The 44,343-nt window shown below is 40.0% G+C and carries 32 protein-coding genes and 1 tRNA gene; 21 read left to right on the top strand and 12 right to left on the bottom strand.

Translation table 11 applies throughout. The annotated features are described in order from the left end of the window. The coding region (locus CXF74_RS11380) for a calcium-binding protein (protein ID WP_157822390.1) at positions 1-275 on the top strand (275 nt) is incomplete at its 5' end. A 466-nt stretch (positions 276-741) separates the two neighbouring features. Here the strand turns inward: CXF74_RS11380 and epd are convergent. From epd to CXF74_RS11410, 5 genes are all read right to left on the bottom strand, one after another. Continuing rightward, positions 742-1,794, bottom strand: a complete 1,053-nt coding sequence (gene epd, locus CXF74_RS11385; RefSeq protein ID WP_101082567.1) for an erythrose-4-phosphate dehydrogenase — start codon at positions 1,792-1,794, stop codon at positions 742-744. Between the two features lie 239 nt (positions 1,795-2,033). Next, positions 2,034-3,566, bottom strand: coding sequence for a phospholipase D family protein (locus CXF74_RS11390; RefSeq protein WP_101082568.1), 1,533 nt, complete (start codon positions 3,564-3,566; stop codon positions 2,034-2,036). A 1,006-nt stretch (positions 3,567-4,572) separates the two neighbouring features. After that, entirely contained in the window at positions 4,573-5,091 is a 519-nt protein-coding gene (locus CXF74_RS11400; RefSeq protein WP_101082569.1) for a class I SAM-dependent methyltransferase, read from the bottom strand. Next, positions 5,091-6,506 carry a DNA repair protein RadA gene (gene radA, locus CXF74_RS11405; RefSeq protein WP_101082570.1) on the bottom strand — a complete coding sequence of 472 codons (1,416 nt, stop codon included), beginning with the start codon at positions 6,504-6,506 and terminating at the stop codon, positions 5,091-5,093. The genes CXF74_RS11400 and radA overlap by 1 nt, the downstream gene beginning before the upstream one ends. Before the next feature lie 14 nt (positions 6,507-6,520). After that, entirely contained in the window at positions 6,521-7,174 is a 654-nt protein-coding gene (locus tag CXF74_RS11410) for a regulatory protein RecX (protein ID WP_101082597.1), read from the bottom strand. A 114-nt stretch (positions 7,175-7,288) separates the two neighbouring features. Between CXF74_RS11410 and CXF74_RS11415 the strand changes: the two genes are divergently transcribed. Together CXF74_RS11415 and CXF74_RS11420 are read left to right on the top strand one after the other, a co-directional pair. Further along, positions 7,289-8,464: an MFS transporter gene (locus CXF74_RS11415; protein WP_101082571.1), complete on the top strand. Its 1,176-nt coding sequence runs from the start codon at positions 7,289-7,291 to the stop codon at positions 8,462-8,464. Positions 8,465-8,613: 149 nt separating this feature from the next. Further along, positions 8,614-9,435 (top strand): GGDEF domain-containing protein, encoded by an 822-nt coding sequence (locus tag CXF74_RS11420; protein WP_101082572.1) that lies wholly within the window; start codon positions 8,614-8,616, stop codon positions 9,433-9,435. Here the strand turns inward: CXF74_RS11420 and CXF74_RS11425 are convergent. Beyond that, positions 9,432-10,226: a hypothetical protein gene (locus CXF74_RS11425; protein WP_101082573.1), complete on the bottom strand. Its 795-nt coding sequence runs from the start codon at positions 10,224-10,226 to the stop codon at positions 9,432-9,434. The genes CXF74_RS11420 and CXF74_RS11425 overlap by 4 nt on opposite strands. A gap of 51 nt (positions 10,227-10,277) precedes the next feature. Beyond that, positions 10,278-11,636: an MATE family efflux transporter gene (locus tag CXF74_RS11430; RefSeq protein WP_101082574.1), complete on the bottom strand. Its 1,359-nt coding sequence runs from the start codon at positions 11,634-11,636 to the stop codon at positions 10,278-10,280. A 518-nt stretch (positions 11,637-12,154) separates the two neighbouring features. On the opposite strand from CXF74_RS11430, the gene CXF74_RS11435 reads away from it, so the two are divergent. Together CXF74_RS11435 and CXF74_RS11440 are read left to right on the top strand one after the other, a co-directional pair. Next, positions 12,155-14,863 carry a bifunctional acetate--CoA ligase family protein/GNAT family N-acetyltransferase gene (locus tag CXF74_RS11435; RefSeq protein ID WP_101082575.1) on the top strand — a complete coding sequence of 903 codons (2,709 nt, stop codon included), beginning with the start codon at positions 12,155-12,157 and terminating at the stop codon, positions 14,861-14,863. Between the two features lie 81 nt (positions 14,864-14,944). Further along, positions 14,945-15,871: a M15 family metallopeptidase gene (locus tag CXF74_RS11440; RefSeq protein ID WP_101082576.1), complete on the top strand. Its 927-nt coding sequence runs from the start codon at positions 14,945-14,947 to the stop codon at positions 15,869-15,871. Between the two features lie 68 nt (positions 15,872-15,939). On the opposite strand, the gene CXF74_RS11445 is transcribed toward CXF74_RS11440, so the two are convergent. Further along, on the bottom strand, positions 15,940-16,236 hold the full coding sequence (locus tag CXF74_RS11445) for an MGMT family protein (protein WP_101082577.1): 297 nt from the start codon (positions 16,234-16,236) through the stop codon (positions 15,940-15,942). A gap of 161 nt (positions 16,237-16,397) precedes the next feature. Here CXF74_RS11445 and CXF74_RS11450 point away from each other — a divergent pair, with 161 nt between their 5' ends. The 5 genes from CXF74_RS11450 to CXF74_RS11470 all read left to right on the top strand — a co-directional run bounded on the left by CXF74_RS11450 (position 16,398) and on the right by CXF74_RS11470 (position 23,823). Next, positions 16,398-17,345, top strand: coding sequence for an ABC transporter substrate-binding protein (locus CXF74_RS11450; protein WP_101082578.1), 948 nt, complete (start codon positions 16,398-16,400; stop codon positions 17,343-17,345). After that, complete coding sequence (locus tag CXF74_RS11455; RefSeq protein WP_101082579.1) at positions 17,342-18,925, top strand: ATP-binding protein; 1,584 nt, start codon at positions 17,342-17,344, stop codon at positions 18,923-18,925. Before CXF74_RS11450 ends, CXF74_RS11455 begins: the two co-directional genes overlap by 4 nt. A 208-nt stretch (positions 18,926-19,133) precedes the next feature. Further along, positions 19,134-21,800 (top strand): aminopeptidase N, encoded by a 2,667-nt coding sequence (pepN, locus tag CXF74_RS11460; RefSeq protein ID WP_101082580.1) that lies wholly within the window; start codon positions 19,134-19,136, stop codon positions 21,798-21,800. A 129-nt stretch (positions 21,801-21,929) separates the two neighbouring features. Continuing rightward, entirely contained in the window at positions 21,930-23,339 is a 1,410-nt protein-coding gene (locus CXF74_RS11465; RefSeq protein ID WP_101082581.1) for an SLC13 family permease, read from the top strand. A gap of 10 nt (positions 23,340-23,349) precedes the next feature. After that, complete coding sequence (locus CXF74_RS11470; RefSeq protein ID WP_101082582.1) at positions 23,350-23,823, top strand: response regulator; 474 nt, start codon at positions 23,350-23,352, stop codon at positions 23,821-23,823. On the opposite strand, the gene cysZ is transcribed toward CXF74_RS11470, so the two are convergent. Beyond that, positions 23,803-24,561, bottom strand: a complete 759-nt coding sequence (gene cysZ / locus CXF74_RS11475) for a sulfate transporter CysZ (protein WP_101082583.1) — start codon at positions 24,559-24,561, stop codon at positions 23,803-23,805. The genes CXF74_RS11470 and cysZ overlap by 21 nt on opposite strands. 182 nt (positions 24,562-24,743) lie before the next feature. Here cysZ and zipA point away from each other — a divergent pair, with 182 nt between their 5' ends. The 4 genes from zipA to CXF74_RS11495 all read left to right on the top strand — a co-directional run bounded on the left by zipA (position 24,744) and on the right by CXF74_RS11495 (position 28,826). After that, complete coding sequence (gene zipA, locus CXF74_RS11480; RefSeq protein ID WP_101082584.1) at positions 24,744-25,694, top strand: cell division protein ZipA; 951 nt, start codon at positions 24,744-24,746, stop codon at positions 25,692-25,694. 108 nt (positions 25,695-25,802) lie between these two features. After that, positions 25,803-27,815 carry an NAD-dependent DNA ligase LigA gene (ligA, locus tag CXF74_RS11485; RefSeq protein ID WP_442965953.1) on the top strand — a complete coding sequence of 671 codons (2,013 nt, stop codon included), beginning with the start codon at positions 25,803-25,805 and terminating at the stop codon, positions 27,813-27,815. A 10-nt stretch (positions 27,816-27,825) separates the two neighbouring features. Then, entirely contained in the window at positions 27,826-28,086 is a 261-nt protein-coding gene (locus CXF74_RS11490; protein ID WP_101082586.1) for a DUF5062 family protein, read from the top strand. A 17-nt stretch (positions 28,087-28,103) separates the two neighbouring features. Next, positions 28,104-28,826 (top strand): DUF3581 family protein, encoded by a 723-nt coding sequence (locus CXF74_RS11495; RefSeq protein WP_101082587.1) that lies wholly within the window; start codon positions 28,104-28,106, stop codon positions 28,824-28,826. 117 nt (positions 28,827-28,943) lie between these two features. Here CXF74_RS11495 and grxD read toward each other — a convergent pair whose 3' ends face one another. After that, positions 28,944-29,288 (bottom strand): Grx4 family monothiol glutaredoxin, encoded by a 345-nt coding sequence (grxD, locus tag CXF74_RS11500; RefSeq protein WP_101082588.1) that lies wholly within the window; start codon positions 29,286-29,288, stop codon positions 28,944-28,946. Between the two features lie 395 nt (positions 29,289-29,683). Between grxD and CXF74_RS11505 the strand changes: the two genes are divergently transcribed. The 3 genes from CXF74_RS11505 (at position 29,684) to recR (ending at position 32,987) form a co-directional block, all read left to right on the top strand. Then, entirely contained in the window at positions 29,684-30,265 is a 582-nt protein-coding gene (locus CXF74_RS11505; protein WP_101082589.1) for a superoxide dismutase, read from the top strand. Between the two features lie 343 nt (positions 30,266-30,608). Continuing rightward, a complete protein-coding gene (locus CXF74_RS11510) occupies positions 30,609-32,378 on the top strand; it encodes a family 20 glycosylhydrolase (protein WP_101082590.1) in 1,770 nt (589 codons plus the stop codon). A 12-nt stretch (positions 32,379-32,390) separates the two neighbouring features. Continuing rightward, a complete protein-coding gene (gene recR, locus CXF74_RS11515; protein ID WP_101082591.1) occupies positions 32,391-32,987 on the top strand; it encodes a recombination mediator RecR in 597 nt (198 codons plus the stop codon). 109 nt (positions 32,988-33,096) lie between these two features. On the opposite strand, the gene CXF74_RS11520 is transcribed toward recR, so the two are convergent. Together CXF74_RS11520 and CXF74_RS11525 are read right to left on the bottom strand one after the other, a co-directional pair. Continuing rightward, the gene (locus CXF74_RS11520) at positions 33,097-35,346 is read right to left on the bottom strand and encodes a YgiQ family radical SAM protein (RefSeq protein ID WP_101082592.1); all 2,250 of its coding nucleotides are present in this window, start codon (positions 35,344-35,346) and stop codon (positions 33,097-33,099) included. 243 nt (positions 35,347-35,589) lie between these two features. Beyond that, positions 35,590-37,581: an exoribonuclease II gene (locus CXF74_RS11525; RefSeq protein ID WP_101082593.1), complete on the bottom strand. Its 1,992-nt coding sequence runs from the start codon at positions 37,579-37,581 to the stop codon at positions 35,590-35,592. Between the two features lie 170 nt (positions 37,582-37,751). Between CXF74_RS11525 and CXF74_RS11530 the strand changes: the two genes are divergently transcribed. From CXF74_RS11530 to CXF74_RS11545, 4 genes are all read left to right on the top strand, one after another. Next, positions 37,752-37,842, top strand: a tRNA-Ser gene (locus CXF74_RS11530). A gap of 369 nt (positions 37,843-38,211) precedes the next feature. Continuing rightward, the gene (locus CXF74_RS11535; RefSeq protein ID WP_101082594.1) at positions 38,212-38,853 is read left to right on the top strand and encodes a hypothetical protein; all 642 of its coding nucleotides are present in this window, start codon (positions 38,212-38,214) and stop codon (positions 38,851-38,853) included. A gap of 354 nt (positions 38,854-39,207) precedes the next feature. Then, positions 39,208-39,624, top strand: coding sequence for a hypothetical protein (locus tag CXF74_RS11540; RefSeq protein WP_101082595.1), 417 nt, complete (start codon positions 39,208-39,210; stop codon positions 39,622-39,624). Positions 39,625-39,888: 264 nt separating this feature from the next. Further along, positions 39,889-43,791: a hypothetical protein gene (locus tag CXF74_RS11545; protein WP_101082596.1), complete on the top strand. Its 3,903-nt coding sequence runs from the start codon at positions 39,889-39,891 to the stop codon at positions 43,789-43,791. The last annotated feature ends 552 nt before the right edge of the window (positions 43,792-44,343 follow it).

Consider the following 44,343-nt stretch of genomic DNA (forward strand, 5'->3'; position numbering starts at 1 on the left):
CTATTGGAGGCGGAGACTCAGGGGACAGTATTACGATTGAGAATGCGTATACGGATGGTCGTTACCGCATTGAAGAGATTGTACTGGCGGATGAGAGTGTGATTACAGGAACTGCTATTTTTGAGTTGCCTGAATATATAGCGCCAATTATTGACCAGGTAGCAAAACTAGTTTCTGTAATGTCTGGTTTTGATGTGGGTGAGAGCGTCGCTACAGATCCTAATAACTTAGTATCAGCACCCTATCAGGAGGTGATTGTTTCTCCTGAATTATAGGAGGTAATTCACCTTACTTTAATATGATAAAAGCCAGCTGGACATGATAAGTTTAGCTGGTTTTTTTATTACATTCTCAATGCTTGTATTTGTAAAATAAGTGATTTTTGTGTTTCTACGATTTTCATTTCCAATTACCTAAATATACTTTCAAATCATTGTAAGTATATTTAGGTAATTCATCACTTTTTATATCGTAAACTATTGGAATCAGTTTTTACCTTTTTTATAACTACTATTTAGATCAATACTATCCGTATTTTTTGTGTGTAGTACTTTGAGTATGAGTAACAAATAGTTTAAAAAAAGACTTGGTTTATTTAGTTTTTCTAATACTAATTTTTTGAAAAGCATTTAGAGATAATAAGTTAGATTCTTAATTGTTATTCATGTAATTGAATGTCTAGTAGTGAGTATTGCCAGCTTTTATATAGCCGGCGTATTCATTCGGTTATCAACTGCTTGTTTAGTTAAAACCACTAAAGTATTGTTTCTTTGAGGCTGTTTGGGCTAACTGCGCCAGGTATAACGTGGTGTCTAGTAGTCGGTTGGCAAATCCCCATTCATTATCACACCAGACTAATAACTTCACTAAATGGCCATCACTGACGCGGGTTTGTGTACCGTCAATAATGCAAGAGCGTGGATCGTGATTAAAATCGATTGAAACTAATGGCGCTTCTGTGTAACCCATGATGCCGGGAAGCTTAGTCTGTGATGCGTGAAGTAAACACTGGTTAATATCTTCAATGGTTACACTTTTAGTGACTGTGATGCTTAAATCCATTGCGGTGACATTAATGGTGGGCACACGCACGGCAATAGCTTCAAATTTATTGGCAAATTTAGGTAATATGCGCTCGATGCCGGCGGCTAGTTTAGTATCAACGGGAATGATTGACTGACTGGCTGCACGGGTACGTCTTAGGTCGGGATGGTAAGCGTCGATGACGGGTTGATCATTCATTGCCGAATGAATGGTGGTGATTGTGCCACATTTAATATCAAACTTTTTATCTAAGATATCAATCACAGGTACGATGCAATTAGTAGTGCAAGATGCGCCTGAAATATAGGTTTCTTGGCCTGTGAGCTGTTGATGATTCACACCATATACAACTGTTGCGTCAACGTCTGAATTGGCGGGATGAGAAAATATCACTTTTTTAGCGCCTGCTGCTATATGCGCATCAGCATCTGCTTTTGTGCCATAAATACCAGTACAGTCGAGTACAATATCAATATCATATTGTGCCCATGGCAACTCATCGAGTTTAGAAAAATGGACCAAATCAATCATGTCATTTTCAATTTTTAATTGATTGTTTTGTAGCTCAATAGGAAATGGGAAACGACCGTGGGTTGAATCATATTGTGTTAAATGCGCGATGGCCGCGGGGTCCGCTAGCTCATTAATGACCACGATGGTGATTTCACCCTGACGGTTACTCTCGTATAATGCGCGTAGTATGCTACGTCCGATTCGTCCGTAGCCATTGATAGCAATTCTAATTGACATAATAACTGTACACACCTAATAAAAAACGAAGGTTATTGTAATACCAATTACAATAAATAGCTGATCTATTTGGCTAGTTAAAACAACTTACTTCGGCGTTATAAGTTTCGTAAAGGGAACAACCATTAATCATTAAATGGTTGGTTTTATTTAATGTGCTGTAGAGGATTAACGCAGTTAATCGCTCGTTAGTAGGTCAACTTACGCCTTGAATTAATCCGCCTTCCCGCCTTCTAGTCTTACAAGTGTTGCTCTATTGGCAATAATTGTAATAAAGAGGATTTCATACGCTCCCATTGACCTGTTTCAGGCTCACTTTGCCAGGTTTTACCCCCAGAATGCCAACGAATGTCACCTTCATGTAACTCCAGACGCCAGCTATTATCTTCGTTCATCGCTTGTTCAATATCATTGGCCAAGCTTTCTGCAATGCCTTGATGTTCAATCACTAGCAGGGATTCTGTATTGAGGTAGGTTGAGCGTAAATTGAAGTTAAAAGAGCCAATGGTTGCCACTTTTCTATCAAACACTGCGGATTTTGCATGCAGGCCGTAAGCTGTTGTTGGTGCACATTTGGAGATGTCTTTGGTCGATTGTTCACAGAGTGCGGTCGTTGGTTGTAACTCGAATAACTGCATACCGTGTTCAAGCATGTCTTGGCGTCGGCCTGCGTAACCAGAATGATTTGCAACGAGATCATTAGAGGCCATTGAATTGGTTAGTGCTTTTATCTGAATACCTTTGTTGGTCAAACGCTGCATGGCGGCTAATTGGCGATCATCAAATATCAGATAAGCGGATTCTAATACGATTTCTTGTTCAGATTGCTGCGCTAATTCGGCTAATAATTTAGCGGTTGCTTTGGGTACTTTAGTATTATCGACATCGATAGGAATAGGGCGATCAGCAACAAACTCTGCGTTAACCCAAGTCATCTTGCTCATTAGATCCTTTAAGAAACGATGCGCATTTTTAGTGCCTTCTGGCAACGCGGGGTAATTTTTATACTGAGGTGCGGGCATTTCGCCTAATCGAGCTTGCTCTTGTGAAACGGTATCGGTCAGCAAGTCAACAGGGTAAGACCAGCGGCTGTCCCAGTATTCGGCAAAGCTCGCTTGGATATCGGTTACCACGGCGCCCATAACTAATACATCACGATCGCGGAAATTTATTTCATTGGATAAGTCAAAATATTCATCGCCGATATTACGCCCACCAACAACGGATAAAACCCCATCTACAGTAAATGATTTATTGTGCATACGGCGATTTAGACGCGGTAAATCACTGAGTAACGTGATCCATTTTGTTAATCCACGACGACTAGGGATAGGGTTAAATATGCGGATTTCTATTTGAGGATGAAGATCCAGTGCTGAGAGTAGTTGCTCTCGCTGGTTCAGATTAATATCGTCAAGCATGACACGCACTCGAACACCACGCTCTGCAGCCGCCATTAAGCGCTTTGCTAAGTAATGGCCTGAAGTGTCTGAGTTCCAAATGTAATATTGGATATCGATGCTGTGCTCGGCGCTTTCAATTAATGCTAATCGCTGTGCTAATGCGTCCCAACCAGTGTCTTGTAATAACACCGCACTGGTTTCCTGTTGAGATTGCGCTGTCTGATGAGTCTCAGTCAATGCGGTCAATGCGCTGGGTGCGGGGGCGATGAGCGGCTCAATTGAATGTTTAATCTCTTCGGGCAGTGATGAACAACCCGTGAGAATGAGCACAAAAAGCATGATGACATTAATACGTTGGAGCACAGGCATTTGTTAGATTTCCTTTTTTAACGTTGAATAACCTATTTATTATCTTATCGGCTCATTATTTGATGCACTTTTATTGTTGCTAGCAAGGCCGATAAACTCTTTCTCGCACTCTTTAAAATCCGCGCAAGATGAATAACAGGCAGAATAAATACACTTTGCTATTTAAGCAACCATCTTAAGCAACTACCTTAAGCAACTACTGATTGCACTGTCTGTGCTTATTTTTGTTTTTAAGTGGGTTGGCAAGGTAAAAGTGATGTATTACGTAACAAGATTTTTGATTGAGCAATTTTAACCTGCAGGGTAGATCAGATAGTTAAGTGGATTGCTATAACCCTTTCAATGTAACAAGTTGTGCATAGGTTAGATATTAAATGTAATGTGGCATTATTATACTTATTTGCCCAGTAAAGCGTTATCAAGCCATTAGCAAAGCGACGCTATTTATACATAAGTATAACAAGCAACACGTTGTTGATATGGATTTGTCGAAATGCTTTGATATGCTCGACCACAACTTAATCATTAAGTTTGTGTGCAAGCGTATTGTAGACAGTAGTATCTTAAACTTGATAAGACAGTTTCTAAAAAGTGGGGTAATGGTTGGTGGGGATTGGGAAGAAAGTGAGTTAGGTAGTCCGCAAGGTTTGTTATCAGTCCGCTTCTTGCCAATATATACTTAGATGAGTTTGACCAAGAAATGATGAAGTGAGCACACCGAATAGTGCGCTATGCCGATGATATATTGATATTATTCACCTCAAATCAGGCGCAAAGAACGCATTAAAAGTAGCCTCAAAGTACCTTGAAGTCACACTGAAACTTAGAGTGACTGAGCGGAAAATCCATATGCACATAGCGATACAGGTGTTCTGCTTATTATTCTTAAGGAACAGTGAATTACATGAGCCGTATACGAGGTTCGTACGGTTCTGTGAGAGGGATGAGGCAAAATCCTCCCCCTACTCGATATCTATCGCCAACTAGGTTGTTACTCTAATAATAACTATTCAATAAATGGTTTTTGGCACACTATCTGGGCAATAGCGCGATCTGGATTATGTTTAATACCTTCAAAATAATGCAAACAAGACCAGTTGCTAAAAATAGTATTTAGCTCATTCGGTTGTAATAAAAAAGCATCTCTATTTGGCCGTCCAAACTGTCTGTTTTCTGTTGTAAAGGTTTCGTAGATGATTAAACCACCGGGCACCAGCGCTGCTTTTATCTCTTCCATTAAGGGACGATGTAGATAACGAAACACAATAATAGCTTGATAACTCTCTGCCTTTAATACCTTTTCACCAAGCTCAAAATCAGCATAGAAGCATTGCTCTGTACTGATGCTATGTTCAGCCTGTAAGGTTAACAACGCTTCACTATTTTTATCAGAAAAGTGCACGGGAAAACCTTGCTCATGCAGATACAAACCATTACGACCACTGCCGCAGGCAAGATCCAATATCGGTTTTCCTTGCGCTTTAAACAAGGTTTTAAATTCAGTTAATAAAGGTGAATGAGGCATTAACTCAACGCCTCAATCAGTGCTTTAATATTATTAAGGGGCTGAATACTTTGATCGCCTTTGACAAACTGTTCCATCGACTTGTGATAAGCCACCTTAGGGATGAAAATTTGTTTCTTACCGTGGCTCAAGGCTTCGCGAACACGAGGCACGATTTGTGGCACTTGGCGTAATTCGCCCGTGAGCGCCACTTCGCCGATAAACACGGCATCCACTGGTAACGGTTTTGAGTTAATTGAGCTCAGTAACGCCGCCATAACTGCCATGTCTGTTGAGGTTTCCGAATCGGCCATTTTAAGACCGCCCACTAAACTGATATTAATATCGTAATAAGTGGGTATGCCTCCGTGTTTTTTCAGCACGGCGGTGATCAGTGATAAACGACTATAAGAAACCCCGATACAGTTACGAATCGATTTTTCACCTTCCACTTCAGTGGCCAGTGCTTGAATTTCAATTAATAAATTACGCGAACCATCTTTAATCACGGAAATAGCAGAGCCTTCAAAATGCTCTTCACTGCCCGATAAAAACAGGCGACTTGGGTTATCTACCGAGCGCATACCAAATTCAGTCATCTGGAAAATACCCACTTGTTCGGTATCACCAAAACGGTTTTTATCGGCACGTAAAATACGCACCGAAGCATCATTCACTTCAATATGAATCGCGGTATCGATAATATGTTTCAGTGTTTGTGGGCCGGCCATTTGTGAATTTTTATTTACTTGGCCCACTAAAATCAGGGTAATACCGTGTTGTTTGCATAATCGGTTTAATATTTTTGCACAGGTTTTTACCTGCGTCACACCACCTGCGGTTCCATCAACAGTATTTGATTCAAAGGCTTGAATCGAGTCAGCAATTAAGAATTTGATGTTGTTTTCAATACATTGATCCACGATGTCTTCAAGGGAATCGGTATCGGAAAGCATAAATTGGCCTTCATTAAAATTAAGCTTAAGACGCTCAATACCACGTTTAGCCCACTGGCTTAAACTTTCCTCGGCGGTAACATAAAGGGTATTCATGGTCTGTGACATGACTTCAGCCACTTTAGTGAGTAGTGTGGTTTTACCAGATCCCGGGTCACCACTGATTAATACCACCGAACCTAGGGTAATCCCGCCACCTAATACTCTGTCTAATTCAGAAAGGCCGGTAGAAATACGTGTCGCATTTTCTACTTTAACGTCGCTAATACGCTGCACACCCGTGCCCGCACCGATACCCGCATAACCGCCATTGTTATTACGTTGCACTGCTGCATTTACTGATTTTGTAGTACTGGTGGCTTCACGAAATTCAGTGATGGTATTCCACGCTTTACACTCGGCACATTGACCCTGCCATTTGGTGAAGTCTGCACCACATTCACTACATACGTAGGCGATTTTTGTTTTTGCTTTGGCCATGGGAAATACTCTTATTAGTCAGTAATTTGTAAATTAAATTCTTTGATTGCTTTTTGGCAGTCATTAAACGAATAGCCGCGCGAGATTAAAAAACGCTTTGCTTTGTCTTGTAACGCTTTGCCTTCAATTTCAACACGAAACTTACCTGAAAGTAGGGCAAGCGCATCAGCAATGGCGTCATATTCTTCGAGGGGGAAGTGCTCATTATGACATTCAATAGCACTGAATATATGCTCAAAATTATGCCCCTTGTTTTGCAGGAAGGCCATCACTTTTTGTTTCAAATGGGCGTTTTCAATGCGCTCGTGATAACGCTTTTGAAGTAACTCGGTGGCACTGTTTATATAGTCAAAATCATTGTTTTGAAAGTGCTCACTGCAGAGCTGTTCAGGAATGCCTTTGAGTTTCAGATCGCGTTGAATACGATTAATGCCAAAACCTTTGTTTTGCGCGCTACGCATAAAGGACTCTACAAAACGTGCATCATCGAGGTAGCGATATTCATAACAGGCCTCAATAACGTCATCAATCCATTGTTGGTTATCGGTTTTACGGGCGAGCTTAACGCGTAATTCATGCTCGCTATGATCACGTCTGCCTAAATGCCAAAAAGCAGAACGCTTTACGCCTTCAATGTCTGTTGCGGGTTTTATCGGTTTGTTAAACACATTAAGGCTACTTTTGAGAAATAAATAATAATAATAACGCAAAAGCACGTGCTTGTTCGCTTTAAAATCGTTATGTTAGGTTTTTTTATTGTCTTTCAAATTTGAAGAGTATGCATGATAAAAGTTCCCTTTAATGTTTGGTTATTAATGTGTGTCGGTGCGCTTGCGATGTCGGCCGCCTCTATTGTGGTTTTTACCGGTGGTATTATTGGCAGCGCGTTAGCACCCTCTGAAACATTAGCGACATTACCACTGGCTTTGATGATTGTGGGTACGGCCTTGGCGGTTATTCCTGTGACGATGTTGATGCAACGCTTTGGACGTAAACGTGTCTTTATTTTAGGTACCTGTACTAGCATTGTTGGATCGCTTGTTACCTGTGTTGCTATTATGAAAAGCCATTTTGAGCTGTTTTGTTTTGGTACGTTTTTACTCGGGGCAGGTTTAGCTTATGTGCAGCAATATCGTTTTGCTGCCATGGAAAGTGTCTCGCCTGATCAGATGGCCAGTGCCGCCGCTAAAGTATTATTAGGTGGATTGGCAGCTGCCATTATTGGCCCTGAATTGGCGCTACTAAGTAAAGATATGTTTGCGCAACCCTTTGCGGGCGCTTATTTGTCGTTAGCAGGGCTTTATCTGTTAGCAACAACATTACTGTTTTTATATCGTCCGAATCATATACACAGCGAAACACAAACATCAGAAGGTCGACCCTTAACAACGATTATCAAGCAACCTGTTTTTTGGGTCGCGCTTTTGGCTGCCACCGTGGGTTATGCGGTGATGAGTTTTATTATGACCGCGACCCCGATGAGTATGCATATTCATGATGGTCATAGTTTAGCGGATACCAAGTGGGTGATTCAAAGCCACATTATGGCGATGTTTATTCCTTCCTTTTTTAGCGGTTTTCTTATTCGCCGTTATGGCGTAGCGAAAATGATGATGACAGGCGTATTGGCTTTTGTTTTGTGTGCCGTTATTGCCTTAATTGATCGTAGTTTATTACATTATTGGATCGCGCTTATTTTATTAGGTATTGGTTGGAATTTTCTGTTTGTTAGTGGAACGTCATTATTACCGCAATCGTATAAAGACAATGAGCGCTTTAAAGTGCAAGCATTAAATGAATTCAGCGTTTTTAGCATTCAAGCACTGGCGTCACTTTCGTCGGGTTGGGTATTGTATCAATTTGGCTGGGAAATCTTAATCTACATTAGTTTACCGATGTTACTGGTTGTGGTGATGGCCATTTATTACTGGCAACGTGGACAGGTAAAAGGTGCTTAAAGAATAAAGGTGTTGTTATTGGTAGTGTGAGTTTTATACAGTATTGGCACTTTATGTTATGCATTTTCTTTGTCGCTTTTGCATCTTAAAGTATCATAGGTCTATTATTTAGTTACAGTTAAAATTAAGTTTCATGCAAAAGGAATTATATGAACGTTTTAAACCAACAGGGGGAAGAGATTGAACTGGACACTGGGTTTCGTTTTTCGAACGCTTTTTTTTCGTTATTGGATTTCATTAAAACGCCAGATTTAGAAGATGCAAAACGCACAACCAGTGAATTACAGTGTGAGTTCTTTTACCGAGATACCATGAACTACGCCTTTGTTGATTCCCATAATCAACATCTTGAGGATGGACGTTTAGACTTAGCGGCCAAAAACCTTAACGAGATAAATAACCTCTCACTTGATAATTTAACCGGGTTAAAGAAAAAAGAGTATTTAAACCGCAAGTTAATAAGCCTTGAAAGCGAAATTTACCTCGGACAATTGGCTGATTTTTCGCTAATAATGTGTGATTTAGATAAATTCAAAGCGATTAATGATGATTTTGGACATTCCGCTGGCGACGATACGCTGGCTCTCTTTGGTAAGTTATTAACAGAAACATTACGTCCCACTGATTTTGCCTACCGATATGGTGGTGAAGAGTTTCTTATTCTATTACCTGAAACCAGTTTACACGAAGCAACATTAGTAGCGGAGCGTTTACGCTTAGTGATTGATGAACGTTTACAGATTGGTAATTATGGCTTGAATCATGTGACTGCCTTTGATTTATCAAAAGCCAATATTCTCTCCGATGAAGGCGACATTAATGATGCGTTTTTCTTAGCACGAGACGTGACTTGTAGTTTTGGTGTGGCGAATTATTTAGATAATGATCAATCGGCTGAAACCTTGTTTGATGCAGCCGATGAGCATTTATATATTGCTAAAGAAAATGGCCGTAACCAAGTTTCAGCTTAAGCGGGTTGTAGGTTGCTAGTCGCTAATAAAGCAAGCTGAATAGGATAAGTCTCAATTTGCTTTAGCGCTTGTTTAAAGTAACTGCGTAAATACTTCTTTAAGTGTTTATTAACACGATTGCTTTCAATGCCTTTCAAGTGACAAAATATCGCCAAGGCAAAAATCATTTTATCTTCCGATAAACTCGCATGACGATTTGCATCTGCATTATAACAACGCCCACAACTGCCTCTAAAGGTATAAGCCGAATTAGACATTAAAATGCCAAACCCCATAAACACCGCCACTATTTCGGTCGCTTCTGCAAAATACTTTTTCCCTCCCATCGGCACTAATTGTGACTGAGCGACCAAGTGCTGCGTCATATAATGGGCAAAGCTAGCACTGAGATCTTCGGGTTTAAGTGTTTGATTAATATTATAGGTAATCGCTAACGGAAACTCACTGTGCAGTGGCATGATAGGTTGCGCTGAAGAGTTACGTTTAATGCCCTCGCTAAAATCTAAATTCAAGAAAGGAGGTGGAGTGCTATTAAAGTTAGCCGGGTGTATCAGCTGCATCGGCCAATGGCTAAGACCGGTATATTTAAGTGTCGCATTAAAGACAGTGCTAGCCATCGCTTGATGACTATCAACGGCGCCGGGGAAGAACTTATCACTGGGCTCAATGAGCTGCGTGCGCTGGAAAAACTCCGCACTGTCAAATTCAGTGAGCGCCCAATGAAAAGTCGATAAAATCCACAGAGCATCCTCATCTGCGAGTAACGGTTTTGTTTTTAAAAAATTAAACATGAGATCCTTCTCAAGGTAAATCGAAGCCAGATGATAGCTTATTGTGTTTGATCATTTTGTGATCAATCGGGTGTTTAATCTGTTTTGTATTACAAATAATCGTTGCCCTAATAAAATGGCGGCCACGGTTAACCCGACGGTAATACCAACCCAAAAACCTTTTGCGCCCAAAGGTTCGATAAGCCAATCTGTCATTGCGAGTACATAACCCAATGGTAAACCGACAACCCAATAAGCGATAAAGGTACGGGTGAAAATGGCGGTCATCTCTTTATAACCACGTAACGCACCTGCTGCCACTACCTGAATAGCATCAACACATTGATACAGTGCGGCAAAGAACATTAATACTAAGGCTAATTCGATAACTTCTTGGTTATCGGTATAGAGCATCGCAATATCTTCTTTAAAGATAATGGTTAATAACGCGGTAATCGCTGATAGACCGAGACCCACAGCCAGACCTGCATAAGTAGCGACTTTAGCGCCACGATTGTTTTTCTGTCCAAGGTTAAAACCAACACGAATGCTTACTGCGCTGGCGATACTCATTGGTAACATAAAGACCATACTTGAGAAGTTCATTGCGATTTGGTGCGAAGCAACCACTAATGCGCCAAGTGGCGCGACTAAAACAGCAATACCGGCAAAGATAGTGACCTCAAAGAACATCGCAACAGCCACTGGTAAACCCAGTTTAGAAATACTGACCAGGTGCTTAAAATTAGGTTTTGCGACGTTTTTAAACAGTGGGTATTGCGCTAATTTTTTAGTGAAATACACGTAACCCACTAATGCAAATAACATAAACCAGTAAACCAATGTTGTTGCGACACCACAACCGACACCCCCCATTGCTGGCATACCAAACTTACCGTAAACAAATATCCAGTTCAGTGGAATGTTCACTAATAAACCAATAAAACCAATCACCATCGCAGGTTTGGTAAGGGAAAGACCTTCAATATAATTTCGTAATGCTTGAAAGAGTAAAAAAGCGGGTACAGCAGGTAATACCGCATACAGGTACTCGGTGGTTATTTTTTGTAATGCGGGTTCAATATCCATATAACCGACAATCGCACCGGCGTTATAGAGAATGGCAATAATAGGAATAGACAGCAGTAACGCGAGGTATAAACCCTGTTGACCGGTCACTGGAATTTCTTCTAACTTATTGGCGCCATGTGCTTGCGCGGTTAATGGGATTAACGCCATTAATACACCCACACCAAATAAGATACATGGGAGCCAAAGACTTGAGGCAATTGAAACAGCTGCCATGTCATAGGCGCTGACACCGCCGGCCATGATGGTATCAACAAACCCCATTGCCATTTGCGCAAATTGAGCAATAAAAAGGGGAATACTAAGTTTAAGAATCTTAGTGGTTTCTTGAGAATAGGACACACGCACTCCGGATAAAAAGCAAAGATTCAGTCTATTCCTATCGTATTCGGGTAGCAATGGCGAATGTGATTATTTTTCGTAATATACCCATGCTGCCTCAAGATGTTTTGTCAGGCACAAGCTCGAGAGTCAGAGCAAGGCACAACATGAGATAACCTATCGAACGTTAACTACGTGAACCTTCTAACGGTAGGATTAAAAAAGACGTTAATCCCTTATTGTTATTCACTTTTTGATTGTTGTAACGCGGATCTGCCATGGTTGAATAAGAAGCGAGCTTGCGCCCTGTAGGGCAAGATAACTTGTACCCATCTACGTCGTTATAAAAATTCGACTTAGAATGACTAGGCTTCAATTTTATGCCTAGTATCTCGGCACAATTTACCTTGCTGACTTTGCATCTTGAAGTAGCATGGGTATGAATAGTCATGATCAAACACATGTTTTTATAAAAAAGTTAAGCATGAACGACTCTGCCGAGTAAACTCAATGCAGTTACAGCAAAAGGGGAATTTATTATGGGCTTACAAACACTTAAACACTTTTTCAATCCAAAATCGATAGCGGTTATTGGCGCTTCAGTGCAACCACATCGTGCCGGTTATTTAGTGATGAATAACCTGTTGTCGGAAGGTTTTAATGGCCCGATAATGCCCGTTTCGCCAAAATACAAATCCGTGCATGGGGTGCTTGCCTATAAATCCATCGACGATTTACCTATCGTGCCTGAACTTGCTGTTATTTGTACTAACGAATTTCGTCTTGCTGAAATATTGCAGGCACTGGCTGACAAAGGTTGTCATTCTGCGATTGTGGTGGCCACTGAAAGTGATCATGTGGTTGCGGCTAACGTTTATGCACTGGCTAAAAAATTAAAAATTCGTTTATTAGGCATGAGTAGTTTAGGCATTATTAACCCTTATGCTCAAGTAAACGCAAGCTTGGCACATTGCAGTGCCTTAAAAGGCAATATCGCTTTTGTCTCGCAATCGGCAGCGGTTTGCACCACAGTGTTAGATTGGGCAAACAGCAAACAGATTGGTTTTTCGGCCTTTGTTTCCTTAGGTGACGCGCAAGATATCTCGTTTGCCGAATTATTAGATTATTTAGCACGTGATAGTAAAACCCAATCCATTCTCTTGTATATCGATAGCATTAAAGATGCACGCGCATTTTTATCGGCAGCCCGCGCGATTGCACAACACAAATCGGTATTAGTGATTAAAGCAGGCAGTTCTCTGCTTGGCGCAAAAGCGGCTGCGCTACACAGTAAAGGCCAATTTGGTCACGATAGTGTTTATGATGCGGCTATTAAACGTGCAGGAATGCTGCGTGTACATGATTTACATGAGTTATTTGCCGCGGTTGAAACGTTGGCTTATTCTAATTACCTGCACGGCGAACGATTAGCCATTATTACTAACGGTGGCGGTTTAGGTATTTTAGCCGTTGATAACTTAGTCAGTGAAGGCGGGCGATTAGCTGAATTAGATGAAGCCTTATTAGCCAAATTAGATAGTTGCTTACCGAAAAACTGGTCGCGTAATAACCCGATTGATATGATTGGTGATGCCGACCCTAAACGTTATGCCACAGCACTTAGTCATTTAATGGACAGCGATCAGGTTGATGCTATCTTGATTATGCATTCGCCTTCTGCGCTTTCTGACAGTGAAAACAGCGCCAAAGCGATCATTGATGTCATACAAAACCACCCTAAACGTAAACAAGTTAATATTCTTACCAATTGGACAGGTGAAGATGCGGCTAAACCTGCGCGATTACTTTTTTCACAAGCAAAAATTCCCACCTTAAGAACCCCTAAAGGCGCAATTACTGCCTTTATGCATTTAGTGCAATACCGTCGTAACAAAAAATTATTATTAGAAACGCCCACAACTTTGCCTGAAAATCTGGTTTACGATAGCCAATATGCTAATGAATATATAAAAGGCATTGTGCATCCTGAAACATTAAGCACCAAGCTTGATACCTATTTAGCCACGCCTTTATTAGCCGCTTACCACTTGAATACCATTGAAACTGAAGTGGCGGCCAATGAAGAGCAGGCGCTGGAACTCGGTAAAGAGATAGGTTTCCCGCTGGCGGTCAAAATTAACTCTCCCGATATCGAATACAAATCTCAGGTTCATGGCGTGATCTTGAATATCAATAATCAACAGGAGTTGTTTTTAGGGTTAAGCGCGATTAATAAACGTGTGAAAAGCATGTTACCCGATGCGCGTTTAACCGGGTTTACGCTACAGAAAATGGTCGCCAGTGGTATTGGCTTAGAGTTACGAGTGATGATTAAACAGGATCCTACCTTTGGACCTATTATTGCGATTTCGCAAGAGAGTGATGCACGTGATTTACAAACGACACTAGAAAATGCAGTGGTTGCCTTGCCGCCTCTGAACATGGCCTTAGCCCGTTATTTAATGATTCAGGGCATAAAAGACAAAAAAATTAAGATTAAACGTGCCGCCCAAGATTTTGATATGGATGCGGTGTGTTTATTATTAACGCGTATTTCACAGATGTTACTGGATAATCCTGAAATTAAAGATTTAGACCTTAATCCAGTTTTAGTGGTTGGCGATCAAGTCACCATATTAGATAGCCAAATCCACCTCGCATTAGCCAGCGAAGGTTATTTTGGTCAGCTTGCGATCAGTCCTTATCCAAAACAACTTGAAGAAACCATCGCCTTAAAAAATGGTCAAGATGTCCTTATTCGCCCGATTATTGCGGAAGACGAAGCGCGTCATCAACTGTTTGATGCAGCCTTAACCGAGGAAGACCGTTATAAACGCTATTTTTCGCAACGAGGTAAAATGAGCCATGAGGAAATGGCGATTCTGACGCAGATAGATTACGAACGTGAAATGGCCTTTATTGCCGTGCGTATTGATGAAAACAATGAGCAGGAAACGCTGGCTGTGATACGTGCTTCTATTGATCCTGATAACATTGATGCTGAATTTGCAATGATTGTACGTTCCGATTTACAAGGCTTAGGGCTAGGTAAAATTCTCTTGAATAAATTGATTCGTTATCAAAAAACCAAAGGCACCACTTATTTATCAGGCATGACTATGCTGTCTAATATTGGCATGGCAACACTGGCCAAAAAACTAGGTTTTGTGGTTAAACGCGATATCGAAGAGGGGGTGATTAATATGTCGTTGTTATTACATGATGATGAAGCCCTTAGTGAAAAATGAACCGCTGGCTAACGAGCAAAAACGCGTTAGCCAATAAACAAACGTAAATAAACACTCAATAAATACTAAGTGAAAAAAACAATGAAAAGACAGACACTAACCCTATTACCCCTCGCGCTTACCTTAGTCTCTCCGATGTTATTGGCGGATTCAAGTGTTGCTGAGTTATCCGAACAAAGATGTCAAAAAATGGTTGAGGCGGGTGTACTAACGCCTGATGCTCCCGTGCAATGTGATCGTTTACGTGCGGTGAATTTTGATTATATGGATTTTGAGGGGCAGTCACATAACAACGGTGAAGTGATTGTATTGGATGCGGTTGCCAGTCATGTAGCGACTATTTTTGAGCGTTTATATGCACTGAAATTTCCTATTCAACAGGCGCAACCGATTTTCAATTACCAAGGTGATGATAATCAATCCATGGCGGCGAATAATACCTCTGCCTTTAATTATCGTCCTATCGCAGGAAAATCATCGCTTTCTATTCATGCTTACGGATTAGCGATTGATATTAATCCCAAACAAAATCCTTTTATTGAATTTGCAGAGCAAGGGCAGTCAACGATTAGTCCGGTAGAGGGCGCTAAGTACGCAAATAGAATGAAATATAGATATGCCAAAGCAGAAAGAAATGGCTTTGCCGAAGACGTATTAACGACCTTCGCAGATAGCGGCTTTTTATACTGGGGAGGTTTTTGGAATACGCCGATTGATTATCAACACTTTCAGGTGAGTCGTGATATGGCTTATTTAATGACTGCCATGACAACAACAAATGCGACCCAGTTTTTTGATAATTACGTGGGCTGGTATCAAAGCTGTAAAGCCATGTATCCGGGGGCTTACGCTGAGCATCGCGTGAATGACTATAGCGTATATTTAAAAACGAATCTGAAGGTGACATCGTTGAATGAGACCTTCAAGCAATCCCCTGAAAAGGTATTAGCAGCAATCAAAGCACCTTTGCAACGCTCTGAATTATGCGTTAGAGCTCAGGTTAAATAGATTGAAAATCAAACTCGATTTGTTCATGCTGATGATCAAGTCGAGTCTCTGCGTCATTCAAGTTCAAGTTATAAATAGTGGCGAAAATTTACTACTTTCCCACTCTCATTAATGTCTATTCCTTCCGCGCTTAACTGCTCTTTTTGTCTGATAAAGGCATCCCCAGCAAGTGATATTTTTCCCTGACTATTGACCACTCGAAACCAAGGTAATTTAGTGTCTTTAGGCAGTTTCGATAAGGTTCTACCCACTAGGCGGGCATGACTCGGATAGCCACATTGTTTAGCAAGTTGCCCATAAGTGGTGAGCTTTCCTTGCGGTAATCGCGCTAAAATATTGTACAGAGAAGATTCAAATTCCGTCATGTTTAAATACCCTGTTGGCCTTGTTATTAGTTAATAAATATTTCGCGTTAATTGATCAATGTTCAAATGTGCAGTATTGGGGAGCGTTGCTTATCCAAAATTCAGGTTAAATATCTAAATGTGAAACTATACTCAGTGTTTAACCAACCTGAAGGTGGCACATGAAAACATTCTATCTGTTAATTATTACTATCATATTGAATCTTCATAGTACATCAATACAGGCGACAGAGCGCCATCGCGTAAAAATAATCGTTAATAATTGGACTAGCCAGGTGGTGCTTTCTTATATCACTGGGGATATTTTTAAGCAGATGGGTTATCAGGTTATCTATCAACCAATGGCTATTTCTGAGCAATGGGGCGCACTCGCTTACGGAGTGTCGGATGTGCAAGTTGAAGTCTGGGAAGGCACCATGGCTGAACCCTTTAATCGCATGGTAGAAGACGGTCTATTTATGAGCGCGGGTGAACACAGTGCCAAAACGCGAGAGGACTGGTGGTACCCTGATTATATTGAAAAATTGTGCCCTGGTTTACCGGACTGGAAAGCGCTGAAAGCTTGTGCGCCATTATTTGCGCGCGAAGGCTCCAATCAAAAAGGGGTTTATTTTGCGGGCCCGTGGGAAAAACCCGATGAAGCAAGAATAAGAGCATTAGAAATGGACTTTGTTGTGCACACTGTCGAAAACGGGGATGACCTCTGGGTCGAACTCGAAAAATCGCTCACTGCATTACAACCGATTGTATTATTCAATTGGACTCCTAATTGGGTTGAGTCGCGCTACCAAGGTAAATTTGTTGAGTTTCCTGCTTACGATAGAAAATGTGAAACCGAATCAAGCTGGGGTGAAAATAAAGAATTCCTCTACGACTGCGGTAATCCTAAAGGAGGCTGGCTTAAAAAAGCTGCATCAATACAGCTCAAAACCGAGGCCAAATGTGCCTTCAATACCCTGCAAAATATCAACTTTACTAACCAACAAATTTCAGCGGTGTCGGCGTTGGTTGATGTTGAAAAACTCTCCTATCAACAAGCTGCGACAAGATGGTTAACAGAAAATAAACGCTTATGGAAAACCTGGATAGTCACGGATTGTAAATTATGAAATTTCTTTTTCGAGAAAAGCGTTCTATCGCCACACAGTTATTTAATGTTGTGTTTGTTTTGTACTGTTTGGTGGCCGTAATAGTGACGTCGGTGCATATCATCAGTGAATACAAATACACGCAGCAGCGCATTAAGAGTGAGTTAAACGCTTATCAAGATATTTACGGGCCTGTTATTGCCAAAGCCGTATGGAACTTAGACAAAGAACAAGTGAAGGATATTGTATTAGGTATTTCCGAGTCGGCTATTATTGTGGGTATTAAAATTGAACGCTCCCAAGGTGATGAATTTGTGCCCTTAGGTGGAAAAGGGTTGGTAACTAATGAGGCACAACAAATAGTAAATTTGGCCATCAATGGTGATCGTTTGGCTGTTGCTAGTGCAACAACAGAGGATATTTTTTCCTATCAATTCCCCATTAATTACACTATTTACGGTACCGATAAACAGATAGGCAGGGTGACGCTTTATTCTGGCTCATCCGTTATTTTAGATCGTGTCCAATTTGGTTTTATATTTTTGGTCATTAATGCTTTGATCAAAGGTATAGCCCTCGGCTTTATCTTTTGGATTGTTAGCAAGCGTTTGTTATTAGCGCCGTTAAATAAATTTATAGAGGCGGTGGTTAAAGTTAAGTTTGATAATTTATCGACTGCACCCATAGACATTGATACGCAAAAAGATAATGAACTTGATCAACTGCAACATCGCTTTAATGACATGATAAAAGAACTCTCGGTGGCTAAAGAAGAAGTGCTCGATTTTAATAAAAAACTAGAAGAAAAAGTGGAGAAAAGAACCCAACAACTGAACATGGCCAAGCAACAGGCTGAAGTGGTGACCCAAGCTAAATCAGACTTTTTAGCCACAATAAGCCATGAAATACGCACGCCGATTAACGGCATTAAAGGGTTATTATATTTGTTGAAAAGCAGTCCATTAACAGATGTTCAAGACAAGTATGTGCAGGGCGCGAGTCAAAGCAGCGAACATTTATTATCATTAGTGACCACTATGTTGGACTTCTCCAGCATTGAGTCTGGGCGTGAACAACTTCAACAAGGTCATTTTAAAGCGACGCAATTATTAGCCGATATTATTAAGCTAATGGTCCCTGAAGCAAGCGCAAAAGGTATTACTCTTTTCTCAACTTATGAGACGCTCGAAGGTTACCTATTTAGTGGTGATGAAAAACGTCTAACCAGTGTTGTGATGGAGTTGATTAATAATGCCATTAAATTTACCCCGCAAGGGGCGATTCGTATCAGCGCCACGATAGACTGTCTTGATGAGAAAAATGCACTGCTTAATGTGGTTATCCAAGATAGTGGAATTGGCATGGATTCAGAGACCAAAAAACATCTTTTTGAGTCCTTCAATCAGGGGGATAACAGCTCAACACGTGAATATGCAGGTTGCGGTATGGGGCTTGCGATGTGTAAACAGTTATGTGATTTAATGTGCGCTAAGATTTCAGTAGAAAGTCAAAAGATGAAAGGCAGCACCTTTACACTTGAAGTGCCGTTACTGTATAGCATCAATAAACAGACCATTAATTCACAGGAAGGCAATATCTGAGGGTATTCAAAAAACACATTGTAACTGTGCAAAGCTATTTGATAAGCAACAACTTTGTACATTATTAGGTACAAAAAACGATTTAAATTAAGTCATAAAAATAGAATCGCTGTTTACGTTACATCTTGATTTGCATCTTGAGGTATCACGGGTATATTAAGGGATATTAAGTAATAAATTCCCTGTTATTCTAAAAGAGTGCCTTATCATGACCCAAGTTTCCTCTATTGAAGAAAATGCTGACGAAAGCAATCACAACGACATTACAAAGAACCCACAAGAAAAACACCTCGCCGATTACAAACCGTCTGATTATTTAATTGAAAGCTTAGATTTAGTCTTTGATCTGTTTGATGAAAATACCATTGTGAAGGCGACAACACAGATTAATCGTGTAACCGGTGATAATACGCCGTTATTCTTGTTTGGTGACAATCTCGTGTTACGCAGTATTTTAGTGAATGACAGTGCTTTTACTGATTACACGTTAGTAGAAGGCGGCATTGAGCTTTTTAACTTGCCAACCTCTTTTGTCCTTTCAATCGAAACAGAACTTAACCCGCTTGCCAATAAAGCCTTTGAAGGTTTATATAAATCAGGCGAGGCTTTTTGTACGCAGTGTGAAGCGGAAGGCTTCCGTCGTATCACTTATTACCTTGATCGCCCAGATATTCTGGCTAAATTCAGCACCACGATTAGTGCTGATAAAACCCTTTACCCATCATTGTTATCAAATGGTAACCGTGTTGATCAAGGCGATTTAGCTGATGGTCGTCATTTTGTTAAATGGATTGATCCGTTTCCAAAACCAGCTTACCTGTTTGCATTAGTGGCAGGGCAGTTTGACTGTTTAGCGGATAGCTTTGTGACTAAAAGTGGCCGTACGGTTGCATTAGAGTTATTTGTCGATAAAGGCAACTTAGATAAAACCGCGCATGCGATGTTATCACTTAAAAATTCAATGACTTGGGATGAAGAACGTTTTAATCTTGAATACGATCTTGATATCTACATGATCGTCGCTGTTGATTTCTTTAACATGGGTGCAATGGAAAATAAGGGCTTAAATGTCTTTAACTCTAAATTTGTATTAGCTAATTCACAAAGCGCAACAGACCAAGATTATTTAGGCATTGAAGCGGTGATTGGCCATGAATATTTCCATAACTGGACAGGTAACCGAATTACTTGTCGTGATTGGTTCCAACTGAGCTTAAAAGAAGGCTTAACGGTGTTTCGCGATCAAGAGTTCAGCTCTGATATGGGTAGCCGCACGGTTAACCGTATTGCCAATGTTAAAATTATGCGTAATCACCAGTTTGCTGAAGATGCAGGCCCAATGTCACATCCGATTCGTCCGGCTTCAGTGATGGAAATGAATAACTTTTACACTGTAACTGTGTACGACAAAGGCTCTGAAGTGATTCGTATGTTACATACGTTATTAGGCGAGCAAAAATTCCAGCAAGGCATGGCATTGTATGTTGAACGACATGACGGCCAAGCGGTTACCTGTGATGATTTTGTGGCGGCAATGACCGATGCAAGTGGTATCGATTTAACCTTATTTAAACGTTGGTACTCACAATCGGGTACCCCTAACGTCAATATTACAGATCATTTTGATACGAATACCAACAGCTACCAAATAACTTTTAAGCAGAAAAATCTACCTACAGCGGATCAAAAACACAAACAACCTTTACATATTCCGGTTGATATTGAACTGCTTGATAGTGAAGGTAATGCGGTTGATCTTGGCCACGGTAAAACCAGTAAAGTGTTGAGCTTAACGCAAAAAGAGCAAACCTTTGTTTTTGATAATTTGAAGCAAAAACCCGTTCCTTGTTTATTCCGTGGATTCTCAGCGCCGGTTAAATACCAGTACGCGTATAGTGATGAGCAATTGTTGCACCTGATTAGCTACGCGAGTGATGAATTTTCGCGTTGGGATGCAGGGCAAATACTGTTTAACAAATACTTAGTTAAAAATGTTCAATTACAACAAGCGGGTAATGCATTTTCACTGCCGACTTTGTTTATTGAAGCGTTTAAAGCGGTATTAACTAGCGATCAGCTAGATCCTGCGTTGATTGCTGATATGTTTGAGTTTATCAGCGAAAATGGCGCAATGGAGCTATTTGAGGCGGTTGATATTGAAGCGATACATGCAGCGCGACTGTTTATTTTGCAGCAATTAGCTGAGCAATTACAAAGTGAATTTGTTGCTGTTTATCATCAACATCAATTAACGGCTGACTATCAACCTAAAACGGAAGATATTGCGCAACGTAAATTAGCCAACTGCGCACTGTCTTACATTGCTAAGAGTGATAGTAAACTTGCGAACGAATTAGTGTTAAAACAGATTAGTCGTGCCAATAACATGACCGATCATCTTGGCGCGTTACTGGCTGCTAATACGGGCAAGCTTGCGTGTCGCGATGCAGTGATGGCAGACTTTGATGATAAATGGTTTGAAAATGGTTTAGTGATGGATAAATGGTTTGCGCTGCAAGCGAGTTTGTCTTCTGAAACGATATTAGCCAATATTGAAACATTATTTAATCATCGTAGTTTTGATTACAGTAACCCGAACCGTTTACGCGCGTTAGTAGGGACGTTTGTTAATGCCAACAGTTATTACTTCCATGCGATTGATGGCAGTGGTTATGTCTTCTTAACGGATCAATTAATTAAACTCAATAGCCAAAACCCACAGGTTGCAGCCCGTTTAATTACACCACTGATTCAGTTTAAACGTTTAGATGCCAAACGTGTGGCGTTAATTAAAACGCAATTAACGCGTTTACTGGCGATTGATAACTTGTCATTAGACTTGTTTGAAAAAGTGACCAAAGCACTCGCTCACTAAAATAATGTGACCGCCTAAGCCTTTCTGAACATTCAGCAAGGCTTTTTTTTTGTCTATTGATCTACTACATTATTTTTTATAACGACAGGCGCAAAATGAAACAATAAAGACCAAAAAAAGAAGCCTGTCATGAAAAAATATCTCAAGTATATTCTGCCTATTTTCATCCCTTTTTTTATATTGTTATTACCTGCCACAAGCTTTGGCATCGACGGTTTAACCTTGGTTGAACAGCGCGTGATCGCTATCTTTGTGATGGCCGCTTTATGTTGGGTATTAGAGCCCATTCCAATCTATGCTACGTCCGTCTTAATCATCGTATTAGAGTTACTGATCATTTCCGATAAAGGCCTGTGGTTTACCAAAGTCGACTCGCCAGAGTTAGGCCATTTGATTAGCCATAAAGTGATTATGGGCACTTTTTCATCGCCCATTATTATGCTTTTTTTAGGCGGTTTTTTTCTGGCGATGGCGGCCACTAAATACAGGTTGGATGTCAACTTAGCACGTGTATTACTCAAACCGTTTGGCCAAAATCCTAAATACGTCATGCTTGGTTTAATGATGATCACCGCGGTGTTCTCTATGTTTATGAGCAATACCGCGACCACTGCCATGATGTTATCTATTTTAACGCCCGTATTAGCGCTGTTTTCACGTGCAGATTTAGGCAAAATTGCCTTTGCGCTTTCGGTGCCCGTTGCCGCTAATATTGGCGGCATTGGCACACCTATTGGCACGCCACCTAACGCGGTTGCGTTAAAGTATTTAGTGGATGAAAACGCTATTAGTTTTGGCCAATGGATGCTCTTTGCTGTGCCCTTTGTGGTGCTAATGTTGTTTATTGCGTGGTTATTATTAACGCAATTATTTCCCGCCACGATCAAAAAAATAGACCTTGATATTAAAGGACAATTTTTAAAAACACCCAAAGCAATCACAGTCTACGTGACCTTTATTATCACCATTCTATTGTGGTTGATGGGCGATTTTCATGGCATGAACGCGTATGTGGTGGCGTTAATTCCTGTCGCTGTTTTCTCTATGTTTAATATCATCAGCAAAGAGGATTTAAAGAAAATATCCTGGGATGTGTTATGGCTGGTTTCTGGTGGTATTGCATTAGGTGTCGCACTGGATAAATCTGGACTGGCTAAAAATGCGATAGACGCGATTCCTTTTGCCGGATTACATCCCTTGTTATTGATTGTTGGCGCTTCGTTACTGTGTTTATTGATGGCTAATTTCATGTCGCATACCGCAACGGCCAACTTATTATTGCCGCTGGTGGCTGCACTTGGCGCCTCGATGCAAGGCTTACTGCCCTATGGCGGTGACGTGATACTTATTTTAGCGGTGACCTTTGCTGCTTCCCTTGGCATGTCTTTGCCCATTAGCACGCCGCCCAATGCGTTAGCTTATGCATCGGGCCATATTGAAACAAAACAGATGGCCAAAGTGGGTATGGTACTGGGGTTGATCGGTTTATTGATTTGTTATGCGATGTTATACCTGTTAAATAAAATTTCGTTTTTTTAGGAGCATAAAGATGGAAAAAATAAATATTATCTGTGTTGATGATGAGCGTGAAGTGTTGGATTCAGTAGTACGTGATCTTGATTATTTCAGTGATCTTTTTAATATCGAAGAGTGTGAGTCTGCCATTGAATGTTTGAATTTACTGGAGGAGTTAGATGCAAACCAAGAGCATGTTGCAGTGCTTATTTCAGACCATGTGATGCCGGAAAAATCGGGGGTAGAGTTGTTAACTGAGGTTGAGCTTGATCCTCGTTTTATGGGCACTAAGAAGCTCTTATTAACTGGCCTTGCGACACAAGCCGATACCATTAAAGCGATTAATAATGCCAAAATTGATAACTTTTTAGAAAAGGTATGGGATCCTGAGGAGTTGCTACAAACCGTCAAAGAGTTATTGACGGAATACATTGTTGAGCGTGGCATCGACTATCAACCGTACATTGAAAAACTCGATGCACAAACGTTATACCGCTTGATTAGATAATTCATCTTTATAAAGGTCAACCCAAAATGCGGTCGCACCACAGACTGCAATGGGCATAATGATAAAATTAAGCACTGGGATAGTGGTAAAGAAGCTAATTAACATACCAAAGGTTAAATTCTTACCTAATCTTGCAGAGAGTGCTTTTTTCATATCGTTAAAAGGGATTTTATGGTTATCAAACGGAAAATCAGCGTATTGAATAGCCATCACCCAACCAGCAAAAACAAACCAGATAAAGGGAGCAACGGTTTGCCCAAAAGCGGGAATGAAAAACAGTAAAGCACACACTAATAAACGCGGTAAAATGTAAATGAGTTTCTGTAATTCACGTTTAAAGATGCGTGGTAAATCTTTTAATAAGTCGGTAAAACCATCATTATTGATCGGTTTTCCGGTTAATAAGAGTTCGGTCTTCTCGGCTAATAATCCATTAAAAGGAGCTGCAATAATATTAGCGACCGTGGAAAATACAAAGGAAAAAGAAACCAAAATAGAGAAGATTAAAAACGGCCAGAATAGATAAGCAAGCCAGCTTAACCAATCAGGTAATCCTGAAATGTAGCTGTCTATCCACTCGGTGATCGTACTAAAGAGAAACCAAAACGCACTGGCAAAAATCAGAATGTTAATCATCAACGGAATCATAACAAAAACGCGTAATTTAGGATGGCTTAATAGTTTTGCGCCTTTAAGCAGGTAATTAAATCCTGAAAAAGGGGTACTGTTGTTTAACATTCGTTTGTTCCAAAATAGATATTAATGACTCGATTCTACTCTGCTTTCGTCAAATAAAGACAGAAAATATTTATTCCTTAACAGTTTTATAAAAAAAAAGGGCCTATTGATGGACGATCCCCAGTATTCAATGCTAGTTTAGCAATCATTCAATATCTGTTTACCAATTAAGAGTAACAAAAATGCAACATTTCCAATCTATTTTAATTGTCGTCGGCTTACTCGCCATCAGTGGTGTTTTAATCCATGGTTATTTATTAAGCCGTAAAGAAAAAGCAGCCACAGAAGAGACGGTTGCTAATGTTGACCTATTTGCTGAAAAAACAGCCGCTGTGTTAGATGAGTCTCCTAGCGATGACATCATTAGTGAAGTGCGCATTATCAGCCATCACGCTGAGCCAGAAACTGAAAGTATCGACTTCTCTCATGCCGTTAATGACGATCAAATTGATCCCGTTGCCTTTAGTGAAACAACTGAACAGTCGCCACTTGAACAATCGCCACTTAAACTTAACGGCACTGATTCTGATGTCGATTCTGATGCTGAAGCACAACCCTTTGAACAATTACATGCAGAGCCACAAACAGAACAACAAGTAGAGGTTATTAATGAAACCTCTGATGAGCTTGAAATAACATCACACAGTGAGTCTGATTTTTCTGCTGATGCAACAATAGTTGAAACTAAAAAGGTCGATAAAGAATCTGAAGAAGTAAGCCAAGAGCAAGATCTGTTTATCTTTAATGTTGTTGCTAAAGACGACTTAAAATTAGGTGGTCATGAGTTATTACAGTTCTTCTTAACCTCTGGTTTCCGTTTTGGTGAAATGGCTATTTTCCATCGCCATGAGCATTCAGATGGCACGGGCCCGGTTTTGTTTAGTATTGCAAACATGATGGCGCCGGGGGTCTTTGACCCTGAAAATATGGAACAATTTAAGTCGGAAGGTGTGTCATTTTTCTTAACTGCACCGAATAAACATATCGATATTCAATCGTCTTTTGAGCTGATGTTACGTGCGGTACAGCAAATGGCCGATGAGTTTGATTGCATCGTATTAAACGCAGGGCGCGAGCTCATGACAGAAGCACAATTTATTGAATATAATCATCGCTTATTGCACCATATTTAAGCGTTCGATTACTGCACCTCTATAGAGATGTTGTGATAAACTGCATTCTCTTTTAAAGCCTCGTATTACGAGGTTTTTTTATAAATAAAAATCAGGTTTAAAATGAGCATCAACAACGAAATTCAAGCATCTATCACTCAATTAAGTGAACAACTCGAAAACTACAATTACCAGTATTATGTACTTGACGAACCTTCTGTTCCTGATGCGGAATATGACCGTGTTTTCCAGCAACTATTAAAACTTGAAGAAGTCTCGCCAGGGCATCCGCTGGCCAATTCTCCGACTCAAAAAGTAGGTGGACTTGCACTGAGTAAATTTGAGCAAGTGACACATCAGAAACCAATGCTGAGTCTGGATAATGTATTTGAAGCGCAAGCCTTAAAAGACTTTATGAAACGCGCACAGGATAAATCAAGCACCGCTAATATTGCCTTTTGTATCGAACCTAAACTCGATGGTTTAGCTGCTAGTATTATTTATGAAAATGGTTTGTTGATTCAAGCGGCGACTCGTGGCGATGGTCAAACGGGTGAAAACGTCACTGAAAATGTAAAAACCATTAAAAACTTGCCGCTTAAATTACGTGGTGAGAACATTCCGCCGTTATTAGAAGTACGTGGCGAAGTATTTATGCTTAAAGCGGGTTTTGATAAATTAAACAAAAAACTCAGTGACGCAGGGGAAAAACCCTTTGTTAATCCACGTAATGCCGCCGCCGGTAGTTTGCGTCAACTTGATTCAAAAGTGGCTGCAAGTCGTCCTTTAGGTTTCTACTGTTATGCCGTGGGTGTGTTTGAAGGTGAATTAGCGAATAGTCAATTTGAACGTATTGAACAATTAAAAGGCTGGGGATTACCTGTTTCTGAAGAAGTGAAACAAGTAACGGGTGAGCAAGCTTGTTTAGATTATTACCAAGCGATTGGCGAAAAACGTCCTGATTTAGCCTACGAGATTGATGGTGTGGTTTATAAAGTGGATAACATTGCCTTGCAAGAGACATTAGGTTTTGTTGCACGCGCACCCCGTTGGGCCACTGCTTTTAAGTTTCCTGCTGAAGAAGCCGTAACCATTATTGAGAACGTAGAATTTCAAGTGGGGCGTACTGGCGCAATAACACCGGTTGCAAAACTTAAACCTGTTTTTGTGGGTGGTGTAACGGTGTCTAATGCCACGCTACATAATAAAGATGAAATTAAGCGCCTAGGTATATTGATTGGCGATGAAGTGGTTGTGCGACGCGCAGGTGACGTTATTCCGCAGGTTGCGCGAGTCTTATTGGACAAACGTGATCTACAGAAAACACAACCGATTGTCTTTCCTGATGTCTGCCCGGTTTGTGAAAGCCGTGTTGAGCGTATTGAAGGCGAAGCGACGATTCGTTGTACGGGCGGTTTATATTGTGGCGCACAGCGTAAAGAAGCGATTAAACATTTTGCATCACGTAAAGCGTTAGATATTGACGGCTTAGGCAATAAATTGGTGGAGCTATTGGTTGAACACAACCTTATCGCGTCACCGGCACAGCTGTTTGATTTAACCACGGAGCAACTTTCGTCATTGCCACGTATGGGCGCAGTCTCTGCTAAAAAACTGATTAACAGTTTACAAATAAGCAAAAAAACAACACTGGCGCGTTTCCTTTATTCTCTGGGTATTCGTGAAGTGGGTGAAGCAACCGCTAATAACCTCGCTAATCATTATCAAACCATTGAGGCTGTCAAAGTCGCATCGGTTGAAAATTTGCAAGCCGTGTCTGATGTTGGTGAAATTGTTGCTAAACATATTTATTACTTTTTCCGCCAAGAGCATAATATAGAAGTTGTAAATCAACTACTTGAAGCGGGTATTCATTGGCCTGAAATCAAAAAAGTAGCAGAGAGTGAATTGTCATTAACGGGACAAATATTTGTTATTACTGGCTCATTTAATGTGATGTCACGTAGTGATATTAAAACCGCGTTACAAGATTTAGGCGCAAAAGTGGCGGGCAGTGTGTCAAAGAAAACAACCACTGTGATTGCCGGTGAAGCTGCAGGCTCAAAACTGACTAAAGCGCAGGAATTGGGTATTGAGATAATGGACGAAGAAACACTGCTTAATTTATTAAACAAAATATAAAGGTGTTGATATGAAAAAAATAAAGAATGAATCTCAGTTATTACAACATGCGATCACACTGGGTGCGAATTACGCGCTGAAACGAGGTTATGCTGGCATTGACGGTACAACGTCGTCTAAAGACAAACAAGAAGTGATTTACCGCTTATTAGTACAAGATAAGCTGGTGACACCACTGAGTAAAAATGATGAAACAACGGCAAATATTCGCCACAAATTAGTGGTTTGGATAATGAAGCATCTGCCACCTGAACACTCTCTTTTACAGTAAAATAGTTGAGAAAATTAATGTTACTAGCCCCATTTTATAACACGCAAGACAATAAAGTTGTCGTTTCAGCAGAGCAAGCAAGTAGCTTTGCTAAACGCCAATGTTTCGATTTTAATCCGATTCATGATCCAGAAAACAAACGTTTCTGTGTCCCTGGTGATCTGCTTTTTTCATTGGCATTACATACCTACGGGGTGAGTGAGTCGATGAGTTTTACCTTTACTAACATGGTCGGTGCCGATGTTGGTCTTATTTTCCCTGAAACAGACGATGAGCTGATTGTTGTCACTAATGAGCAGGGTAAAAGCGTATTAGAAATAACACGTAAAGGTAAAGTGAACAAAGACAGTCATTTTATTGAATCATTGATTAAACATTACGGTAAATTTTCAGGTCAAAATTTCCCGACGTTATTAATGCCGTTGATGAAAGAGCACGGTGTGATGTTTAACCCAAGTCGTCCTTTAGTGATGTATAACAGCATGAGTTTTGAGTTTACTTCGGTTGATTTTGAACATGCAATGCAACTTAAATTGGCTGATAGCACATTAGAAGTTGAACCTAAACGCGCGAATAGCTTTTTACACTTCGATATTTTTGATGGTGATAAAGTGGCGGGTAAAGGTATTAAGAAATTAGTAGTGGCAGGTCTTAGACCTTACAATGAAGAAGTACTGATGCCTTTTGTTGACGTGTATGAAGCAAGAAAAGATGCATTTTGGCTGGCAGAGTCGAAATAAATTTATAGATTGTTCATTATGAAGAACACAAAAAAGCCCGTTTAAATCATCGATTTAAGCGGGCTTTTTACTTTAACTTAATAAGCTTCTTATGAAACCTTATTAAGTTAAAGGCGATTACTCAGCGGCTTCAGCAGCTGCGTTTGCTTTTGCTACAGCTTGGTCAATGACTGGCTGTAGTTCACCCGTTTGAGACATCTCCATAATAATGTCACAACCGCCTACTAATTCGCCGTCTACCCATAGTTGTGGGAATGTAGGCCAGTTAGCGAATTTTGGTAATTCAGCACGGATATCTGGGTTTTGTAGAATATCAACATAAGCGAAAGGTGCGCCACATTGCATTAATGCTTGTGATGCTTGTGATGAAAAACCACAGCTTGGTAATTTAGGTGATCCTTTCATGTAAAGAAGGATGTTGTTTTCGCTGATTTGGCTTTTGATCTTGTCTAAAGTTTCCATTTTTCTTTCCTATTAATGATTTTTATGAATTGTACCCGTTAATCGCTTTGAAAAAAACGTTATTATCAATAGGGTCAATAAGCGGTTTTATTATACCAACAGAATTTAATGCTCTACCTTGCTGGTGAAACCCGCGCTATCTGTGTGAGGTGTTTTAAAAGCAGAAGTACAACCTCCTGCAACTCATGCCTTGATAACACTGGTTTCCCTTACATTTTACAAGGTCACATAGTTAGTGAACTGGGTACAATGAACTTGTGCTCCTATGCTAATTTTATCATAAATTAAGATTGACATAGATCAGTTTATTGCCGAGAATCAAATAACATTAAAAATCATATATAAATCGTTAAACCCTATTTATTATGTAGTTACGTCTAACCGGAGAAAGTATCATGGCAATTGAATTACCAGCACTACCTTTTGCAAAAAACGCATTAGAGCCTCATATTTCAGCGGAAACATTAGAGTTTCACTATGAAAAACATCATGCAACGTACGTTTTAAAGCTAAACGGCCTTATTGAAGGAACTGATTTAGCGAACAGCTCACTTGAAGATATCGTTAAAAACAGTTCAGGTCCTTTGTTTAACAATGCAGCACAAGTTTGGAACCATACTTTCTATTGGAACTGTTTAGCACCTAATGCAGGTGGCAACCCAACGGGCGCTATTGCTGACGCTATCAATAGTAGCTTTGGTTCATTTGAAGCATTTCAAGCTGCTTGGAACGACAAAGCAGTTAATAACTTTGGTTCATCATGGACTTGGTTAGTGAAAAAAGCAGATGGTACGCTTGAGATTGTGAACACTTCAAATGCGGCAACACCGTTAACAGATGAAAGTGTAACAACACTATTAACAGTGGATCTATGGGAACATGCTTATTACATTGATTACCGCAATGTTCGCCCTAATTACTTAAACGGTTTTTGGGCATTAGTTAATTGGGATTTTGTAAATAAAAATTTCGCGTAAATTTTTATTTCAACAGTTCAACCTTTCAAAGGGATAATACAATTGTATTATCCCTTTTTTTATCGTTAATGTTTTTATAGATGTCCGTTCCCCGTTGCCCTTTCTTAGCGACTTATCAAAACCTCTCTCTTAATATTAAAACTGTGTAGCAGAGCGCTTTAATTTCATACAAAGTAACCAAACAAGTTTGCTCATGTGATATAAAATAACAACCTAATGTCTGCCTTCAGTGATTAATCACGCCTCTCTTTTCTAGCGCTAAAGCTTCGCTGCATTGACTGCTACGATTGACTGATAATGCGTGAATAAACATAACCTTAAAGTTAAAAGTTAAAAGTTAAACATGAAAAATATAAAACTTATTCCTATCCCTAAAAACGCCGACTGGTTAGATTGTTTTTGTCATCTCGATATAACCCTGCCCACTGACTTAACAATTAATAGCGCCTCAGTTGAGGGCATCACAGAACATAATAGCCATCACTTAGCGCCACAAGCCTTTGAGTTAGTTATCGATATGCAGGCTATTACGCTTTCATACTCAGATAAACTTGGGCGTTTGTATGCATTGAATCTGTTACAGCAACTTCAACAGCAATTTAAAAAACTCCCCTGTGGGCGGATTGAAGATAATCCCGACTACTTGAATCGCGGTATTATTTTAGATATTAGCCGCGATAAAGTACCCAAACGTGAAACGCTATTTTCATTAATCGACCTTTGGTCGGGTTTACGTATTAACAAACTACAGCTTTATACCGAACATACCTTTGCCTATTCTTTGCATCCAACAGTATGGGAAAATAGTGGCGCTTACAGTGCTGAAGATATTCGTCAGATTGATGCTTACTGTATTAACAAAGGCATTGAGCTAGTCATTAACCAAGCCACCTTTGGCCATATGGAACGCTGGTTAAAGCATGATGATTATAAGTACCTGGCAGAGCAAACAACGGGATTTAGTGATCAACGAGGTGACTTTAGACCTTTCTCCTTTGGGCTTAACCCCTTGGGGGATAACAGCCGTGATTTTATAAAAGGTTTGCTCGATGAACTGGTACCGAATTTTAGCAGTAAAACCATTAACATTAATTTTGATGAAACGATGGATTTGGGTGTCGATGCCAGTCGTATTGCCTGTGAAACAGTAGGCAAAGGCGAGGTTTATGTTAATTACCTCAATAAACTGCTCACCCTGACTGAGAATAAGGGCTTACATACACAAATTTTCAGTGACATGTTATTTCATTATCCTGATATTTTACACAAGCTACCGAACAATTTAACGCTGTTAAATTGGGGTTATGAAGCCGATCACCCCTTTGATAAAGAACATCAACAATTACAGAAAACAGGGCTTCCCTTTGAAGTGGTTGTTTCAACCTGTTGTTTTGCGTCTATCACTGGGCGCTGGAAAAATTGTAAAGAACAAATGCTCAACGGGGCTCGCTCAGGATTAAAATTTGCAGCAACGGGATACCATATTTCAGAATGGGGCGACATGGGACACGCGCAGCAATCGGCAATGCCAATCGCGGCTTATATCTATGGTGCGGCGCTCGCATGGGGCACTGAGGACAATAAAGACCTTGATGTGACTGATTGGTTAGCTGAATTGTATTACCAAGGAGATCGCCAAATAGCGTCCTTAAACTTAGCCTTGCAAGATGTGTATCTTGAAAGTGGCATTGATTGCCCTAATTGTGCTTTTTTTGGACCGCTATTATTTGATCAAACATCAGCGCGTCATATCAATCGTTCTACTGGTTTGAGTGAAGCAGGGTTTGAAAAAGCCTTACAAACGCTAAATGGTTATCTACTTGAAATAAATACACTTGCAGATTCCTTTTTACAAAAACAGCTGCTTTGGAGTGCTCAAATATTAAAACATGCTTGTTTATTAGGGACTGAATTAGTTAAACAAAACACGTTGAAAGCCGAGTGCCTAGATAAAAATACCCGTCATAAACTCGCTAAAAATCTATTACCTCTGATCAGCGAATATCAACGTTTATGGCGAATAGATAATCGTGAAGGTGGGCTGAGTGATAGTGTACAACGACTGCAATACTTACAGGCTTTATATGCTAATATCCCTGAAAATATTAACTAGAGATAAAATCAGATGAGCACCTCTTTATTAGATGAGTTAACCCAAGCCTTGCAATGTTTGCCAAGTGTTGGCCCCAAATCAGCACAACGCATGGTGTATCATCTGTTGGATAAAAACCGTCAAGGCGCCTTAAAATTAAGTAATGTATTAGAGCGTGCCGTTCATGAAATAGGCCACTGTAAACAGTGCCGTACCTTCACTGAATCTGAGCTATGTTATCTCTGCGCCAATGAAAAACGTAATACCAACGGGTTAATCTGTATTGTTGAAATGCCCGTTGATGTCTTAGCGATTGAGCAAACCGCCTTGTTTTCAGGGACTTATTTTGTATTGATGGGACATCTTTCGCCGTTAGATGGTATTGGCCCTGATCAACTGGGTTTAAACCTGTTAGGCGCGCAACTTTCATCGGGTCATATCACTGAAGTTATTTTGGCGACCAACCCAACCGTTGAAGGTGAAGCAACCGCTTATTACATTGCTGAAATGGCCAAAAAACACAACATTCAAGTAAGTCGTATCGCGCATGGTGTACCAGTAGGGGGGGAGCTTGAGTTTGTTGATAGTACAACACTGTCACACTCATTCTCAGGGCGTTCTGCGTTTTAATACCTGTGTTCTTAATGCATTAAGTCATTAACGTTTTATAAGCATAAAAAAAGGCCTTACTGAAAATTCAGTAAGGCCTTTTTTGTCGATGTTATTTTATCTAACTAGTCTATTTACCCAACTTGATTTTACGCGTTGAGCCAACTTTATTTTTAGTCGTTAAACGTTTCTTAACCGTTGGTTTGCCTTTACCTGGTTGCTTAAATTGCTCTAACCCTGTGTGTCGACTTAATGCAGGTTGTGCATTGCTCGTTGATACTTTTCTGCCTGACGATTTTAGTTCATCACGTGATTCTGCTGGTACTAAACAGCTTGCAGAGCGACCGATCAACTGACGTGCAAGACCCAGTTTTTTCAGTACTTCACGGATTTGAGGCCAGTTTTCTGGCACATGGTAACGTAATATCGCTTTATGCAATCGACGTTGACGTGTGCCTTTAGTGATTAATACATCTTCACTGTCTTTGCTCACTTTATGTAACGGATTTTTCTCTGTGTGATACATAGTGGTCGCGTTCGCCATCGGAGATGGGTAGAAGTTTTGCACTTGATCTAATTTAAAGTTATTACTCTTTAACCACAGCGCCAAATTAACCATGTCTTCATCCGTTGTACCCGGATGCGCAGAGATGAAATAAGGAATCAAATACTGTTTCTTATTGGCCGCTTTAGAATACTTTTCAAACATCTGTTTGAAGGCTTCATAGCTGGTCATGGTCGGTTTCATCATCTTATCAAGCGGGCCTTTTTCAGTGTGCTCAGGCGCGATTTTAAGATAACCACCAACATGGTGTTCAACTAACTCTTTAACGTAACGTGGATCTTCAACGGCGATATCATAACGTACACCAGAGGCGATCAATATTTTCTTAACGCCTTTTAGTTTACGTGCGCGGCGGTAAAGGTTAATCGTATGTTCGTGATCGGTATTCATGTGATGACAAATGTCAGGGAATACACAGCTTAAACGACGACAAGTCTGCTCAGCTTTAGGGCTCTTACACTTAAGGCGATACATGTTCGCCGTTGGACCACCTAAATCGGAAATAACACCGGTAAAGCCCGGTACTTTGTCACGAATCGTTTCAATTTCTTTAATGATAGAGTCTTCAGAACGGCTCTGAATAACACGACCTTCATGTTCTGTGATTGAACAGAACGTACAACCACCAAAACAACCACGCATGATATTGATCGAGAAACGGATCATGTCATAAGCGGGGATTTTTGCATCACCGTAACTTGGGTGGGGTACACGTTGATACTCTAAACCAAATACCGCATCAATTTCTTCGGTGGTTAGCGGGTAAGCCGGTGGGTTTGCCCACAATAAACGTTGGCCATGAAATTGTGCTAAAGCACGTGCACAACCTGGGTTTGTTTCTTGGTGTAAAACACGTGACGTATGTGCGTAAAGCACTTTATCGGTTTTAACTTTTTCGTAGCTTGGTAGCTGAATATAAGTATTTTCCCACGGTTTCTTTTTGTGAGATTTAGCCAGAGGAGGCAATACCATAATAGGTTGCGTGACATCTTCTTGTGCCGAACTACTTTCATCGGCTAATTTTTGTGTCGCACAGGCCACATTAATATCCGCATAAGGGCTAATAATGGCGTCTATTTTACCTAATTGATCAACTTGCTGAGAATCAATCCCTTCCCAACCGGGTAAGGCTTGTTTAGTTAAAATCGCAGTACCGCGAATATCAACCATCTCTTTCACTGATTCGCCAAGCGAAATACGGTGTGCCACTTCAAGTAACGGACGCTCAGCATTACCGTATAATAAAATATCAGCTTTTGAGTCTAATAATACCGAGTGACGTACTTTGTCTGACCAGTAATCATAATGTGCGATACGGCGTAAGCTGGCTTCAATACCACCAATAATAACCGGTACGTCTTTGTAAGCTTCTTTACAGCGTTGTGTATAAGAAAGTACAGCGCGATCAGGGCGCTTGCCACCTTCGTTATTTGGCGTGTAAGCATCATCATGGCGCATACGACGTTCTGCTGTATAACGGTTGATCATGGAATCCATGTTACCCGCAGAAACACCAAAAAATAGATTAGGTTTACCCAGGCCCATAAAGGCATCTTTACTGTGCCAATCGGGTTGAGAAATAATACCCACACGATAACCCTGAGCTTCTAATGTACGGCCGATAACCGCCATACCAAAGCTTGGGTGATCGACGTAAGCATCACCAACAACAATAATAATGTCACAGCTATCCCAACCGAGTTGTTTCATCTCTTTACGCGACATTGGTAAAAATGGTGCGGGTTTTTCATTACGCCCTTTATAAGAAGGGTATGAAAAAAGAGGGCGCTCAGCCTGTAGTAAATCGAGACTCATTATTGTTGCCTGTGGTAGAAAATAATCGCGCAGTCTATCATAACAGTGCCAATATCTTAACCGCGAATTTTATGGGGGTATGCGAGGAGGATTTGAGCGTGTAACAGGGGTGATTACTGAGTGGAACACTTGCTTAGTTTATAGCCGTTATCAATCAAAGTATTACACTTTAATTGATAACGGCTATATGATTTTTTGTTAATAATAGAAGGGCAGAACCCACTCTATTATTACTGGCTTAATCTATTCAGGTACGACTAAAGCATCTGCTAAACGTCCGATTAACTGGCCCGTTTCAACCTTCACGTTATTGAGCATCACATCAATAATATCGCCAAGCTGCATTTCTGTCTGTTCGCCGACAATCACTTTGCCAAGTTCACGATCACAGTTAATTTTCTTCGCGTCTTTAGGGTCGGCACATAACAAGCTACAAGGCACAAAGAAAGTCGCGCCATTCTCTTGAATACGCACACGTACACCCGCTTTAACAATGTCAAAAATCTCTGCTTTGTAACGCCATTTTGATTGCACTTGATCTTTAAGATACTGGCTATACAAAAGATTATTAACATCACGTTCAGCAAGACGTTGTGATTTACGCGCATCATTCAGATGTGCGCCAATCTCATCACAAATAGCGACATCGTCTTGGCCAAGCAGAATAGATTTAATTAAACGGTGGTTCAGTAAATCGCCGTATTTACGAATCGGTGAAGTCCAAGTTGCGTAACTTTCAACACCCATAGTAAAGTGCGCCGCCGGTGTGTTTTTAGTATCAGCGTAAGCAAGCAGCTTACGTAAACGATGGTCTAAATAACAGTTATGCAATAGTGCCGTTTCTTGGCGCATTTTAGTATAACCCTCAAGGCTACTCAGCGTTTCTACATCGGTGATGATGTTGTATTGCGCTAATAACTCAACGGCTTTATTCAAACGGTCAGTGGCAAAACCGGAATGCACATTAAACACACCCTGTTGCTTATGTTTTGTTAAAAATTGACCGGCACAGATATTGGCTGCAATCATCGACTCTTCAACAAGGCGATTTGCAGTGCGGCGAGGCTCACAAAGAATTTCGTAGACTTCACCTTTGTTATTTAGTTTTAAGGTGTAATCGGGTTGGCTCTTAAACACGACGTTGTTTTCCGTGCGCCATGTTAGACGTTTTAGACTTGCATCGCTGAGTGTTTTTAATTGCTCTGAAAGTTGACGATTTGGTTTCCATTGATCATTAGCTTTTAACTGATCATTGTTATCGGGTTCGCTTTCAAGATAGTTTGATACATCGCAGTAATTAAGGCGGTAGTGTGATTTTATCCACGCAACAAAAAACTGCGCTTCACCGACAATCTCTCCTTGATGATTAATCTCTATTTTGCTGCATAAGGTCGCGCGTTTCTCACCTTCTTTGAGTGAACAAAGGCTATCACTTAAATCACGTGGCAACATAGGCACGTTAAAGTTAGGTAAGTACAAGGTAAATGCGCGGCGCTTCGCTTCTGCATCCATGTCGCTGTTTTCTGGTACATAAGCACTTGGGTCAGAAATCGCAACCGTCAGTGACCAGCCATTTTCAGTGGTTTCGATATAAAGCGCATCATCCATATCTTGGGTATTGATACCATCGATAGTGAAGAAGGGCAATTTAGTGAGGTCTTGACGTTCAAGTTCAGGGTCAATGACTTGCCAAGGGTGATCAAATTCAGGGGCTTTATTAGGCAAGTTATGTGTGGCAACCGTAATTAAGCGATAAGCAAAAGGGTCATTCGCCTCTGCCACTTTCTCGGTCACTTCAACTAAAAATCCTTTGCCTTCATTAAGTGCATGTTTTACGAGTTTTACAGAAACCCAATCGCCATCTTGAAAACCTTGTTCTGTGAGCTTTTGACCGCCTTGAATTTTGAAAAAACCTTTTAACAAAACGTTATTAGGTTTGACGGTTATCTTGCCTTGTTGCATCGATAAACGCGCAACAAAAACATCGGTTTCACTCTTTTTTAACTCACAGGGCTCTGCTGAACTTTTATCACCATTTTCACGGATAAAGGCATTAATGCGATCACCATGCAGTACTTTTTTCATTTCATTAGGCGGAATGAAAAAACGTTTTCCTTTGTCTGTTTCTAAAAAACCGTAACCTTTGTCAGTTGCTTTGACGATTCCTTGCCGTTTCGGAATGTCTTGTTGAATTTTCTCTTTTAATTGGCTTAGCAACGGATTGTTTTGAAACATAAAATAAAACCTTAAAAATGAATGCAGGTTACAAAAAATTGAGTATAGGAATATAAAGATTTATCCGATGCAATAAAAGGGCAAAATGCGCAAAATCAGAAATTATTAAAATAATGTTAAAAAGAGCTTGGCTTTTTCATCAAACTTGCTTATTATGCGCCTCGTTCTGCGGAGGGGTGGCAGAGCGGCTGAATGCACTGGTCTTGAAAACCAGCGAGGGTTAATAGCTCTCCGTCGGTTCAAATCCGACCTCCTCCGCCACATTTGAAAAGGCTCAACTAGTTTACTGGTTGAGCCTTTTTGCTTTCTAGCGTTTTATTTCTCTATTTCACAAGTCTTCTTTATATTTCCTCGCTCATAATAGGGTGCATAGCGCTAGAAAAATCAGCTGTTCGATTATTGTCACGTTTACTTCTTTATTATTCCACCTCCTTCAGTACCCCTAATACACAACATGTTTAAGTTGCCAGATAACAGAGTCCCAATATCGAGATTTTCTTATCCCATTTATGGGAACTTACTTTATTGCACGATGCGGATAATTACTATTATCCAATAAAATCAATGAATTATAATTTGGCTGGATAGTTGCTTAGTAGTTCTACCAATCGAGCAATTAAAGGAAAAATAATGAAGAAAGTATTATTCGTTTTAGCCGTTATCATCATGGTGGTTTCAGTCGTCATTTTTTCACCGAAAGAGACGGTTATGGAGACCACTTCAGTGTTGGATGAAGTGACCGACGTTGAGGTAAGGGTTGAGCTTGGGGATAAGGCTATTGGCGCGTCTGTCGGTGTATCTGAGGCTGGCGTTGCTAATATTAACCGTGAGCAGGAAATTGACTTCTCTGGCTTTCAATTTGAACCAGAGGAAGAGATTATCTCATCTTCAAGCTCTGCTGAGGCGACTGAAAGTACATACCAACAACAGAAAATGGCTAACCCTATTTGGAATCGACACAGCACCCAAATTAGCACTGACGAGTTAGCGCTTGCTCGAGATAACATGAATAAATTAATTTACGATATTAACGTGGCGATTGAACTGGAGGGCAGTTATCAACCTCCAGGCGGGAGAAAGATGCTTGGCGGTGATCTGAAGGTGACGGCTCAAATATGTGGTTTGGAAAATGATTTGTTTAATTTTGATTATGAGTTTCAAAGTATGAGTGCCCAGCATTATTGCTTTGATGTATTAAGAAACTTAATGTCATCTTCAGTTGAGTATAAAGAGACTAAAGATACCCTTAAAAAATTGAGCAGGAAATGTTAGCGTTATTAGCGCCAGAGTGAGTCCCCGATTGGTTTTTATTTACACATTGTTTAACTTTCATTAATGAACTTAATAATCACGATTTAACGCAATACGTAGAAAAATCTTCTATTGTCTAACTGTGCGCCGTTTCTGGCCCTCGTAGTACTAGAAGATACAGACTTCCTTTCTTTTTTTATTTTTACCTTCAATCTCCTAATCATTAAATTCACGTAAAATACAGATTTAATGTAAACACTATTGCTAATAGCTACATATTTATGCGAAGTAGATCTCTTTTATGGATATTGGTTTGTTTATTTTTTGATCAAATGGTATAGATTATCATTACCATTTAAATTTAACGGAGTAATAATGAAAACAATTAAAATATTAGGCTTACTGGCTTTTGCTACATCAATGACGGTTGCTGCAAATAATGCAATTGTGTTCCCTGAACCATCAAATACAGCAGTCGCAAATGTGCCGGTTGTTTTTCCTGTAGATAAAACACCTGTGCCATTGGTTGGCGGTTACCAAATTGAGAATGGTATTTTAACCTCAAATACATTCAACTGCGGTATTAATATTAGTGATTTGGACATAGAAGCAAAACTGAAATGGGAGGGGGCGACACCAACACTGCTGATTGTAGGAGACTATCCTCTTGTTATGTGTCGTTCGGGATCGACGGGCCCAATATCAGTTGATCTGTCAAAATTTATTCAACGTACACCTACTTATATTCTAGATAGACTGGTTGTGGCTAATCACGCGCCACTTAATTTGTAATTATCGACAAGATTGATCTCTCTCCTACTGAACTCAGTGGATATTATTGCTGGGCTCTTTAGGTGTTTTTCCTCTTAACATATAAGAAAAATACATATGAAACTAAATGATAGACCAAGAAAGTAACTGAATTACAAAACGCCAGCCAAATTAATGGCTGAACATATAGTAGTTATCGCAGCTTAGTCGTTATTCACATCAAGGTTGAATCTGCCGTATGTAAAAAAATGGAGTTTATTGTTTTATAAATAAAAGGATATTAAAATGTATATTGGTAAAAAAAATTATATTGCCTTACTTTGTATTGGTTTACTTGCTGCCCCGGTTATTGCTAACTCAGCTCAGCAATATTATAAAAGCGCGACAACAGACGATTATACTATTAACGGGCTATCTACGCTAAATGAGAGAATTAGTTACGTATACGAAATAGGAAGTGAACGCTGGGGTGTTGTAGGACCATTAGGGAGAATTTCAAACGTCTCGAACGAAATGGCGATCGCTTTGAATCAACAGCGCCAGCAACAGAAAATCCTCCAAGCCACAGAGAGTGATTTCAATAACCAAGTTTTTTTAGAATCAAAAGTTTATGCCAACGAATGGGTTAAAGGCTATACATCAACTGAAAACTCAAACCCTTCTATTGCAGGCTCCTACTTGGAAATTTTATCAGGTACCCTGATTAGTTTATACCCAAGATTGGCAGGAGTGCCAAATATAGATATAACAGAATATCTAAAGAATAACCCACTACAAACCAGTGAATTACAACTGCAATTTTTAATGAATTGGAATATATATCATGGTTTTGAGCCTATTAGCTACGAACAAGCTCACAGTAATTTTAGTTCAGTTTCTGACGCTATGGATATTGTTGTTAACATGCCTGAGTTTAAGACTGAGTATAGAATGGCTGTCGAATTTTATGATAGCAATCCCACTCAAAGTTACCCCGATGTAGGTGGAAATCAGAACAGCCATGGCCGTGAAAAAACAAGAGAAGAAAAAATTGCACATATCCTTAATAACGATTGGGTCGGAAAAGCATACAATAACCAATTTACAAATTGGGTTAATGCATCTGATGTAAATTCAGACGCTCAAAAACTACCAACATATTCATCTATCCATGCTCTGACTGCCGCAGGATTCAAATATTCAGATATATTCGGTAAAAACTTCACTCAAACTACTTCAATATTCGGAGATGATAATACTAAGTTTAAAGGATTATTACTCCAGTATCATAGATATAATTATGGACCGAGTAAATTCACTAGTGGTACAAACTTTGGCCAACGGCGCGAACTTTATTTACCAGAGATTAGAATTGGAAAAAAAGGTGATGGAGAAGAGGCTGAATACTTTGCTATTACGGGTGGAGCTGTCTCTTACTATGCTAATGAATCTTCAAATGAATTGACACACAAAGAAGCAAGAGTTTTTAAGATAGATTCCACTTTGGGAAAACGAATATTAGAAGTCCCTGCCTCAAATATAACGATTCAAGATATTGAAAGTATTGTCCATAAAGCCGGATATAAAGAAAGGTTTAGTAATGGTGCTCAAGGCACTGGTGCACTTCAATGGCGCGGTAGTCGTATAATAAATAGAGTCGGCTCATTCCATAGGTTTTACAGAAGAAGTACTATTGAAGATCTTAGAGTCTCTGTCGCTGAGTTCAAAGCAAGTAATAATGATGAAGCTTTAATACACCGAGTATTTGGGAGTATCATTCCTTTTTATTCTATAATCGAGAAATCAATAAATGACTCAAGCGCGCCTATTAATACGCTTGAGGCTTTTTTTGAGACTGCTGACTTGGCTATCACTATTGGTTCGGCAGGGACTGCAATCGCAGGAAAAGTTGCCGCTAAAACAGGCATTAAATCTTTAATAAAGGCCGGAACATTGGGCTTAAAAGGAATGACAAGATACACAACAATAGCCAAAATTGTGACTAATAGCCTTCCTGATGCAATTCGTGTTGGTGGAAAAACAGGGATTAGTGAACTTGCCTCTTATGTGTTAGCACCATTGGATGCAGTCAAAAGTGTAAAAGGAGCACTTTCTAAGCTACAAAAAATTAATGGTCAAATTGGAATACCGCTCAGTCCTGTTTTTGCTTCTGCACGACCAGTTCCTGTTCCAAATATTATGAGTGCCAATACCCCTTTTGCCAATATTATAAAGAAATCGGCATTAGAAGAGCTAAGTGTAATAAGCCCCCACAGTATTTCCTCGCTTGCCAACCCATCAAAACTTCCTAATGTAAAAGTGCGTGATGAATTGATTACACATTTTAAAGCCGCTAAGGCGAACAAAACTCAGTTGATGGAAGAAATGAAAAGAGTGTCACAAACATTGAGGCTAAATAAAGCGCCAGGAGACCAAATTGCGCTTGCTATGTTAAATACAGAAATGAAACATAAAGATTCTTTCGCTAACTTCCTTGTTAAGTCTTCACTTAAAAACAACGATGGGAGAATTGCAGGAGTCGCTTATAAAGAGGCAAATGTTGCCACAACGCTTCAAGATTATTCCAACAATGCTGCTATTAACACAGAAGTTAAGCTAGAAATAACAAGCAATAATGGCCTTAATTTTAGACCAAGTATAGTATCTAATGTTGGTGATATTAGTGCTTTGCTTATGGCCTCTAATGCTACAAATAGTTCTTTTTCTTTCAAAAAGATTGCTAATGCTAGTGAAGTAGGTCAAGCACAATTTAAGGTTAAGTTACAATATACAGAAAATTATACCGTTGGCGGTGGGGCCGGTGGAGGAATCTCTGGCTCACCAACTGATAGCACTTATTCTTTCTTAACTATCAGAGCTGAGTTAAGACCAAGTTATAACAGATTAAAAACGTTAGAAAAAACGGTAACAAAAACAGAATTAGATGTATATTTGGACGAGTTATCAGCAGGAACATTAAATGTTGCTTCAATGGACACCGGAATAGAAGCAAGTATTAGTGATAGTTTTAATGTTAATGTCATAGGATTCGGCTCAAGCAATCATATTCCTGGAGTAAAAATACAAGGCCCTGATGGCTATGGTGTTGCAGGTAGATATGGCGTAGAAGGGCAGGGTGTAGTTGGTATGAAATGGTCTAGAAATGAAGGAGGTCAATTTAAATTCTCGTCATCATTTGATAGTCAAATAGGGCCAAATAATCAAATGTTTTTCTTAAGTCCTGAGCTAGCTATTGCCAATTCTGGTCCAGAAAATATGCTTAAGGTTTACGATTCGCCTCATAAGCCTTGGCCTTGGGGAGCTAAGGTAATTCCTACATCATCTCTGTCACATACTGAGACAATAGCTGCGATGACAGTAGCTCACTCTTTACCTATGACCAAAAGAGGTAATGTTGTTAAAGCAATCAGAGCTTTATTTAAGCCCAAAAATATTTTAGGTACTGGCTCACCTATTTTAGCAAACTTGACTCCAGCAATTAAAGCCTCGTTAGATGTTGGAGAGAGTTATAAAATTCAGCGTGGAGCAGTTAATCTTACGCTGGGTACTAAGCTTAATCAGGCAGGAAGAAACCATGTTCATACTTACATACAAGGTGCGCAACAGAGTTTAAAAGAAAATATTGATTATGCCGAAAATATTTTAAAGAATCCTGATACCTACCCGGAATATATAACCTATATACCTAGTGGAACTGAAACCAAAAAAGTGCAAATGGGACACAGAATGCCACTACCAGTTTTGACTCGCAATTATGGCGTGAGCCTTTCTTATACCCGGGAAATAGACTTTAAGGGGTTGAAATTAGACGGGCATGGAAATCAACTTCCACCAGATAGTCCTATCCCTGGAACTTCACAAACACCTACTCAGGTTGAATTAGTTCAAGCTTCAAAACAGTTTTGTGCTATTTATGCTCCTAGTATGTCTGTTATACCTGGTGCTTCAAAATATAATAAGGTAGGTAATGTTTGTCATCAGTTTAACGTTACAGATTTCGCTGATACAGGGATAACCCCAATTCGTTTCGGCGATACCGATACTATAACGCTGCCAACCAATCGTGTGGAAGAACCTTCCTTTTTTGATTTTCCAAAAGATTTTCCAATACAGAAAATTAACGGAGAATATACTTGGATTGCTCCTTATATCGTAGACGATTTCATATCTGAGTCTACTCAATTCTAACCTAAAAGCACTCCCCTCTAAGGAATTCTTAAAGGGGGGCTGCAATGTTTACAATTAGCCATTCGAAAAATTATTCTGGTCAAGCCCAACCGAGCACCTAACTTTGTAAATTTTCATCGTTAATCGATGTTAAATCACCGAGTGATTTATGGCGTCGCACATGGCTGTGGAACAATCGCAACAATCAACCAAAACAATCGAAAACAATCGGGGACAGCCGTAAATTGTAATACCTTAACCTATTAATTTTATATGATTGAAGTCATGGGGGTTGCAGTAGCTAAGTAATATTGGCCATAACTTTCTGGAGGCTTAGGGGGTGGGGTGGCTTAGCTCTGTATGTCGGAAGGGATACAAAGCGCCATAGGAAAATGACAAATATCACTTGAGGCTTGTAGTCCAAATCAGTTAACCTGAATTCGAAGTTGCTTACTCTCTAAGCGAGCAGTAGGTTAACAACGACTGATTTATTGATTGTTCAAAGTAAAATAGAGCCAAGTATTGTTCACTTACTTAAGTTAGGGAGTGAAAAATCAATTGAGATAATCGAAA

Source organism: Psychromonas sp. Urea-02u-13 (genome assembly GCF_002835995.1).
In the GTDB taxonomy this organism is placed as follows: Bacteria; Pseudomonadota; Gammaproteobacteria; order Enterobacterales; family Psychromonadaceae; genus Psychromonas.

Excerpts from the sequence above, each read along its gene's own strand:
- CXF74_RS11510 (WP_101082590.1), top strand. The coding sequence starts at position 30,609 with ATGAAAAATATAAAACTTATTCCTATCCCTAAAAACGCCGACTGGTTA.
- CXF74_RS11545 (WP_101082596.1), top strand. The coding sequence starts at position 39,889 with ATGTATATTGGTAAAAAAAATTATATTGCCTTACTTTGTATTGGTTTA.
- radA (WP_101082570.1), bottom strand. The coding sequence starts at position 6,506 with ATGGCCAAAGCAAAAACAAAAATCGCCTACGTATGTAGTGAATGTGGT.
- pepN (WP_101082580.1), top strand. The coding sequence starts at position 19,134 with ATGACCCAAGTTTCCTCTATTGAAGAAAATGCTGACGAAAGCAATCAC.
- CXF74_RS11520 (WP_101082592.1), bottom strand. The coding sequence starts at position 35,346 with ATGAGTCTCGATTTACTACAGGCTGAGCGCCCTCTTTTTTCATACCCT.
- CXF74_RS11445 (WP_101082577.1), bottom strand. The coding sequence starts at position 16,236 with ATGACGGAATTTGAATCTTCTCTGTACAATATTTTAGCGCGATTACCG.
- CXF74_RS11535 (WP_101082594.1), top strand. The coding sequence starts at position 38,212 with ATGAAGAAAGTATTATTCGTTTTAGCCGTTATCATCATGGTGGTTTCA.
- CXF74_RS11450 (WP_101082578.1), top strand. The coding sequence starts at position 16,398 with ATGAAAACATTCTATCTGTTAATTATTACTATCATATTGAATCTTCAT.
- CXF74_RS11390 (WP_101082568.1), bottom strand. The coding sequence starts at position 3,566 with ATGCCTGTGCTCCAACGTATTAATGTCATCATGCTTTTTGTGCTCATT.
- CXF74_RS11505 (WP_101082589.1), top strand. The coding sequence starts at position 29,684 with ATGGCAATTGAATTACCAGCACTACCTTTTGCAAAAAACGCATTAGAG.
- cysZ (WP_101082583.1), bottom strand. The coding sequence starts at position 24,561 with ATGTTAAACAACAGTACCCCTTTTTCAGGATTTAATTACCTGCTTAAA.
- CXF74_RS11540 (WP_101082595.1), top strand. The coding sequence starts at position 39,208 with ATGAAAACAATTAAAATATTAGGCTTACTGGCTTTTGCTACATCAATG.
- CXF74_RS11465 (WP_101082581.1), top strand. The coding sequence starts at position 21,930 with ATGAAAAAATATCTCAAGTATATTCTGCCTATTTTCATCCCTTTTTTT.
- CXF74_RS11425 (WP_101082573.1), bottom strand. The coding sequence starts at position 10,226 with ATGTTTAATTTTTTAAAAACAAAACCGTTACTCGCAGATGAGGATGCT.
- CXF74_RS11470 (WP_101082582.1), top strand. The coding sequence starts at position 23,350 with ATGGAAAAAATAAATATTATCTGTGTTGATGATGAGCGTGAAGTGTTG.
- CXF74_RS11420 (WP_101082572.1), top strand. The coding sequence starts at position 8,614 with ATGAACGTTTTAAACCAACAGGGGGAAGAGATTGAACTGGACACTGGG.
- recR (WP_101082591.1), top strand. The coding sequence starts at position 32,391 with ATGAGCACCTCTTTATTAGATGAGTTAACCCAAGCCTTGCAATGTTTG.
- CXF74_RS11525 (WP_101082593.1), bottom strand. The coding sequence starts at position 37,581 with ATGTTTCAAAACAATCCGTTGCTAAGCCAATTAAAAGAGAAAATTCAA.
- epd (WP_101082567.1), bottom strand. The coding sequence starts at position 1,794 with ATGTCAATTAGAATTGCTATCAATGGCTACGGACGAATCGGACGTAGC.
- CXF74_RS11435 (WP_101082575.1), top strand. The coding sequence starts at position 12,155 with ATGGGCTTACAAACACTTAAACACTTTTTCAATCCAAAATCGATAGCG.
- zipA (WP_101082584.1), top strand. The coding sequence starts at position 24,744 with ATGCAACATTTCCAATCTATTTTAATTGTCGTCGGCTTACTCGCCATC.
- CXF74_RS11490 (WP_101082586.1), top strand. The coding sequence starts at position 27,826 with ATGAAAAAAATAAAGAATGAATCTCAGTTATTACAACATGCGATCACA.
- CXF74_RS11455 (WP_101082579.1), top strand. The coding sequence starts at position 17,342 with ATGAAATTTCTTTTTCGAGAAAAGCGTTCTATCGCCACACAGTTATTT.
- CXF74_RS11495 (WP_101082587.1), top strand. The coding sequence starts at position 28,104 with ATGTTACTAGCCCCATTTTATAACACGCAAGACAATAAAGTTGTCGTT.
- CXF74_RS11400 (WP_101082569.1), bottom strand. The coding sequence starts at position 5,091 with ATGCCTCATTCACCTTTATTAACTGAATTTAAAACCTTGTTTAAAGCG.
- CXF74_RS11440 (WP_101082576.1), top strand. The coding sequence starts at position 14,945 with ATGAAAAGACAGACACTAACCCTATTACCCCTCGCGCTTACCTTAGTC.
- grxD (WP_101082588.1), bottom strand. The coding sequence starts at position 29,288 with ATGGAAACTTTAGACAAGATCAAAAGCCAAATCAGCGAAAACAACATC.
- CXF74_RS11415 (WP_101082571.1), top strand. The coding sequence starts at position 7,289 with ATGATAAAAGTTCCCTTTAATGTTTGGTTATTAATGTGTGTCGGTGCG.